The sequence below is a fragment of the Kitasatospora sp. NPDC059827 genome (assembly GCF_042731675.1).
GTDB lineage: Bacteria > Actinomycetota > Actinomycetes > Streptomycetales > Streptomycetaceae > Kitasatospora.
In genome coordinates this window covers 138,539-194,695 of sequence record NZ_JBHWIV010000001.1, presented here as the reverse complement: position 1 = coordinate 194,695, position 56,157 = coordinate 138,539, and the positions used below count along the sequence as shown (strand labels likewise).

51 protein-coding genes (1 of these 51 running past the window's edge) are annotated in these 56,157 nt (G+C 73.4%); 30 read left to right on the top strand and 21 right to left on the bottom strand.

Going from position 1 to position 56,157, the window contains the following annotated elements; translation table 11 throughout:
- The 4 genes from ACFV8H_RS00820 to ACFV8H_RS00805 all read left to right on the top strand — a co-directional run.
- Positions 1 to 468, top strand: the 3' portion of a protein-coding gene (locus ACFV8H_RS00820) for an ABC transporter permease (RefSeq protein ID WP_380395903.1). Its footprint begins 210 nt before the window's first position; the window shows 468 of its 678 coding nt (coding positions 211-678); its start codon lies off the left edge, out of view; the stop codon is at positions 466 to 468.
- 50 nt (positions 469 to 518) lie between these two features.
- Entirely contained in the window at positions 519 to 1,496 is a 978-nt protein-coding gene (locus ACFV8H_RS00815; RefSeq protein ID WP_380395902.1) for an ABC transporter substrate-binding protein, read from the top strand.
- 176 nt (positions 1,497 to 1,672) lie between these two features.
- Positions 1,673 to 2,251 (top strand): hypothetical protein, encoded by a 579-nt coding sequence (locus tag ACFV8H_RS00810; protein ID WP_380395901.1) that lies wholly within the window; start codon positions 1,673 to 1,675, stop codon positions 2,249 to 2,251.
- Positions 2,252 to 2,774: 523 nt separating this feature from the next.
- A complete protein-coding gene (locus ACFV8H_RS00805; RefSeq protein WP_380395900.1) occupies positions 2,775 to 4,829 on the top strand; it encodes a glycosyl hydrolase family 18 protein in 2,055 nt (684 codons plus the stop codon).
- A 132-nt stretch (positions 4,830 to 4,961) separates the two neighbouring features.
- Here ACFV8H_RS00805 and ACFV8H_RS00800 read toward each other — a convergent pair whose 3' ends face one another.
- From ACFV8H_RS00800 to ACFV8H_RS00775, 6 genes are all read right to left on the bottom strand, one after another.
- Positions 4,962 to 6,251 (bottom strand): multidrug effflux MFS transporter, encoded by a 1,290-nt coding sequence (locus ACFV8H_RS00800; RefSeq protein ID WP_380395899.1) that lies wholly within the window; start codon positions 6,249 to 6,251, stop codon positions 4,962 to 4,964.
- A gap of 220 nt (positions 6,252 to 6,471) precedes the next feature.
- The gene (locus tag ACFV8H_RS00795; protein ID WP_375890675.1) at positions 6,472 to 6,954 is read right to left on the bottom strand and encodes a hypothetical protein; all 483 of its coding nucleotides are present in this window, start codon (positions 6,952 to 6,954) and stop codon (positions 6,472 to 6,474) included.
- A gap of 520 nt (positions 6,955 to 7,474) precedes the next feature.
- The gene (locus tag ACFV8H_RS00790; protein WP_380395898.1) at positions 7,475 to 8,353 is read right to left on the bottom strand and encodes an alkaline phosphatase family protein; all 879 of its coding nucleotides are present in this window, start codon (positions 8,351 to 8,353) and stop codon (positions 7,475 to 7,477) included.
- 227 nt (positions 8,354 to 8,580) lie between these two features.
- Positions 8,581 to 9,402, bottom strand: coding sequence for an ATP-grasp domain-containing protein (locus tag ACFV8H_RS00785; protein WP_380395897.1), 822 nt, complete (start codon positions 9,400 to 9,402; stop codon positions 8,581 to 8,583).
- Between the two features lie 5 nt (positions 9,403 to 9,407).
- Positions 9,408 to 9,788, bottom strand: a complete 381-nt coding sequence (locus ACFV8H_RS00780) for an ADP-ribosylation/crystallin J1 (RefSeq protein ID WP_380395896.1) — start codon at positions 9,786 to 9,788, stop codon at positions 9,408 to 9,410.
- Positions 9,789 to 9,861: 73 nt separating this feature from the next.
- Positions 9,862 to 11,049: an acyl-CoA dehydrogenase family protein gene (locus tag ACFV8H_RS00775; protein ID WP_380395895.1), complete on the bottom strand. Its 1,188-nt coding sequence runs from the start codon at positions 11,047 to 11,049 to the stop codon at positions 9,862 to 9,864.
- Between the two features lie 89 nt (positions 11,050 to 11,138).
- On the opposite strand from ACFV8H_RS00775, the gene ACFV8H_RS00770 reads away from it, so the two are divergent.
- Both ACFV8H_RS00770 and ACFV8H_RS00765 read left to right on the top strand, forming a co-directional pair.
- A complete protein-coding gene (locus tag ACFV8H_RS00770) occupies positions 11,139 to 11,678 on the top strand; it encodes a GNAT family N-acetyltransferase (protein ID WP_380395894.1) in 540 nt (179 codons plus the stop codon).
- 78 nt (positions 11,679 to 11,756) lie between these two features.
- On the top strand, positions 11,757 to 12,071 hold the full coding sequence (locus ACFV8H_RS00765; protein WP_380395893.1) for a hypothetical protein: 315 nt from the start codon (positions 11,757 to 11,759) through the stop codon (positions 12,069 to 12,071).
- Between the two features lie 72 nt (positions 12,072 to 12,143).
- On the opposite strand, the gene ACFV8H_RS00760 is transcribed toward ACFV8H_RS00765, so the two are convergent.
- On the bottom strand, positions 12,144 to 12,452 hold the full coding sequence (locus ACFV8H_RS00760) for an AzlD domain-containing protein (protein ID WP_380395981.1): 309 nt from the start codon (positions 12,450 to 12,452) through the stop codon (positions 12,144 to 12,146).
- On the bottom strand, positions 12,452 to 13,198 hold the full coding sequence (locus ACFV8H_RS00755; RefSeq protein WP_380395892.1) for an AzlC family ABC transporter permease: 747 nt from the start codon (positions 13,196 to 13,198) through the stop codon (positions 12,452 to 12,454). Before ACFV8H_RS00755 ends, ACFV8H_RS00760 begins: the two co-directional genes overlap by 1 nt.
- 191 nt (positions 13,199 to 13,389) lie before the next feature.
- On the opposite strand from ACFV8H_RS00755, the gene ACFV8H_RS00750 reads away from it, so the two are divergent.
- Positions 13,390 to 13,980 (top strand): helix-turn-helix domain-containing protein, encoded by a 591-nt coding sequence (locus ACFV8H_RS00750; RefSeq protein ID WP_380395891.1) that lies wholly within the window; start codon positions 13,390 to 13,392, stop codon positions 13,978 to 13,980.
- Positions 13,981 to 14,059: 79 nt separating this feature from the next.
- Here ACFV8H_RS00750 and ACFV8H_RS00745 read toward each other — a convergent pair whose 3' ends face one another.
- Positions 14,060 to 15,928 carry a cholesterol oxidase substrate-binding domain-containing protein gene (locus tag ACFV8H_RS00745; protein ID WP_380395890.1) on the bottom strand — a complete coding sequence of 623 codons (1,869 nt, stop codon included), beginning with the start codon at positions 15,926 to 15,928 and terminating at the stop codon, positions 14,060 to 14,062.
- A gap of 332 nt (positions 15,929 to 16,260) precedes the next feature.
- Here ACFV8H_RS00745 and ACFV8H_RS00740 point away from each other — a divergent pair, with 332 nt between their 5' ends.
- Positions 16,261 to 16,788 (top strand): hypothetical protein, encoded by a 528-nt coding sequence (locus ACFV8H_RS00740; RefSeq protein WP_380395889.1) that lies wholly within the window; start codon positions 16,261 to 16,263, stop codon positions 16,786 to 16,788.
- Between the two features lie 53 nt (positions 16,789 to 16,841).
- Positions 16,842 to 18,248, top strand: a complete 1,407-nt coding sequence (locus ACFV8H_RS00735; protein ID WP_380395888.1) for a class II fumarate hydratase — start codon at positions 16,842 to 16,844, stop codon at positions 18,246 to 18,248.
- Between the two features lie 89 nt (positions 18,249 to 18,337).
- Here the strand turns inward: ACFV8H_RS00735 and ACFV8H_RS00730 are convergent, their stop codons facing one another.
- Positions 18,338 to 18,808, bottom strand: coding sequence for an SPW repeat protein (locus ACFV8H_RS00730; protein WP_380395887.1), 471 nt, complete (start codon positions 18,806 to 18,808; stop codon positions 18,338 to 18,340).
- Between the two features lie 188 nt (positions 18,809 to 18,996).
- On the opposite strand from ACFV8H_RS00730, the gene ACFV8H_RS00725 reads away from it, so the two are divergent.
- Positions 18,997 to 19,563 carry a PadR family transcriptional regulator gene (locus ACFV8H_RS00725; protein ID WP_380395886.1) on the top strand — a complete coding sequence of 189 codons (567 nt, stop codon included), beginning with the start codon at positions 18,997 to 18,999 and terminating at the stop codon, positions 19,561 to 19,563.
- A 143-nt stretch (positions 19,564 to 19,706) separates the two neighbouring features.
- Positions 19,707 to 21,407: an acyl-CoA dehydrogenase family protein gene (locus ACFV8H_RS00720; RefSeq protein ID WP_380395885.1), complete on the top strand. Its 1,701-nt coding sequence runs from the start codon at positions 19,707 to 19,709 to the stop codon at positions 21,405 to 21,407.
- A 110-nt stretch (positions 21,408 to 21,517) separates the two neighbouring features.
- Here the strand turns inward: ACFV8H_RS00720 and ACFV8H_RS00715 are convergent, their stop codons facing one another.
- Complete coding sequence (locus ACFV8H_RS00715) at positions 21,518 to 22,213, bottom strand: response regulator (protein ID WP_380395884.1); 696 nt, start codon at positions 22,211 to 22,213, stop codon at positions 21,518 to 21,520.
- Positions 22,214 to 22,442: 229 nt separating this feature from the next.
- Between ACFV8H_RS00715 and ACFV8H_RS00710 the strand changes: the two genes are divergently transcribed.
- Entirely contained in the window at positions 22,443 to 24,542 is a 2,100-nt protein-coding gene (locus ACFV8H_RS00710) for an ATP-binding protein (protein WP_380395883.1), read from the top strand.
- Positions 24,543 to 24,690: 148 nt separating this feature from the next.
- Positions 24,691 to 24,915 (top strand): hypothetical protein, encoded by a 225-nt coding sequence (locus tag ACFV8H_RS00705; RefSeq protein ID WP_380395882.1) that lies wholly within the window; start codon positions 24,691 to 24,693, stop codon positions 24,913 to 24,915.
- 26 nt (positions 24,916 to 24,941) lie between these two features.
- Here the strand turns inward: ACFV8H_RS00705 and ACFV8H_RS00700 are convergent, their stop codons facing one another.
- Genes ACFV8H_RS00700 through ACFV8H_RS00690 form a run of 3 tightly spaced genes read right to left on the bottom strand, consistent with a single transcriptional unit; the run spans position 24,942 to position 26,545 of the window.
- Positions 24,942 to 25,625 carry a hypothetical protein gene (locus ACFV8H_RS00700; protein WP_380395881.1) on the bottom strand — a complete coding sequence of 228 codons (684 nt, stop codon included), beginning with the start codon at positions 25,623 to 25,625 and terminating at the stop codon, positions 24,942 to 24,944.
- Positions 25,626 to 25,651: 26 nt separating this feature from the next.
- Positions 25,652 to 26,062, bottom strand: coding sequence for a hypothetical protein (locus tag ACFV8H_RS00695; RefSeq protein ID WP_380395880.1), 411 nt, complete (start codon positions 26,060 to 26,062; stop codon positions 25,652 to 25,654).
- A 6-nt stretch (positions 26,063 to 26,068) separates the two neighbouring features.
- A complete protein-coding gene (locus ACFV8H_RS00690; RefSeq protein ID WP_380395879.1) occupies positions 26,069 to 26,545 on the bottom strand; it encodes a hypothetical protein in 477 nt (158 codons plus the stop codon).
- Between the two features lie 392 nt (positions 26,546 to 26,937).
- On the opposite strand from ACFV8H_RS00690, the gene ACFV8H_RS00685 reads away from it, so the two are divergent.
- From ACFV8H_RS00685 to fahA, 5 genes are all read left to right on the top strand, one after another.
- A complete protein-coding gene (locus ACFV8H_RS00685; protein ID WP_380395878.1) occupies positions 26,938 to 28,344 on the top strand; it encodes a phosphoribosyltransferase family protein in 1,407 nt (468 codons plus the stop codon).
- 269 nt (positions 28,345 to 28,613) lie between these two features.
- The gene (hppD, locus tag ACFV8H_RS00680; RefSeq protein WP_380395877.1) at positions 28,614 to 29,828 is read left to right on the top strand and encodes a 4-hydroxyphenylpyruvate dioxygenase; all 1,215 of its coding nucleotides are present in this window, start codon (positions 28,614 to 28,616) and stop codon (positions 29,826 to 29,828) included.
- 66 nt (positions 29,829 to 29,894) lie between these two features.
- Positions 29,895 to 31,097, top strand: coding sequence for a homogentisate 1,2-dioxygenase (locus tag ACFV8H_RS00675; protein WP_380395876.1), 1,203 nt, complete (start codon positions 29,895 to 29,897; stop codon positions 31,095 to 31,097).
- Complete coding sequence (locus tag ACFV8H_RS00670) at positions 31,094 to 31,963, top strand: hypothetical protein (RefSeq protein ID WP_380395875.1); 870 nt, start codon at positions 31,094 to 31,096, stop codon at positions 31,961 to 31,963. The genes ACFV8H_RS00675 and ACFV8H_RS00670 overlap by 4 nt, the downstream gene beginning before the upstream one ends.
- Positions 31,960 to 33,180, top strand: a complete 1,221-nt coding sequence (gene fahA, locus ACFV8H_RS00665) for a fumarylacetoacetase (RefSeq protein ID WP_380395874.1) — start codon at positions 31,960 to 31,962, stop codon at positions 33,178 to 33,180. Before ACFV8H_RS00670 ends, fahA begins: the two co-directional genes overlap by 4 nt.
- 153 nt (positions 33,181 to 33,333) lie before the next feature.
- Here fahA and ACFV8H_RS00660 read toward each other — a convergent pair whose 3' ends face one another.
- Positions 33,334 to 34,107: an SDR family oxidoreductase gene (locus ACFV8H_RS00660; protein ID WP_380395873.1), complete on the bottom strand. Its 774-nt coding sequence runs from the start codon at positions 34,105 to 34,107 to the stop codon at positions 33,334 to 33,336.
- A gap of 95 nt (positions 34,108 to 34,202) precedes the next feature.
- On the opposite strand from ACFV8H_RS00660, the gene ACFV8H_RS00655 reads away from it, so the two are divergent.
- From ACFV8H_RS00655 to ACFV8H_RS00635, 5 genes are all read left to right on the top strand, one after another.
- Positions 34,203 to 34,847 carry a TetR/AcrR family transcriptional regulator gene (locus tag ACFV8H_RS00655; RefSeq protein ID WP_380395872.1) on the top strand — a complete coding sequence of 215 codons (645 nt, stop codon included), beginning with the start codon at positions 34,203 to 34,205 and terminating at the stop codon, positions 34,845 to 34,847.
- 234 nt (positions 34,848 to 35,081) lie between these two features.
- Positions 35,082 to 36,161: an enoyl-CoA hydratase/isomerase family protein gene (locus tag ACFV8H_RS00650; RefSeq protein ID WP_380395871.1), complete on the top strand. Its 1,080-nt coding sequence runs from the start codon at positions 35,082 to 35,084 to the stop codon at positions 36,159 to 36,161.
- Between the two features lie 104 nt (positions 36,162 to 36,265).
- Positions 36,266 to 36,943, top strand: coding sequence for a GntR family transcriptional regulator (locus tag ACFV8H_RS00645; RefSeq protein ID WP_380395870.1), 678 nt, complete (start codon positions 36,266 to 36,268; stop codon positions 36,941 to 36,943).
- A 204-nt stretch (positions 36,944 to 37,147) separates the two neighbouring features.
- The gene (gene aceE / locus ACFV8H_RS00640) at positions 37,148 to 39,862 is read left to right on the top strand and encodes a pyruvate dehydrogenase (acetyl-transferring), homodimeric type (RefSeq protein ID WP_380395869.1); all 2,715 of its coding nucleotides are present in this window, start codon (positions 37,148 to 37,150) and stop codon (positions 39,860 to 39,862) included.
- A gap of 142 nt (positions 39,863 to 40,004) precedes the next feature.
- A complete protein-coding gene (locus tag ACFV8H_RS00635) occupies positions 40,005 to 40,796 on the top strand; it encodes an enoyl-CoA hydratase (protein WP_380395868.1) in 792 nt (263 codons plus the stop codon).
- Between the two features lie 142 nt (positions 40,797 to 40,938).
- On the opposite strand, the gene ACFV8H_RS00630 is transcribed toward ACFV8H_RS00635, so the two are convergent.
- On the bottom strand, positions 40,939 to 42,843 hold the full coding sequence (locus ACFV8H_RS00630; RefSeq protein WP_380395867.1) for an NAD-binding protein: 1,905 nt from the start codon (positions 42,841 to 42,843) through the stop codon (positions 40,939 to 40,941).
- A gap of 153 nt (positions 42,844 to 42,996) precedes the next feature.
- Between ACFV8H_RS00630 and ACFV8H_RS00625 the strand changes: the two genes are divergently transcribed.
- Entirely contained in the window at positions 42,997 to 43,596 is a 600-nt protein-coding gene (locus ACFV8H_RS00625) for an HdeD family acid-resistance protein (RefSeq protein ID WP_380395866.1), read from the top strand.
- A gap of 29 nt (positions 43,597 to 43,625) precedes the next feature.
- On the opposite strand, the gene ACFV8H_RS00620 is transcribed toward ACFV8H_RS00625, so the two are convergent.
- Positions 43,626 to 44,264, bottom strand: a complete 639-nt coding sequence (locus ACFV8H_RS00620) for a DUF6461 domain-containing protein (protein ID WP_380395865.1) — start codon at positions 44,262 to 44,264, stop codon at positions 43,626 to 43,628.
- 85 nt (positions 44,265 to 44,349) lie between these two features.
- Entirely contained in the window at positions 44,350 to 45,816 is a 1,467-nt protein-coding gene (locus tag ACFV8H_RS00615) for a CoA transferase (protein WP_380395864.1), read from the bottom strand.
- A 218-nt stretch (positions 45,817 to 46,034) separates the two neighbouring features.
- On the opposite strand from ACFV8H_RS00615, the gene ACFV8H_RS00610 reads away from it, so the two are divergent.
- A complete protein-coding gene (locus ACFV8H_RS00610) occupies positions 46,035 to 46,730 on the top strand; it encodes an N-acyl homoserine lactonase family protein (RefSeq protein ID WP_375890739.1) in 696 nt (231 codons plus the stop codon).
- Between the two features lie 113 nt (positions 46,731 to 46,843).
- Here the strand turns inward: ACFV8H_RS00610 and ACFV8H_RS00605 are convergent, their stop codons facing one another.
- On the bottom strand, positions 46,844 to 48,103 hold the full coding sequence (locus tag ACFV8H_RS00605) for a cytochrome P450 (protein ID WP_375890741.1): 1,260 nt from the start codon (positions 48,101 to 48,103) through the stop codon (positions 46,844 to 46,846).
- 257 nt (positions 48,104 to 48,360) lie between these two features.
- Here ACFV8H_RS00605 and ACFV8H_RS00600 point away from each other — a divergent pair, with 257 nt between their 5' ends.
- On the top strand, positions 48,361 to 49,287 hold the full coding sequence (locus ACFV8H_RS00600; RefSeq protein ID WP_380395863.1) for a hypothetical protein: 927 nt from the start codon (positions 48,361 to 48,363) through the stop codon (positions 49,285 to 49,287).
- 337 nt (positions 49,288 to 49,624) lie between these two features.
- Here ACFV8H_RS00600 and ACFV8H_RS00595 read toward each other — a convergent pair whose 3' ends face one another.
- Positions 49,625 to 49,891 (bottom strand): zf-HC2 domain-containing protein, encoded by a 267-nt coding sequence (locus tag ACFV8H_RS00595; protein ID WP_380395862.1) that lies wholly within the window; start codon positions 49,889 to 49,891, stop codon positions 49,625 to 49,627.
- A 76-nt stretch (positions 49,892 to 49,967) separates the two neighbouring features.
- Between ACFV8H_RS00595 and ACFV8H_RS00590 the strand changes: the two genes are divergently transcribed.
- Positions 49,968 to 50,570: a sigma-70 family RNA polymerase sigma factor gene (locus ACFV8H_RS00590; RefSeq protein ID WP_380395861.1), complete on the top strand. Its 603-nt coding sequence runs from the start codon at positions 49,968 to 49,970 to the stop codon at positions 50,568 to 50,570.
- Positions 50,571 to 50,860: 290 nt separating this feature from the next.
- Entirely contained in the window at positions 50,861 to 52,201 is a 1,341-nt protein-coding gene (locus ACFV8H_RS00585; protein ID WP_380395860.1) for an MFS transporter, read from the top strand.
- A 90-nt stretch (positions 52,202 to 52,291) separates the two neighbouring features.
- Here the strand turns inward: ACFV8H_RS00585 and ACFV8H_RS00580 are convergent, their stop codons facing one another.
- Positions 52,292 to 53,506, bottom strand: coding sequence for an IS110 family transposase (locus ACFV8H_RS00580; RefSeq protein WP_380395859.1), 1,215 nt, complete (start codon positions 53,504 to 53,506; stop codon positions 52,292 to 52,294).
- A 220-nt stretch (positions 53,507 to 53,726) separates the two neighbouring features.
- Here ACFV8H_RS00580 and ACFV8H_RS00575 point away from each other — a divergent pair, with 220 nt between their 5' ends.
- Together ACFV8H_RS00575 and ACFV8H_RS00570 are read left to right on the top strand one after the other, a co-directional pair.
- Positions 53,727 to 55,094, top strand: a complete 1,368-nt coding sequence (locus ACFV8H_RS00575) for a cytochrome P450 (RefSeq protein ID WP_380395858.1) — start codon at positions 53,727 to 53,729, stop codon at positions 55,092 to 55,094.
- Between the two features lie 64 nt (positions 55,095 to 55,158).
- On the top strand, positions 55,159 to 56,157 hold a 999-nt coding region (locus ACFV8H_RS00570), incomplete at its 3' end, for an L-tyrosine/L-tryptophan isonitrile synthase family protein (protein ID WP_380395857.1).

The following is a 56,157-nucleotide window of genomic DNA, read 5'->3' as shown; positions in this document are numbered from 1 at the left end:
GCCCTGCCCACCCTGGGCCTGGTCACGCTCGCGGTGCTGCTCGCCGGGGTCGGCGACACCGCCGTCCTGTTCCCGCTGGTCGCCCTGGCGGCACCGCCGCTGCTGGTGGCGGCCGTCGAGGGGGTGCGCGGCACCGACCCGGACGTCCGGGACGCCGCGCGCGGGATCGGCCTCACCCACCCGCAGGTGCTGTTCCAGGTCTGCCTGCCCTCCGCCGCGCCGACCCTGCTGGCGGGCTTCCGGACCGCGACCGTCCAGGTGATCGCGACCGCCACGGTGGCCGCCTACGTCGGGCTGGGCGGCCTCGGCCGCTACGTCATCGACGGGCTGGCCACCCGGCAGTACGCGGTGACCGTGGGCGGCGCGCTGCTGGTGGTGCTGCTCGCGGTCGGCGCCCAACTGTTCTTCGCCCTGCTCGCCCGGTTCGCGCTCCCGCCCGGGGTGCGCGCCCAGCGCCGGACCCGCTGAGGCCTCTCCCTCTTCTCCCTCCCATCCGCTCCGGAAGGACAACTGTCACCATGTCGACATTCAAGGGAAGCCGCCGCGCCGTGCTCCTCGGCACCCTCGCCGCACTCGCCCTGGGCGCCACCGCCTGCGGCTCCTCGGGCAGCAGCGACCCGCTCGGCGGCGGGTCGAGCGCCTCCGCCGGCGCCACGGCCTCCGGCAGCGGTGCCGCCTCGGGCGGGTCCGGCGGTGCGGGCGGTTCCGGCGGGACCGTGGTGGTCGGCTCGGCGAACTTCCCGGAGAACGTGCTGCTCGGCTCGATCTACTCCCAGGCCCTCAAGGCCAAGGGCGTCAAGGTCCAGGAGAAGTTCAACATCGGCAGCCGCGAGGTGCTCTACGGACAGCTGCAGAGCGGCAACCTGACCGTCCTGCCCGAGTACAACGGCGCGCTGCTCGCCTACCTGGATGCCAAGAACACCGCCGTCACCACCCCGGACGTGAACGCGGCGCTGACCAAGGCGCTGCCCGCCTCGCTGGCGATCCTCGACTCCTCCCCCGCGGAGGACAAGGACTCGCTCAGCGTCACCCAGGAGACCGCCGACAAGTACAGCCTCAAGAGCATCGCGGACCTCGCGGCCAAGGCCGGCGAGTTCACCATCGGCGGCCCGCCGGAGTTCAAGACCCGCCGCGAGCAGCAGTTCAAGGACGTCTACGGGCTGACCTTCAAGGAGTGGAAGCCCACCGCCGACACCACCGCGAACGCGCTCAAGGACGGCAACATCCAGGTCGGCAACGTGTTCACCACCGACCCGAAGATCGTCCAGTACAAGCTGGTGCCGCTGAGCGACCCGAAGAACGTCTTCGGCGCGCAGAACGTCACCCCGCTGATCAACAAGGCCGGCGTGGACGCCAACGCGACGGCGGCGCTCAACGCGGTGTCGGCCAAGCTCGACACGGCCGGGCTGACGGCGCTTATGAAGCGGGTCTCGGTCGACAAGGAGGACCCGTCGGCGGTGGCCAAGGACTGGCTGAAGAGCAACGGGCTCGGCTGACGGTCCGACCCGGTCCTGACCCGGCTCGACCCAGCCCGGCCCGGCCCGGGAATCGACGGCAGCGGACGGCGGCGCGGAGGGGTTCCCTCCGGGGCCGCCGTTCGCCGTTCCCGGGCCCTTCGGGGCAGCCCCACGGGACCTTCCCTTCTACGCCGCGAACATGACAGTGTGGCGCCATGCGCACTCGTCTCCTCGCCGCCTCCCTCACGGCACTCGCCGCGGTGAGCCTCGCTGCCTGCTCCAGCTCCAGCTCCGGTTCGAGCTCGGGATCGGGCTCCGGCTCGAGCTCGGCCAAGGCCACCGTCGCGGCCGGCTCCCCCACCGGCGCCGCCACCGCTGACGCCACCGCTGACGCCACGGCCTCGACAGGCACCCCGGCACCCACCACGGCCGCACCGTCCGCGCCCGCCGACCCGGGCTCCACGCCCGGCGCGGACGGCTCGGCCCCGGCCAAGCCCGCGCCGCCGGCCGACGCCGGCCTGCCCGCCAAGCCGGACGCCGACCTGACCGGCAAGGTGGTCGCCGCACTGAACGCGATCGACCCGGCGATCGTCGGCGGCAAGCCCGACCAGGTGGTGGACCAGGCCCGCAAGCAGTGCCAGGCGCTGTACCAGTTCCCCAAGGACAAGGCGAAGCTGGCCCAACTGGCCGACCAGCACTTCACCTCGCCCGAGCACCCGCAGGGCTTCGGACCGGACACCGCCGCGAAGATCGACGACGCACTGCGCTCCACCCTCTGCCCGGCGGCGCGCTGACGCCGTCCACGCCGCCCCCGCACCTCCCCCCGAACCGCCCGGTGTCCTGAGCTCCGGGCAGCCATGGCCGCGCCCCGCCCGCCGGGTGCGCGGCCATCGGCGTCCCCGCCCTTCGGCGGCCGGGGCCGTCCGCTGACGAACTGTTAGGTCTCTTGACAGACCAGTGGTCTAGTCCAAACATAAGCATGTCGATCCGACCGGGATGCACTGTGGGGGTGTGACCACCGGCGGCTGAGGCACTGCCCTGCCCTGCTCCGCTCCACCCCCGCTCCGTACGGCGTGCGCACCTTCGCACCACCTTCCGCACCGCCTCCCGCCTCCACCCGAGGCGGCGGGCTCCGCACGCCCTTGTGTCCGCATCGAACGCCCCCTGCACCCGCCCCCTGCACCCGCCCCCCGCACCCGCCCCCCTGCACCCGCCTCCGGCTCCGCACGTCCGCGCGGTCAACCCCACACGACCACCGGACGAGCCGTTGCCCGCACATCCCCAACGTCCTGCCCCACCACGTCTGTTGGAGAATCCATGCGTCTTCGCAGAACCCTCCGGGCCGCGCTGACGGCCTGCGTCACACTGGCCGCCTCGGCCGGTCTGGTCGCCGCCGGGACGGGCTCCGCCCAGGCCGCCACCCCGCTCCCCACCCGGGTCTTCGCGCCCTACTTCGAGTCCTGGACCGGCCAGAGCCCCGCCACCCTGGCCGCCCAGTCCGGCGCCAAGTACCTGACGATGGCCTTCCTCCAGGCCGCCACCAAGGGCTCCTGCACCCCGTACTGGAACGGCGACACCTCGAAGCCGGTGTCCTCCTCCACCTTCGGCGCCGACATCGCCACCATCCGCGCCAACGGCGGGGACGTGATCCCCTCCTTCGGCGGCTACACCGCCGACAACACCGGCACCGAACTGGCCGACAGCTGCACCGACGTCAACCAGATCGCGGCCGCCTACGAGAACCTGATCACCACCTACGACATCAGTCGGATCGACCTCGACATCGAGGACAACTCGCTGACCAACACGGCCGGCATCGACCGCCGCAACAAGGCGATCAAGGCCGTGCAGGACTGGGCCGCCGCCAACGGGCGCAGCATCCAGTTCTCCTACACGCTGCCGACCACCACCGGCGGGCTGGCCGACAACGGCCTCGCGGTGCTGCGCAACGCCGTCAGCAACAAGGCACGGATCGACGTCGTCAACATGATGACCTTCGACTACTACGACAACGCCACCCACGACATGGCGGCGGACACCCAGACCTCGGCGCAGGGCCTGTACAACCAGCTGGCCCAGCTCTACCCGGCCAAGTCCCCCTCCCAGCTGTGGGGTTCGATCGGGATCACCGAGATGCCCGGCATCGACGACTTCGGCGCCGCCGAGACCTTCACGGTCGCCAACGCCACCACCGTGTACAACTGGGCGGTGTCCAAGGGCATCAACACGCTGTCCTTCTGGGCGCTCCAGCGCGACAACGGCGGCTGCCCGGGCAAGGGCGGGGACGACTCCTGCTCCGGGATCAACCAGGGCACCTGGGACTTCACCCACATCTTCGCGCCCTTCACCAGCGGCTCGACGGTGACCAACGACTTCTCGGTCACGGTGAACCCCAACTCCGCCACCGTGAAGGCGGGTTCGTCCACCTCGGCGGCGATCGCGACGGCAGTCACGGCGGGCTCGGCGCAGAGCGTCAACCTCTCGGTCAGCGGCGCCCCGACCGGCGTCACCGCCACCGTCACCCCCGGCAGCGTCACCGCCGGCAACAGCGCCACCCTGAACGTCACCACCACCTCGTCGGTGGCGCCCGGGAGTTACCCGCTGACGGTCACCGGCAGTGCCGCCTCCGGCAGCCACACCGGCGTCTTCACGCTGAACGTCACGGGCAACCAGCCGGGCAACGACTTCTCGGTCGCGGTGAACCCGAACTCCGGCACCGTCGCGGCTGGTTCGTCCGCCTCGGCGGCGATCGCGACGGCGGTCACGGCGGGCTCGGCGCAGAGCGTCAACCTCTCGGTCAGCGGCGCCCCGACCGGCGTCACCGCCACCGTCACCCCCGGCAGCGTCACCGCCGGCAACAGCGCCACCCTGAACATCGCCACCACCTCGGCCGCGGCGGCGGGCACCTACCCGCTGACCGTGACGGCCACCGCGCCCTCCGGCAGCCACACGGCGACCTACTCGCTGACCGTCACCGGCACGACCCCGTCGACCGGCCTGGTCAACGGTGACCTGGAGACCGGCAAGGCGGCCCCCTGGACCTGCCAGAGCGGTGGCGGCATCGTGACCACGCCGGTCCACTCCGGCTCGTACGCACTGCAGGCCGCGGCCTCCGCGAGCCAGACCGGCGACTGCACCCAGACCGTGACGCTCAAGCCCAACACCAGCTACACGCTGAGTGGTTGGGTGCAGGGCAACTACGCCTACCTGGGTGTCAGCGGTGGCGCCAACGCCAGCACCTGGACCATCTCCTCGGGCTGGACCAAGCTCTCCGTCCCCTTCACCACCGACGCCTCCGGCAGCGTCACGGTGTACCTGCACGGCTGGTACGGGCAGGGCAGCGTGTACGGGGACGACTTCTCGATCTCCTGAGCGACGGACGGCAGACGGCAGCTGACAGCTGACAAGTAACAGATAACAGATAACAGATAACAGCTGACAGATTTCAACATCTGTCAGCTGTTATCCGTTTGTTGTCATCTGTCCGGGCCCACTCGGGCCCGCTCAGGCCCCCTCCGCCCCCTCCCGCAGCCGCCCCGGCCGGCACAGCGTCGCGTACGTCGCCAGCGCCAGCACACCGCAGCCCAGCACCACCAGCGCCAGCAGGGTCGCCGACGGCCGTCCGCCGAGGCTGCTCAACGGCGCGACCACCGCGCCGCACAGGAAGTTGCCCGTCCCCAGCAGCGCCGAGGCCGTCCCGGCCGCCTGCGGCTCCACCAGGCTCAGCGCCTGCGCCGCCGTGTTCGGCAGCACCACCCCGAGGCTGCCCATCAGCACGAACAGCGGCGGGCAGAACCCGGCCAACCCGAAGTCCCACACCGCGGTCAGCAGCACCAGCGCCGCCCCGGCCGCGACCGCCGTCCCGAGCCCGGCCAGCATCAGCGACCGCGCGGCGAAGCGCGGCGCCAGCACCCGCCCGTTCAGCTGGGTCATCACCACGATGGAGAGCGAGTTCAGCCCGAACAGCAGGCTGTAGGTCTGCGGCGACACCTGGTAGACGTGCTGGAGGACCGTCGAGGACCCGCTGATGTACCCGAACAGCGCGCCGAACGCCAGCGAGCTGGTCAACGCCAGCCCCAGGAAGGGCAGGTGGCGCAGCAGCCGCGCCATCGTGCGCAGCGTCGCGCCGACCCCGCCGCCGTCCCGGGCCTGCGGCGGCAGGCTCTCGCGCAGCGCGCCGAACGCGGCCAGGGTGAGCAGCAGTCCGAGCGCCGTGAGCGCCCCGAAGGTGCCGCGCCAGGAGGTGAAGCGCATCAGCTGCGCCCCGATGATCGGGGCGAGGATCGGTGCCAGTCCGGAGATCAGCGCGATCGAGGCGAGGAAGCGCAGCATCGCCACGCCCTGGAAGCGGTCCCGGGCGACGGCCCGTCCGATGACCAGTCCGGCCGACCCGGCCGCGCCCTGGACGAAGCGGGCCGCGATCAGCACCGCCAGGTTCGGCGCGAACACGCACACCACGCTGGAGAGGGTGTAGACGACCAGCCCGGCGAGCAGTGGCGGCCGGCGCCCGAAGCGGTCGCTGAGCGGCCCGAAGAGCAGCTGCCCGGCCGCCACCCCGAACATCGAGAAGGTGAGGGTGAGCTGGACGGCCGCCGGTTCGGCGACCAGGTCGTCGGCGATCGCGGGCAGGCCGGGCAGGTAGAGGTCGGTGGTGAGCGGGCCGAGCGCGGTGAGGCCGCCGAGGACGACGACGGTGGCCCGGCCGGCGGCTGCCGACCTGCCGGACGTCGGGGCCGGGGCTTGGGCTGGATCGGTCGACGTGTCGTCGGTGGGACCGACGGTCGGGCCGGGCATGGCTCTCCTAACGGACGCGGTGACGTGGGGTTCGTTCGCGATCCGTCCTATCGCAGCCCCTCGGACGCGTTGACGGCAGGGGTGCACCGGGACGGATCCGCCCACCGGCCGATCCACAGCACGCGCACGACGAAGGCCCGCCCGCACCTTCCGGTGCCCGGCGGGCCGTTCGTTCCCTGGTCAGGACGGCTGATCCGGGATCAGCGCCCGGTCAGCACCCTCAGTGCTTGGCGACGTGCTCGGCGCGAAGGGCCGCCTGCAGTGTCGCGCCGTCCTGCCACGCGTAGAGCTGGTTGCCGGTGAGCGTCACATTGTAGTGCCCGCAGGTGCCGATGGCCTTGGCCGCGATGCCCTCCGGGAACCAGCCCGCCTTGAGCGAGACCGGCACCGGGTGCGGCCCCTTGCCCGGCACCCCGGTGTTGCAGCCGGAGGGCAGTCGGCCCTCGGGGAGGGTGGCGCGCAGCAGCCGGTCGTCGCCGGTGGTGGACCTCAGGTACTTGACCGAGGAGGCGTTGTCGGGCAGCCAGGTCGGCATCGAGCGGCGCTCGGCCTTGGCCTGCGAGCCGCTGTCGAACGCGGCCTGCTCCTGGTGGCGCCCGTCGTACCACTCGGACACCCGCGGGCCGATTGCCACCGCTGCCACGGCGACGGCCATGCCGGTGCCCGCGACTCCCAGCGCGACCTTGCTCACGATGCCCTTCATGCCTGGCTGCCCTCTCCGTGTACGGTGCCGGCGCGTCCGGTGGGTCCGGTCCGTCCGATGCCTGTGCTGCGTGCGGTGCCTGTACGACGCCCGGTGCCTGTACGACGTCCGGTGCGGCCGGGACCGTCGCCGGCCCGTCCGTGACCCGTCCGGGCTGAACGCTCCGCCGTCCGGGTGTATCCATGGTGGCGCGGGCCGACCTTCCGGATCGTCACCACCAGGTCGCGAGCTTGCATCCAACCCACGGGGTACCGTCTCCACCTTCAGGCGTATGTCCGTGGGGCCGACCCCGGAGGTAGGTGCCGCTCCGGCGCTCGGGCTGCCACGCCGGGCCCGGGTACGTCCCGGGCCCCGATCGAGCCTGACCCAGGCGGGGCGCCGCCGCAGCCCGGTGTGCTGCACCCGGGGCACCGGCCCGCGGCCGGCCGGGCGCACGGCGGGCCGGAGCCGGGCCTGGGGACGGGACAGGGGCCGGGGACGGGACAGGGGCCGGGGACGGGACAGGGGCCGGGGCGCCGGGTCAGACGGTCGCGGGGACCGGCCGGGCGACGGGGAAGGGGCGGCCGTCGAGGGTCCAGTGCGGGTCGATCGGGCGCAGCAGCGAGGCGTACACCTGGGCGGCGACGTCGGGGTGGCGGATCTCGCCGGTGGGCGGGCCGGCCGGGATGTCGTGCCCGGCGCAGGCGACCCAGGCGGTCCGCTCCTCGACGGTGCGGCCGCCGTGGCCGCCGGCGTCGACGTGCCCGTGGTCGGTGACCACGATGACGGTCCACTGCTCCTGCGGATAGCCCTCCCGGCCGCGGACGGCGTCGAGCAGGCGGCCGAGGCGCTCGTCGGCGGTGCGCATCGAGGCGCGGTACTCCTCGCCGCAGCCAAGGAAGTGGGCGGTCTCGTCCACGGCGCCCAGGTAGACGAAGGAGGCCTCGGGGTCGGCGGTGCCCAGGACGTGGACGGCCTCCCGGGTGACCTCCTCGTCGACGGCCTCCCAGGCCTCGGGGGTGTCCTCGGCGGGGGCCACGTAGGAGAGCCGGCCGGGGGCGCGGAACAGCGGGCCGCCGGACTCGTTGATCATCAGCGGGTCCCAGCCGGCCGCGACGAAGGTGCGACGGCGGTCGCCGCGGTTGAGGCGGGTGGCGAAGTCGGGGAAGACGTCCAGCCGGTTGCCGCCGAGGTGGTTGCCCCAGACGCCGTGCTTGGCGGGCTCGACGCCGGTCACGATGGTGGCCCAGCACGGTCCGGACATGGTCGGGGTGGAGTCCGCGACGGTGACCGGCACCAGGAACCCGGCCTCGGCGACCTCCTGGAGGCGCGGCATCGGCACCTGGGCGAGGTAGTCGTGGCGGACTCCGTCGATCCCGACCACGAGGACGCGGGGGCGGGGCCACTGAACTGCGGACATGGTGGGGCTTCCTCTCGGTCGTGCACACCCGGCCGCGCCCGCCGAGGGCGCCGCCGACCGCGCCATGCTTCACGGCCGGCCGTACCGGTCGGCGACGGGGCACCGAACGGCGGGTGTCCGCGAGGTGTCGGGAGCATCGCGAGGTATCGCGAGGTCGACCCTCCGCGGGCGCCCGGTCGTTCGTCAACCCGCCGTCCGACTGTCAGCCGGCCTCAGCCGGCCGACCCTCAGCCGGCCGGCTGTCCGTGGCACCGACCCGCCGTCCGGACGAAGCGGCGGTCGGACTCCGCGAGGTCGGCGGCCGGCCCCGCCGCGCGCAGGACGACGTCCAGAACGCCGTCCGGGTCGGCGGCGTAGCAGTTCGCGAACCAGGGCAGGTTGGCCTCGACCACGGCCCAGTGCTCGACCGGGTCGTACGGATCGGCGATCGGGCCGACGTCCAGCGCGACGGCGCCGGGCAGCGCCAGCGGCCCGGTGTCCCCGACGGCGTCGAGCAGGCGGCGGGCGAAGGCGGTGGCCTCGGCGGTGACCGGAGCCGGGTCGAGCCGGCCGAAGCGGGCGTAGCGGCTGCCGGTGCGCACCTGCCCGTCGAGCAGGAACAGCCGGTACTCGGCGACGAAGGTCACCGGCTCGCTGACCAGGACGGGGGTGTCCGGGCCGATCCGCTCGCCGGTGCGGGGCAGCCGGGAGCCGTCCGGGTGGACGGCGGGTGGGAAGGACTTGTCGGCGGGCGGCTTGACGAAGGCGGGGTGGCGCAGCGTCCAGGCCTCGGCGAGGGTGGTGAGTTCGATCCGGCGGCGGGTGAACTCCTCGGGGAGGCGGGCGAGCCAGTCGTCCTCGGGTTCGAGCAGGGCGAGCCCGAGCGGCGCCGCGATCCGGGCGGCCGCGAGCGGCCCGCCGTACCAGTGGACGGGCCGTCCGGCGAGCCGCCCGACCGTGTCCGGCCCGGCCAGTACGGCGGTGTCCAGGCCCCGGCGGGCGGCGGCCGCGGTGAGCAGCCCGGTGGTGCCGGTCGGCTGGGCGGAGGTCAGCAGAACGGGCGCGCGCACGGCCGTCAGCCCTCCGGCCGGAACTCGTGGACGACCTCGATCCGGCCGACGATGTGCCGGTTGAACTCCTCCAACTCCTCGGCGGGCACCCAGAGTTCGAGGATCGTCCGACCGCCGGCCCGCTGCACCGGGTAGCGGGCGAGGAAGTCCGTCTCCACCTCGAAGCGGGTGACGTAGCCGACGCCGGAGGCGGGCACGTTCCAGTCGCGGGCGATCCGGATCGCGTAGTCCTCGTTCAGCACGGGGTAGAAGATCGGCTGCTCGGGCAGCCGAGGCGGCCAGGCGCGCCGGTCGGCGGCCTCGACCAGGGCCAGCTCCTCCGGGCCGGTGGGGCGCCAGAGGGTGGTGGTCGGGGGCTGCTGCCGGGCGGCGGGCTGACTGGTCATGGCGGGACGGTAGCCGGGCCGCGAGGGGCCCGGCCACCGGTTATTCGCCGTTCGGGGCGAGGGCGACGGTCGGTCAGCGGTAGGCGGACTCGCCGGTGATGGCCTCGCCGAGGACCAGGGTGTGGATCTCGCTGGTGCCCTCGTAGGTGAGCACCGACTCCAGGTTGTTGGCGTGCCGCAGCACCGGGTACTCGGTGGTGATGCCGTTGGCGCCGAGGACGGTCCGGGCGCTGCGGGCGATCTCCAGCGCGGTGCGCACGTTGTTGAGCTTGCCGAAGCTGACGTGCGGCGGGCGGGCCGCGCCCTCCTCCTTGAGCCGGCCGATCCGCAGGGCCACCAGGTACGCCTTCTCGACCTCCAGCATCATCTCGACCAGCTTCTGCTGGGTCAGCTGGAAGCCGGCGATCGGGCGGTCGAACTGGATCCGGCTCTTCGCGTAGTCCAGGGCGGCGGTGTAGCAGTCGCGGGCGGCGCCGACGGTGCCCCAGAGGATGCCGTAGCGGGCCTCGTTGAGGGAGGAGAGCGGGCCGCGCAGGCCGGTGACGCCGGGCAGCACGGCGTCGGCGGGCAGCACCACCTCGTCGAAGGCCAGCTCGCTGGTGACGGAGGCGCGCAGCGAGAGCTTGCCGTGCACGTCGGTCGCGGTCAGGCCGCGGGTGCCGCGCTCGACCAGGAAGCCGCGCACGCCCTCCTCGGTCTGCGCCCAGACCACGGCGACGTCGGAGATGCTGCCGTTGGTGATCCACATCTTGCTGCCGGACAGCACCCAGTCGCCGCCCTCGCCGCCCTTGCGGACCGCCCGGGTGCGCATGTTCGCCGGGTCCGAGCCGAAGTCGGGCTCGGTGAGGCCGAAGCAGCCGATCAGCTCACCGGCCGCCATCCCGGGCAGCCAGCGCTGCTTCTGCTCCTCCGAGCCGAAGGCGTGGATCGAGCGCATCGCCAGCGAGCCCTGGACCGAGACGAAGCTGCGCAGCCCCGAGTCGGCCGCCTCCAGCTCCATGCAGGCGACCCCGTACGCCACCGCGTCGGCACCCGCGCAGCCGTAGCCGTCGAGGTGCATGCCGAGCACGCCCAGCGCGCCGAGTTCGGGGGCGAGTTCGCGGGCCGGGAAGACACCGCGCTCGAACCAGTCGCCGATGTGCGGGCGGATCCGCTCCTCGGTGAACCGGCGGACGGTGTCACGGACCAGCCGCTCCTCGTCGGTGAGGAGGTCGCCGACCGCGAGCAGGTCGGCCGGGTCGATCCGGGTCGGCTTCGGCATGGAAGCTCCTTGTAGTCTCGGCGGGACATCGGCGAGTATTCCGCAACCCGCCCGGTCAGGGACCGACGGGAGCGAGTGAGGAAGGCGACATGTCCGGCACGGCGTACGTGGTCGACGAGGTGACGGCGGAGGAACTGGACGGCTCGGTGGCCGAGTTCGCCGGGCTGCTGACGGCGACCGTCGGCGACGGTGCCTCGGTCGGCTTCCTCGCCCCGCTGGAGCCGGACGAGTCCGCGGCGTGGTGGCGGGCACTGGTCCCGGAGCTCGCGGCCGGACGGCTGGTGCTGTGGACCGCCCGGGCGGCGGCCGACGGGCGACTCGCCGGGACGGTGCAGCTGCGGCCGGCCACGACGGCGAACGGGCGGCACCGGGGCGAGGTGGCCAAGCTGATGGTGCACCCGGCGGACCGCGGGCAGCGGCTGGCCGGGCGGCTGCTGGCGGCGCTGGAGGGGCGGGCGGCCCGGTCGGGGATCCGGCTGCTGGTGCTGGACACCGAGACGGGCAGCCCGGCCGAGCGGATGTACGAGACGGCGGGCTGGACCCGGGTCGGCTCGGTGCCCGACTACGCGGCCGACACGACCGGCGTGCTGCACCCGACGACCATCTTCTTCAAGTCGCTGGTGCGCTGACGGGGGCGGCCGGGCCGAACGGGAACGGCCGATCCGAACGCGAACGGCCGGTACGGAACACGGAAGGGGAGGCGGGGCATGGCGCGTTGGGCGCTGGTCGTCGAGGAGACGGTCGGGATCGGCAAGGACCGGACCTGGGGCAACAAGGTGCTCGGCGAGGTCGAGGGCACCCGGGAGGAGGCCGTCGCGGAGCTGCGGCGGATCGTCCCGACCTACACCCCGGAGCATCCGATGAGCAGTCGGCAGCAGACGCTGCTGCGGGACGGGGACACCTACCTGCTGATCTCACGGGGGAGCATGCGGGACTACCACTGCGTGTTCAAGGTGTGGGAGCTGCTGTGGGACAGCAAGCGGCCCGAGGTGCAGGCGGAGCGGTTGACGACTGACGACTGACGGATAACAGGTGACAGATGACAGCTTTCGAAATCTGTCATCTGTTCGCTGAACACTGTCCGCCGTCCTCCGTCACGACACTCCGCACAGCCTCAGCAGCGCCGCCGTCGCCGCCCCGGCCACGACCACCACCGGGAAGGGTGCCCGGCGCCACGCGAGCACACCCGCGACCAGCACCCCCGCCGGACGGGCCCACCCGGCGAAGCCGTGCCCCTGGGTCAGCGCGCCGGTCGCGACCAGTGCGACCAGCAGTACCGCCGCCGCGACCGCCAGCAGGTGCCGGATCCGCGCGGAGAGCGCGAGCCGGTGCCCGAGCAGCGGGCCGGCCACCCGATAGGCGTACGTCCCGGCGGCCAGTAGCAGGATCGCGTACAGCGGCATCATCGGACCTCCTCCTTCACGGCCGCCGGGGCGGCCGCCTGCTCCCCCGGCTCTCCCGGCTCTCCTGGTTCCGGCCCCGCCCCGGGCCGCCGGGCGAACAGCAGCCCGACCAGGGCCAGCAGCACCGGCAGCCCGCCCGGCACGAAGGGCGTGGCCGCGACGGCCACCACCGCGCCCACCACCGCGGCCGTACGGGTCGCGCGGTCGGTGAGCGAGGGCAGCACCAGCGCGAGCAGCACGGCCGGGAAGGCCGCGTCCAGCCCGAGCGCGTCGGTGTCCCCGATCAGTCCGCCGGCGAGGCCGCCGAGCAGCACCGCCACGTTCCACACCACGAACAGCGAGACCCCGCAGACCCAGAACGCCGCCCGTCGGCGGCGCGGTTCGTGCTGCTGCAGCGCGAAGGCCGCACTCTCGTCGGTGAGCATCTGCGCCCCGAACAGCCTTTGCCACCAGGGGCCCTGGAGCACGTCGGCGACCGCGAACCCGAACGGGAGCAGCCGGGCGTTGAGCACCAGCCCGGTGGCGACGGCCGCGAGCACGCCACCACCGGACAGCACCACGCCGACGGCCGCGAACTGCGAGCCGCCCGCGAAGACCAGGACGGAGAGGGCGGTCGGCACCCAGAGCGGCAGGCCGCCGGAGACGCTGATCGCGCCGAAGGAGGCGCCGACGAGTGCGTCGGCGAGGCAGACCAGGGCGATGTCGCGGAGGGTCGCATGCTCGAGTGTTCGGAGTAGCGAACGCATGTTCATCAGAATGAACCTGGGAGCCCGTGTTCGTCAAGACGAACGGACGGACCGATGTGACGAACGCCCTTGGGTCCCGCAGCCCCATGGCCCCATGGCCCCGGCCCGCCCGGGGGCCGGCGTGGCAGCATGAACGACACCACCAGCGGGAAGCCGACCGAAGGAGCCTGGAGAAAGCGTGAGTGGCGAGCATGAGTGACCGGACCACCCGACCCGGGGGCGCCAACGGCTCCGGTGCGGAGCTGATCGGCCAGATCGCCGCGTCCATCCGGCGCGAACGCGAACGCAGCGGACTGTCGATGGCCGAGCTGGCCCGCCGCGCCGGCATCGCCAAGTCGACGCTCTCGCAGCTGGAGTCGGGCGCGGGCAACCCCAGCGTGGAGACGCTCTGGGCGCTGGGGGTCGCGCTGAACGTGCCGTTCAGCAGGCTGGTCGACCCGCCGCGCCCCACCGTCAAGGTGCTCCGGGCCGGCGAGGGCCCGGTGACCCACTCCGAGCAGGCCAACTACGCCGCCACGGTGCTCTCCTCCTGCCCGCCGAACGCCCGGCGCGACATCTACCGGATCGAGGCCCAGCCGGGCGACACCAGGGCGTCCGAGCCCCATATGCCCGGCACCGTCGAGCACGTGCTCATCGGCTCGGGCCGGGCCCTGGTCGGCCCGACCGAGACGCCGGTCGAGCTCGGCCCGGGCGACTACATCAGCTATCCCGGGGATGCCCCCCACGTCTTCCGCGCACTGGCCCCGGACACCCTCGCGGTGATCGTGATGGAACACATCTGACGGGTGACGGATAACAGATGACAGCTGACAGATTTCGAAATCTGTCAGCTGTCATCTGTTATCCGTTCGCTGTTCGCTGTTACTTCAACAGCCCGTCCAGGAAGGGGTTCCCGAACACCCGGTGCGGGTCGTACCGGTCGAGCGTGGCGACCGCCTCGTCCCAGCCGGGCCCGCCCCCGGCGCGCAGGCTGTCGGGAATGGCCCGGCCGATCATGTCCTGGTCGGCCCAGGCGGCGTCCGCCGTGTACGCCCACCCCTTGGACCACTCGACCCTCGCCCCGGCCCGGGTGCCGTCGAAGGTGCGCAGCAGCCACTGCTCCAAGTCCCGGGCGAAGCGCTCCAGTCCGGGCGTACCGGGGAAAGCGAGGACGTCGAGCCAGACCGCGGTGTCCCACTCCGGGCGGTCCGCCCGGGGGCGCAGCGCGGACAGCAGCGGCGGCCGGGCGCCGGGGACGCCGGAGTAGGACGGGTCGTCCAGGCCGGTGACCCGGATCTCCACCGCGCCGTTCACCGGGAACTCGCCCCTGGCCTGGTACTCGCCGAGCAACTGCCGGTAGTAGGCGGCGAATTCGCTGACCACCCACTGCAGGTCGGCGCGCTTGGTCAGGATCGCGTAGCCGTTGGCGGTGACCCGCAGCGTGGTGGGCCGGACGTACTGCAGCAGGGCGCGCGAGGGGCCCCAGAGGTCGGAGCGCAGGCCGCCGGCGAGCAGGTGGGTGATCAGGTCGCCGGTGAGCAGGTCACGCAGCAGCCCGCCGGAGAGCAGGACGTCGGTGAGGTCGCCGGTGAGCGCCACCTTGGCGACCAGGTACTGGAGTTGACCGAACAGCGGGGCCGATCCCCAGGCACCGGAGATGATTTGGCCGGCCAGTCGGGCGACCGGTTCCGGAATGCTGTCCGAGAAGGGGTAGTTGTAGGGCTGGTCGACGGCCCGGGAGGCGAGCGGCTTGCTCGGGGCGACGGTCCAGGTCTTGAGCCACGGGTAGTCGGTGTAGGCGAACCAGATCGCCTCGACCCGGCCGTCGCGCTCGACGAAGTCGGCGAGGGTGCGCGGGCCTCCGCCGCCGCCCAGCAGTCCGCCGAGCAGCCCGCCGCCCCCGGTGGGGGTGCCGGGGCGGGCAAACAGGTCGCTCGCCGGGATGTCCAGCCGGCTGACGCAGCGCAGCGGGCGGTCGGCTCCGACGCGCAGCACGACCTCGGTGAGGAAGGCGCGGCCGAGGTGCACCAGGAACGCGGCGCTGTCGGCCTCGGCGCGGTCGAAGGTGCGCAGCGCGTAGCGGCCGGTCGCCGGGTCGAGGACGACGGCGGTGAGCTTGACCACCTGGTTGCTGACCGAGCCGTAGCCGTGCCCGTCCGGGCGCAGTTCGCCGCCGGCGCCGGTGGCGGTGCCGTGGCCGCCGATGGCGAGCACTCCGCCGACGGTGAGGTCGCCCGGCGCCGGGCAGGCCGTCAGGCCGAGGCCGCGGTCGGACAGGTGGGTGAGCAGCGCGTCCATGCTCGCGCCGGTCTGCGCCCGCACGGTGGTCGGTGAGTCGGCGGTGATGGCCGTGAGGTACCGGTTGGTGTCCACGAGCAGGACGCGGGCGTCGGCCGGGGTGCCGTTGGCGACGGTGAGCGGGGCCCAGGTGTGCCGGTAGCCGGTGGCGCGCAGCCGCCAGCCGTTGGCGTGCGCCCAGTCGGCGAGGGCCGGGACCTCCTCGGGGGTGCGCGGTGCGCAGGTCCACAGCTGGTCGGTGCGGATCTCGCCGGACCAGTTCTGGAACACCCGCTGGTACAGCTCGGTGCCGGCGGGAAGGCCGGGCGGGACGGGCGTGGCCGCCTCGGCGCTGTCGGGGCCGATGGTGCCGCGCAGCAGCCAGGCGGCGCTGCCGAGCGCCGCGGAGGCGCCGAGCAGTTGCCGTCTGGTCAGGCCGCGGTGGGTGTCGTTGCCGTCGTGTTCTGTGGTCATCCGGTCCGCCCCCTGCGTCGGTTTCCCCGGGCCGGATAGCGGCGCTCCGGGGCGGTCGGAATCCGCCCGACCCGGTCAGGAGCGTACGAAGTGCCGTACGACCGTTTGAAGCGTTCCGGCCGGGATCTCACTCGTTCGAGTGATCATGGCGCGAACGGCCGAGGGCCGTCCACCCGGTGCGGCCGGCGGGGCGGGGGCGGCGTGGTTTCGGCGGTCGCCGAACTGTTGCCCGGCCGTCGGAGGGACGCATAGGTTGATCTTGACCATCGACTCCCCCGCCCGCCGGAGGCTCCGCCGTGTCCTCGTCCGCGCCTCCGTCCGCGCCTCGGTCCGTGCCGCTCGCCGACGTCCGCACCGCGCCCGCCACCCCCGCCACCCCCGCCGTCCCTGCCTCCGTCACGGTCACCGTCGCCCAGCCCGTCTGCGCCGCCCCCGGCCGTCCGGACACCCTGGCCGTCAACGCCGAACGGCACGCCGCGGCCGTCCGGGAGGCGGGGACCCGACTGGTGGTGTTCCCCGAGCTGTCCCTGACCGGCTACGACCTGACCGCCCCCGCCGCCGACCCGGCCCACGCCGAGGAGACCGCCGCCCTCGGCATCGACGCCTACGTGGCCTCCACGCTGTACGGTCCCGGACCCGCGCAGGCCGAGCGGCTCGCCGGGCACCTGCGGGAGCGGACCGGCGCGCACGCGGTCTGGGGCGTACTGTCCACCAGTGCCGGGGCCAGCGGCGAGTTCGCGGAGACCTCGGGCCGCTCCGGCGTGTGGGCCCCGGACGGCACGGTCGTCGGACAGCTCGGCGCCGAGCCGGGTGGGCTGCTGCGGGTGGAAATACCCGGGGCCCGCGAGCGGCTGTGGTGATCGGAAGTCCCGTGACCGGGCCGGACCGGCCCGTACAGGAGGTGCAGCGCGCGATGGGTGACGAGCGGGAGAAGCCGCAGGAGTACCGGATCGAGCACGACTCGATGGGCGAGGTGCGGGTGCCGGCGGCCGCGAAGTGGCAGGCGCAGACGCAGCGGGCGGTGGAGAACTTCCCGGTGTCCGGCCAACGGCTGGAGCGCGCGCACATCGCCGCGCTGGCCCGGGTCAAGGCGGCCGCGGCGCGGGTGAACGCCCGCCTCGGGGTCCTGGACGAGGAGACGGCCGGGGCGATCGCGGCGGCCGCCGAGGAGGTCGCGGAGGGCCGCTGGGACGACGAGTTCCCGGTGGACGTGTTCCAGACCGGTTCGGGCACCTCGTCCAACATGAACGCCAATGAGGTGATCGCCACCCTGGCCGGCGAACGGCTGGGGCGGCCGGTCCACCCGAACGACCAGGTGAACGCCAGCCAGTCGTCCAACGACGTGTTCCCGTCCTCGATCCACATCGCCGCCACCGCCGCCGTCACCCACGACCTGATCCCGGCGCTGGAGCACCTCGCGGAGGCGCTGGAGCGCAAGTCGGTCGAGTTCGCGCAGGTGGTCAAGTCCGGCCGTACGCACCTGATGGACGCCACGCCCGTCACCCTCGGCCAGGAGTTCGGCGGCTACGCGGCCCAGGTGCGGCACGGGCGGGAGCGACTGCTGGCGACCCTCCCCCGGGTCGCCGAACTGCCGCTCGGCGGAACGGCGGTGGGCACCGGCATCAACACCCCGCCCGGATTCCCGGCGGCCGTCATCGAGGAGGTCGCCCGGACCACCGGGCTGCCGCTGACCGAGGCCCGCGACCACTTCGAGGCGCAGGGCGCGCGGGACGCGCTGGTCGAGCTGAGCGGCCAACTGCGCACGGTGGCAGTCGGGTTCACGAAGATCGCGAACGACCTGCGGTGGATGGGCTCCGGTCCGCGCACCGGCCTGGGCGAGATCAACCTGCCGGATCTGCAGCCCGGTTCGTCCATCATGCCGGGCAAGGTGAACCCGGTGCTGCCCGAGGTGGTGCTGATGGTCGCCGCCCAGGTGGTGGGCAACGACGCGACGGTGACGCTGGCCGGCGCGAGCGGCAACTTCGAGCTGAACGTGATGCTCCCGGTGATCGCCCGCAACGTGCTGGAGTCGGTGCGGCTGCTGGCCAACAGCGCCCGGCTGCTGGCGGACCGGACGGTGGACGGCATCACCGCGAACGTCGAACGGGCCCGCGAGTACGCGGAGTCCTCGCCCTCGGTGGTGACGCCGCTGAACCGCTACATCGGGTACGAGGAGGCGGCGAAGGTCGCCAAGCAGGCGCTGGCCGAGCGGAAGACCATCCGCCAGGTGGTGCTGGAGCGCGGGTACGTCGAGCGGGGCGCGCTCACCGAGGAGGAGTTGGACCGGGCGCTGGACGTGCTGCGGATGACGCACCCGTAGCCCGGCCCGGCCCGGCCTCGTCGGCCGGTGCGCCGGGGCGCGGCGGGCACGAGTGCCCTCCGTGCCCCGGACGCGGGCTGCGGGGAAGGTCAGCCCTTGGCGCGGCCGGCCCGGCCGAGCCGCATCGCTGCTCCGTTCGACGTGATCGTGGCCATCGAGATCGCCGCGAGTCCAAGCAGGAACATCACGGCGCCGACGATGACGCAGGTGACGATGTTCTTGCCGTGCGCGACGGACCCGGAGACGGCCCAGGGAGAGATGATCGTCCAGATACCGAGCGCGGCGGCGGCCCAGGCCCTCGCGTGGGTGCGCTCGTAGGCCGAGCCGTAGCCGGCCATCAGTGCCGTGTAGGCCAGCCCGACGATCAGGCAGGTCACGGTCAGGGTGCTGAACGCGGTGAAGCCGACGATCCACGGCGATGCCGCGAGGAACAGGCCGGCCAGAACGGCCAGGGCTTCGACGCCCTGGGCGCGGGGGGTCGAGGTGACCCGCTCGTAGTGTTCCCGGAGTTCGACGATGTCCGGGTGGTGCTCCATGCCTGTCGGCACATGGGTTGCCACCGATACCACCTCCTGTGGTTTCGGACCATGGGAAGGGGCAAGCCCCGTACCTATTCTGGCGCTTCTCCAAGGTTTTGCACCTGATAGTCCGGAATGACCGATAACCATCCGATCACGCCGGTGACCTGCGTCTCAACACTCCGAGGGCCCATTGCCTATGCAACTCGTTGCATAGCAGGATGCTGGGCATGGCACTGGAGCACGCGATCCTCGTCTCGCTGCTGGAGCAGCCCGGCTCCGGGTACGAACTGGCCCGGCGCTTCGACCGCTCCATCGGACGCTTCTGGACCGCCACCCACCAGCAGATCTACCGGGTGCTGCGGCGGATGGAGGCGGACGGCTGGGTCGCCGCCGAGGAGGTCGCGCAGGACGGCCGCCCGGACAAGAAGGTCTACTCGGCAGCCGGGCCCGGACGGGCCGCGCTGGCCGACTGGCTGCGCGAACCGGTCGAACCGGAGACCGTACGGCACGAGCTCGCGGTCAAGATCCGGGCCGCCGCCTTCGACGACCCGGCCGCGTTGATCTCCGAGGTCGAGCGGCACCGCGACAGCCACGCCGCCCTCCTCGCCCGCTACCTGCACGGCGAGCAGCGGGACTTCCCCGACCTCACCGCGCTGGACACCCGGCAGGAGCTCCAGCACGTCGTGCTGCGCGGCGGCATCGAGTTCGAGCGGATGACCCTCGCCTGGCTGGACGACGTGCTCGCCACCCTGCGCCGGCTCGCGGAGGACGGACGGGGAACAGATCACAGATGACAAATAACAGATGACAGAGTTTGAAATCTGAAATCTGTTCGCTGACATCTGTCTTCTGAACTCTGTTCGCCGCCATCCGTCCACCCGCCCGCCGCACCCCGCCCCGCCGAGTCCTCACACCCTCGACCCCCTGGGAGCCCCCGATGCTCTTCAACCCGCGCACCTACGACCCCGCACAGTTCGACGAGCCGACCCGCCGGCTGCTGCGCGCGACCGTCGACTGGTTCGAGTCCCGCGGCAAGAAGGCGCTCATCGACACCTACATCGACCGCGCCTGGTACGGCGACTTCCTCGAATTCGCCGCCCGGGAGGGCCTGTTCGCGGAGTTCCTGACCCCGTCCGCGGCCGACGCCGACAAGCGCTGGGACACCGCGCGGATCGCCGAGCTGAACGAGATCCTCGGCTTCTACGGCCTCGGCTACTGGTACACCTGGCAGGTCACCATCCTGGGCCTCGGCCCGGTCTGGCAGAGCGAGAACGAGGCCGTCCGGGCCCGCGCCGCCAAGCTCCTCGCCGAGGGCCACGTGATGGCCTTCGGCCTGTCCGAGCGCTCCCACGGCGCCGACATCTACTCCACCGACATGATCCTCACCCCGGACGGCGAGGGCGGCTTCACCGCGACCGGCCCCAAGTACTACATCGGCAACGGCAACGTGGCCGGCCTGGTCTCGGTGTTCGGCCGCCGCTCGGACGTCGAGGGCCCCGAGGGCTACGTCTTCTTCGCCGCCGACAGCCGCCACGATGCGTACCACCTGGTCAAGAACGTCGTGAACGCCCAGATGTACGTCAGCGAGTTCCGCCTGGAGGACTACCCGGTCCGGGCCGAGGACGTGCTGCACACCGGGCAGGCCGCCTTCGACGCCGCGCTGAACACCGTCAACGTCGGCAAGTTCAACCTCTGCACCGCCTCGGTCGGCATCTGCGAGCACGCGATGTACGAGGCCGTCACGCACGCCCACAACCGGGTGCTGTACGGCCGCAAGGTCACCGACTTCCCGCACGTGCGGCGGGAGTTGACCGACGCGTACGCCCGCCTGGTGGCGATGAAGCTGTTCAGCGCGCGGGCCGTCGACTACTTCCGCACGGCCTCCGCCGAGGACCGCCGCTACCTGCTCTTCAACCCGATGACCAAGATGAAGGTCACCACCGAGGGCGAGAAGGTCATCGACCTGATGTGGGACGTCATCGCGGCCAAGGGCTTCGAGGCGGACACCTACTTCGACAAGGCCGCCAAGGACATCCGCGGCCTGCCGAAGCTGGAGGGCACGGTCCACGTCAACCTGGCGCTGATCCTCAAGTTCATGGGCAACTACCTGTTCGCGCCCGCCGAGTACCCGCCGGTGCCGACCCGGCTGGACGCCGCCGACGACGCCTTCCTGTTCCGCCAGGGCCCGGCCCGCGGCCTCGGCGCGATCCGCTTCCACGACTGGCGCGCCGCCTACGACCGGCACGCCCAGCTGCCGAACGTCGCCCGTTTCCGCGAGCAGGCCGACGGCTTCTGCGAGCTGCTGATCAAGCACGCGCCGAGCAAGGAGCAGCAGGCCGACCTGGACTTCCTGCTGGAGATCGGCCAGCTGTTCGCGCTGATCGTCTACGGCCAGCTGGTGCTGGAGCAGGCCGAGCTGACCGGCCTCGACGCCGATGTCCTGGACCAGGTGTTCGACGCGCTGGTCCGCGACTTCTCCGCGCACGCGACCGAGCTGCACGGCAAGGCCTCCGCCACCGAGGAGCAGGCCGCCTGGGCGCTGGCCAACGTGCGCCGCCCGGTGGCGGACGCCGAGCGCGCCGCGAAGGTGTGGGCGCGGGTCGAGGCGCTCTCGGGCGCGTACGAGATGCAGCCGTGACGCAGTGGTGACGCAGTCGTAGGTCCGGTGGGACCAGGACGACTCCGGGGGTGCCGGTCAGCGGACCGGCGCCCCCGGACGTCTCCGGCGCTCCCCCGTCGGGGGCGGGTTCAGCCGTCGCCGAGGCCCATGTCGCGGGCCCGGGCGACCGCCTCCGCGCGGGTCGCGACGTGCAGTTTCTCGAAGATGTGGGTGACGTGGTTGCGGACGGTCTTCTCCGCGACCACGAGCTCCCGGGCGATCCGCCGGTTGTCGTGGCCGCGCGCGACCAGGTCCAGCACCTCGGCCTCGCGGGCGGTGAGGTCGGGGAAGAGCTGCCCGGCCTCGCGCATCTTCGCCCCGGCCAGCAGCGCCGTGATCCGCCCGGCGACCTCGCCGCCGAACACCGCGCCGCCCGCGGCGACCGTCCGGACGGCGTGCAGCACCTCCTCGCGCCCCGCGCCCTTGACCAGGTAGCCGCGGGCGCCCGCCTGGAGCGCGGCGAGCAGGTTGCCGTCGTCGTCCGACATGGTCAGCATCAGCACCGGCGGGGACTGCTCCTGACCGGAGAGCCGGCGGACGGCCTCCAGCCCGGAGCCGTCGGGCAGGGAGAGGTCCATGATCACCACGTTCGGGCTGTTCCGGGCGACCGCGTCCGGGACATCGGCGACCCGCTCGGCCTCGGCCACCACGGTGACGCCCTCGGCGCTCTCCAGCGCCGCCTTGAGCCCCTCCCGGAAGAGGGGGTGGTCGTCGACGATCAGTACTCGAACGGGTGCCGCCCCGCCCGCCGGACCGGAGGGTGCGACCAGCTGGTGTTCATCCACCCGGCCGACACTAGCAGCGGCGATCACGTGACTCTCCGTGACATGCCCGGGGGTCGTCCGCACGGCGGGGGTGGCGCCCACCGCGGTCCCGCCCGGAATGCGTGACCGCTGCCTCAGGCGACCGGGACACCGGGCCGACCAGACTGGGACCGGACACCCTGGGGACGAGGCGCCGGCGGACCACGACGCGGCCGGCGGAACACCCGCTGTCGAGAACCGAGGTGGTGCCATGATCACGGTCTCCTCTCCCCCGCGCCGCACCCGGGCCGAGCGGCAACTGACCGCCGCCGCGGTCGTCACCGCGCTCTGCTTCGTCTCCGCGACGGTGTGGATCTGCTACGTGCTCGTCCACCTCGGCGAACCGGGCGTCTCCCACCCCCGCGACGAACTCGCCATCCTGGTCTACGCCCTGCCGACCGCCGGGGCCGGCATGCTGCTCCACGCGCACCGCCCGGGCAGCCCGCTCGGCTGGGTGATGCTCGTCTACGCGCTCACCAACATCCTCCCCCGGGTGGCGGCCGCACCGCTCTGGGTCGAGGTCCGCGACCCGGGCATCGCCGGCGCCGTGCTGGCCTTCGACACGGTGCTCAGCGCGGTCAGGACGACGCTCATCTACGCGCTGCCGCTCTGGCTGCCGAGCGGACGGCTGACGACGCGGCGATGGTGGTGGTTCATCGGGGCCGTCGGCGTGTGGGTGAGCGCCGAGGTGGCCCAGGGCCTCGCCGACCCGACGACCTACGGGCGGACCAATCCGCTGGCCGACAGCCCGCCGGCGCACCTCGCCGTGAGCGTGGTCGACGGACTGGGCGGCCACGACCTGCTGATCAGCGAGTGCGTGCTCGGGTTCGTCACGCTGGTCCTGCTGTCCCGGCTGCTGCGGCCGGCGGCCGTCCCGGGGCGCGACGCGGCCGAGACCCGTCGGCACCGGCTGCGGGTGGCGGGCATGCTCGGGGCGTACGTGCTCTGGGTCGCGCTGCAGGACTTCTACATGCGCAACCGCGCCGACCACTACTGGCTCAGCTACTGGCTGTTCACCGCGGCGGGGGCGGTCTGGGCCGTCGCGATCGGCTTCCTGGTGATCCGGGACCACGGCTGGCGGCTCGACCGGGCGGCCCGCAGCGTCCTGATCGGGCTGTTGCTGGGCACCGGCGTCACCGGACTGTTCGTGGTGGCCGCCGCCGCACTGTCCAACTCGCTGCTACCGGGGCGCGGTGGGGCCGCCCTGCTGCTGATCGCCCTGGTGTACGCGCTCGGCGCCACCCTGCCGAAGGCGGCGCGACGGGCCGTCGCCGTGGTGGACCGGCTGTACTACGGCGAACGCGCGCAGCCGTACCAGGTGCTGCGCACGCTCGCGGGGCGGGTGCGGCAGGTCGTCGACCCGGAGCAGCTGCCGGCGGCGCTGTGCGCGACGGTCGCCGAGGAACTCAAACTGCCCGGCGTCACCCTGGCCGTCACCACCCGGGCCGGACGGCGCACGCTGGCCACCGCCGGGCGGCTGAACGGCCGCAGCCAGGGCTTCGCGCTCGTCCACAACGGGCTGCCGATCGGCGAGTTGACCGTCGGGCTGCGGACGGGCGAGGAGCGGCTGGCGGCGACCGACGTCGACATCCTGCGCTCGCTCGCCGACCAGGCCTCGCCCGCCGTCGCCTCCCTGCAGCTCCAGGAGGACCTGCTGGCCAGCCGGGAGCAGATCATCGCCGCCCGGGAGGAGGAACGACGGTGGCTGCGGCGGGACATCCACGACGGGCTCGGACCGGCCCTGGCCGGCCTGCGACTGCGGGTGGACAACGCCGCCTCGACGGCGGACGGCGGGCTCGCGGACCCGCTGCACACGGTCTCCGAGGGCCTGGGGATGGCGATCCAGGAAGTCCGCCGGATCACCGACCGGCTCGGGCCGGCGCCGCTGGGCGAACTCGGACTGGCCCGGGCGGTCCGGCAGCTGGCGGACAACTTCAGCGGGGCCGGGCTGACCGTGACGGTCGAGGTCTCGCCGGAGCCGCTGCCGGAGCTGGCGGCGGCGGTGGAGGTCGCGGCCTACCGCATCACCGCGGAGGCGCTCAACAACGTGCTGCGGCACGCCCGGGCCCGGACCGTGCGGGTGGCGCTCCGGGTGGACGACGAGGCGCTGACCCTGACCGTGCAGGACGACGGGGTCGGGTACCGGGAGACGGAGTCCGTCGACGAACCGCCGGGCGGTGGGGTCGGCCTGCGGTCGATGGCCGACCGGGCGGCGGAGATCGGCGGCCGCTGCACCGTCGGACCGCTGCCCCAGCAGCACGGCACGCAGGTGCTGGCGGTGCTGCCGCGCTCGGCGGCGGCCAACCGGTAACGGGCTCGGAAGTGGCGGGCCCGGGGGTGGCGGGCGAGCGGGCGAGCGCCGACGGATAACAGCTGACAGATAACAACGAACAGCTGACAGATGTTGAAATCTGTCAGCTGTTCGCTGTTATCTGTCAGTCGGAAGAGGGGCGGCGGGGGTGAGCTACTGGCCGGGCCCGCATCCGAACGGGCAATCCTTCGGCGTGACCGTGCCGGACTTCGACTCGGAACGCCCGGTCGACTCCGAGACGGAGCCGGAACAGGCCTTGCGCAGTGCCAGGGCTGCCGCGATCACGCCCGCCAGCACTCCGGCCGTACAGATCACCCTGGTCGCAGTCGTCGAGGCAGTCGCGGTGTTCGTGGACATGAGGTGGTACTCCTGATTCTTCCGAGCGGCCGATCCGATCGATCAATCGCTCTGCCCACCACTGTGCGGACGGGCCTGACCCGTTTGCATGGGTTCGAGGTCCTGTTCAGGTCCCAGAACCGCGCCGACCCGGCCGCGCACGGCGGCCACCGGCCCGCCCGCACCGGCCCGCAGGACGTACCGCTCACCGGCCCGGAGGTAGACCAAGTCACCTGGGAACAGGGGCACTTCGCGGTCGTCCAGAACGAGGCGGGCGTCGGCGCCGGAGAGCAGCACCAGGAACGTGTCCACCGCGGCCACGGCGTACGGCCCGTGCTGCCCGCCGGGGGCGAGGAGCACGGTGTCGACGGCGATCCGCCGGGCGGACCGGACGGGCCCGAGGGCTCGCGAACCGCCGCGCTGGGCGGGGATGTCGGCTACGGACAGGACCGGCCGGACGGTGAGCACGGCGGTCGGTGCGCCGCGCACGGCGGTGAGCCGGTGACTGCTGCCGGGCGGGTGGTGCAGCGCCTCGCCCGGGGACAGGATCCGGCCGCCCGCGGACAGCCGTCCGGCCAGCACCACGGTGACCGACTCGACCGACTCGCACGGGAGTTGCTCGACCAGGACGCCGGGCGGCAGGGTCTCGACGGTCAGCGCGGCACGGACGGCCGGACGGCGCTCGGGGTCGATCAGCCGCTGGAAGACGGGCGCGGTGCGCGGGACGGCAGCAGGGACGAGGATCACAAGTGGCTCCCGGAGAACGGTGAAGGTCAGGGCCGGTCGCAGCGTTCGGCGCGGCGGCGGGCGAGGGAGGCCCGGGTGCCGGCGCGGTGGCGGGGCACGGCCAGGGTGAGGCAGAGCAGTTCCGCGCCGAGCGGGCCGGCCTCGATCCGCAGGGTGCGGCCCTTGCGGGCCAGCAGCAGGTCGCCGTCCGAGGCCAAGTGGTCCGGCTGGTCGGCGAGTTGCCCGATGACGGCGGCGCCCCGCAGGACGTGCAGCACCGTCTCGGCGTCGGGCCGCCCGGGCAGGACGTGATGGGCGCCCGGGCTCAGCCGCAGGTGGTCGAAGGCCTCGCAGGCGCTGGCGAGCATGGCGCGACGGGCCAATGAGCGGATCCGGACCCGCTCCCCGTTCGGGCCGAGCAGGACCATGGCGGAGCCGGTGTCGGTGGTGACGATCACCTCTGGTCACCTTCTTCGGGTTCTTCGGGTTCTTCGAGGTCTTCGAGGTCTTCGGGTTCTTCGGTGGAGGTTTCGGCTTCTCCGGCGGACGGTTCGGCGGCAGGCTCGGCGGACGGTTCGACGGCCGGTTCCGCGGACGGGGGGGGCGGCCAGGACGGCGTGGAAGTACTCCAGTCCGGCCGTTCCGGCGGTCAGGACGGTCCGCGCGCCGAGCGGGAGCACGACGGCGGTGCCCTCGACCAGCGGCAGGCCGGTGTCGGCGCGCTCGGGGTGGTCGGGGTGCACGGCGTGCTCCGGCAGGGCGGCGAGGCCGGAGCCCGCGGTGACGTACAGCGCGTGCTCGACGCCCTCGGCGATCACCTCGGCGCTCCGTCCCGGTTCGAGCCACTGCAGGCCGACGGCGCGCAGCGGTCCCGCGAGCAGGCCTCCGGGGTCGACGGCGCAGCCGCGGCGGCGCAGGTCGGTGATGACGGTGCCCGGCATCTCGGACGCTCCTTCGGTGTGCTGGGCGGGCTCTGCGGACCGCCTCTGCGCACCACGTTCCGCCGCCCGCCGTCCCGGTCGCACGGGGGTGTCGTCCCGTCCCGTTCCCGGCCGCGCGGCCGTACCGTCCCGGGCCCGTACGCGCGAAGTCCCGGGCGGTGCCCGTCGCGGTCCCGGACCGGTGGCCGCGACGGTCCTATCCCGGTCCCGCCCCTGTCCCACGGGGCCCGCACAGGCCCCCGTACAGACCCCGCGCAGACCCCTTGCGGCCCCCGTACGACCCCAGCAGGCGGCCCGCCGGACAAGCCCCACCCAGCCCCGCAGCGACGCCCGGAGGGACGCCCGGGACCGGTGTACCGGACCGGCGTACGGTGGAACCCGGAGGCCGTGGAATGCACGTCACCGGAACCCCCTTCACCGACCGCAGAGAGGCGGGCCGCCGCCTGGCCGGCCGGCTCGGCCACCTCGCCGGCCCCGGCACCGTGGTGGTCGCCCTGCCCCGGGGCGGCGTACCGGTGGCGGCCGAGGTGGCGGCGGCGCTCGGTGCGCCGCTGGACATCTGCGTGATCCGCAAGCTGGGTGTGCCGTACCAGCCCGAGCTGGGCATGGGGGCGATCGGTGAGGACGGCGTCCGGGTGCTGAACGAGCAGGTCATCCGGCTCGCCGGGGTGGGTGACGGGCAGCTGGCGCAGGTGGAGCGGCGCGAGCGCGCCGAGTTGGAGCGCCGGGCGCTGCGCTACCGGGGCGACCGCCCGGCGGCGGACCTGCGCGGGCGCTCGGTGGTCGTGGTGGACGACGGCGTCGCCACTGGCTCGACCGCCCGGGCCGCCTGCCGGATCGTCCGGGCGCGCGGGGCGGCGCGGGTGGTGCTGGCCGTCCCGGTGGCGCCGCGGGACTGGACGGAGCGGCTGTCCGAGGTCGCCGACGAGCTGGTCTGCGTCGACACGCCGTCGCCGTTCTTCGCGATCGGCGAGTTCTACGCCGACTTCACGCAGACCGGCGACGAGGAGGTGCTGCGGCTGCTGGCCGAGGCCCGGCGCGAACCACCCGACAGGGAGCCACCCGACGGCGAACCGCCCGACAGGGAGCCACCCGACGGCGAGCCCCCCAACGGCGAACCGCCCGGCGGGGACGGCATCGACCGCGAGCTGCCGCTGGCCGTCGCCGGGGTCCGGCTGACCGGCCGGCTGACCGTGCCGGCCGGGGCGCGCGCGGCGGTGGTCTTCGCGCACGGCAGCGGCAGCGGCCGGCGCAGTCCGCGCAACCGGCACGTCGCCCGGCACCTGAACCGCCGCGGGCTGGGCACCCTGCTGTTCGACCTGCTCGCCGAGGCCGAGGAGCCGGACCGGCGCAAGGTGTTCGACGTCGCCCTGCTCGGTTCTCGACTGACCGCCGTGACCGAGGAGCTGGGGCGCACCGAAGGGGCCCGCGGGCTGCCGCTGGGGCTGTTCGGCGCCAGCACCGGCGCGGCCGCCGCGCTGTACACGGCCGCCGAACTGGGCCCCGCGGTACGTGCCGTAGTCTCCCGGGGCGGGCGGCCGGACCTCGCCGGGCCGGACGTGCTGGCCCGGGTGGACGCGCCGACGCTGCTCGTGGTCGGCGCGCTGGACACCACCGTGCTGGACCTCAACCGGCGGGCCCTGGCCCGGCTGGGCGGCGCGGGCGAGCTGGTGGTGGTGCCGCGCGCGAGCCATCTGTTCGAGGAGCCCGGCACCCTCGACCAGGCCGCTGAGCTGGCCGGGGACTGGTTCCTGCGCCACCTCCCGCCCGCCGACGGGCCCGGCCCCGAGGACCGGTAGGTGCGGCTGCGCAGAATTCGGGCGATGACCGCCCGGAGGCAGCGCATTTTGCGCAGCCGAAGCCGGGATTTCCTGGCCAGCTTGTACACATTGAGCAGTGAAAAACCGACCTGTTGCCCAACCCCCACGACAGGAGCAAGCTCTCCGCAACCGCACCGCCCACCCGTCGCCGTGCGGCCGCGATCCACGCGATCCGACCCGGCGGGCCGCAAGGCCCCCGAACACCCCCGGAAGCCTCAACGCCGAGGCCCTGACTGGAGGAACGAGCGATGACCCCGCAGTCCCACGCCCTTGAGCTGACCCCCGAGGAGCGCGAGGCCGGCCTCGACGCCGACCAGCTGCGCCGCCTCGTCGGCCTCGTCGAGCACGACCAGGCCTCCGACCCGTTCCCGGTCACCGCCCAGGACGCGGTCGTCTTCGTGGTCGGCAACGCCACCCAGACGGCCCAGTTCTACCAGGTCGTGTTCGGCATGGAGCTGGTCGCCTACTCCGGCCCGGAGACCGGCCGCCGCGACCGCAAGGCCTATGTGCTGCGCTCCGGCTCCTGCCGCTTCGTGATCAAGGGCGGTGTCCAGCCGGACAGCGCGCTGCTGGACCACCACCGCCGGCACGGCGACGGCGTGGTCGACCTCGCCCTCGAGGTCCCGGACGTCGACAAGTGCATCGAGCACGCCCGGGCCAGCGGCGCCACCGTCCTGGAGGAGCCGAACGACGTCTCGGACGAGAACGGCACCGTGCGCCGCGCGGCCATCGCCACCTACGGCGAGACCCGCCACACCCTGATCGACCGCTCCCGCTACCAGGGCCCGTACCTGCCGGGCTACGTCGTGGCGAAGAGCGGCGTCACCCGCCCGGAGGGCACCCCCAAGCGCCTGTTCCAGGCCCTCGACCACGCCGTCGGCAACGTCGAGCTGGGCCGGATGGACGAGTGGGTCCAGTTCTACAACCGGGTCATGGGCTTCGTGAACATGGCCGAGTTCGTCGGCGACGACATCGCCACCGAGTACTCCGCCCTGATGTCCAAGGTCGTCGCCAGCGGCAACCACCGGGTGAAGTTCCCGCTCAACGAGCCGGCCATCGCCAAGAAGAAGTCCCAGATCGACGAGTACCTGGAGTTCTACACCGGCCCCGGCTGCCAGCACATGGCGCTCGCCACCAACGACATCCTCACCACCGTCGACGTGCTGCGCGCCCGCGGCGTCGAGTTCCTCAACACCCCGGACGCCTACTACGACGACCCGGAGCTGCGGGAGCGCATCGGCAAGGTGCGGGTGCCGATCGAGGAGTTGAAGAAGCGCGGCATCCTGGTCGACCGCGACGAGGACGGCTACCTGCTGCAGATCTTCACCAAGCCGATCGGCGACCGCCCGACCGTCTTCTACGAGTTCATCGAGCGGCACGGTTCGCTGGGCTTCGGCAAGGGCAACTTCAAGGCGCTGTTCGAGTCCATCGAGCGCGAGCAGGACCGTCGCGGCAACCTGTGAGCGTCGGCCTACCCTGATTGACGGCGGCCCTGACGGACGTTCGAGGCGTCGAGGAGGAGCACGGAGATGACGTACTACCGGCAGCTGGGCAGCATCCCGCCCAAGCGGCACACCCAGCACCGCACACCCGAAGGCGGGCTGTACTACGAGGAGTTGATGGGCGAGGAGGGATTCTCCTCCGACTCCTCGCTGCTCTACCACCGGGGCATCCCCTCGGCGGTGGTCAACGCGGTGCCGTGGGAGCTGCCCGACCAGTCCACGGTGCCCAACCATCCCCTGCTCCCCCGCCACCTCAAGCTGCACGAGCTGTTCGCGGACCAGGAGTGGAAGTCCGCGGACGTCGTCGGCAGCCGCCGGCTCGTCCTCGGCAACGGCGACGTGCGGATCTCGTACGTCGCCGCCGGGGCCCCGAGCGAGCTGTACCGCAACGGGCTCGGCGACGAGTGCGTGTACGTGGAGTCCGGCGCGGGCACGGTCGAGACGGTCTTCGGCTCGATCGAGGTCGGCCAGGGCGACTACGTGATCATCCCGCGCGCCACCACCCACCGCTGGGTGCCGACCGGGGACGAACCGCTGCGCGCCTACTGCATCGAGGCCAACAGCCACATCACCCCGGTCAAGCGCTACCTCTCCAAGTACGGGCAGCTGCTGGAGCACGCGCCGTACTGCGAGCGGGACTTCCGCGGGCCGGTCGGGCCGCTGGTGGTCGACGCCGACGGCGACGTCGACGTGCTGGTCAAGCACCGCGGCCCGAACGGGGTCTCGGGCACCCGCTACACCGTGCCGCACCACCCCTTCGACGTGGTCGGCTGGGACGGCTGCCTGTACCCGTACGCCTTCAACATCCGGGACTTCGAGCCGATCACCGGGCGGATCCACCAGCCGCCGCCGGCCCACCAGGTGTTCGAGGGCAACAACTTCGTGATCTGCAACTTCGTTCCCCGCAAGGTGGACTACCACCCGCTGTCGATCCCGGTGCCCTACTACCACGCCAACGTGGACAGCGACGAGGTGATGTTCTACTGCGGCGGCGACTACGCGGCCCGCAAGGGCTCCGGCATCGCCCAGGGCTCGATCTCACTGCACCCCGGCGGGCACACCCACGGGCCGCAGCCGGGCGCCTACGAGCGCAGCATCGGCGCGGAGTTCTTCGACGAACTGGCCGTCATGGTGGACACCTTCCGCCCGCTGGAGCTCGGCGAGGGCGGGCGGGCGAGCGAGGACGCCAACTACGCCTGGACCTGGGCGGGTCGGGGGCCCGCGCGATGAGCGCCGACGGCTCGCCGGCACAGGCTTCGCCGGTCCCGGAGCTGTTCCGCGGCCTCTTCGACGACGCGGCGGTGTTCCCCCCGGGGAACCTGCCGGTCGTCGAGGCGGTGCCCGCGCACCGCGTCCACCGCACGGCCTGGTACGCCGACGCGGTCGGCCCGTTCCTGTGCGGGGCGGGCCGGTTGGGCGAACTGGCCGCGGCGGTGGCGGGCACCGGGCCGCTCAGGGTCGGGCTCGTGCTGCCGGGGGGCAGCGCCGAGCTCGGGCCGGCGCTCACCGCCGCCGCACCGTTCGAGCTCGCGGGCGTCGAACTCGCCACCCGGGACGTGCGGGAGGCCGTGGCCGAACTGGACCGGCTGCTGCCGCCGGACGTGCCGGCCGCCGTCGAGCTGCCGCGCGAACTCCTGCGCGGGGACGGCCTGGAGGAGACCCTGGACGCCCTGGTCGACAGCGCCTACCGGGCGAAGTTCCGCACCGGCGGGGTCGTCGCGGAGGCCTTCCCGGACGAGGACGAACTGGCCGCCTTCCTCACCGGCTGCGCGCAGCGCGGCCTGCCGTACAAGTGCACGGCCGGACTGCACAACGCCGTCCGGCACACCGACCCGGTGACCGGCTTCGAGCACCACGGCTTCCTCAACGTGCTGCTCGCCGCCCAGGAGACCGACCGCGCGGCAGCCGCCGCGGTCCTGGCCGAACGCGACGGCGGGGTACTGGCCAAGGCCGTCCACGCCCTCACCGGGCACCAGGTTACGGTGATCCGCAACTCGTTCACCGCGTTCGGCACCTGCAGCGTCGCCGAACCCCTGGACGACCTGGCCGCGCTCGGCCTGCTGTCGCCCAGTCCACTCCTCCAGGAGGACCGTTGAGCACCCCCCGCAGCTGGCTGGCCAGCGCCCAGGACTCGCCGTTCGGCGTGCACAACCTGCCGTACGGCGTCTTCACCGCGGCCGACCGGCCCGGGCGGCGCCGGATCGGCGTGCGCGTCGGGGACTTCGTGCTGGACGCCGGGGCCGCCGCCCGCGCGGCCGGGGCGCCGTCCGTCCTGCTGGACGCGGACTCGCTCAACCCGCTGATGGCGGGCGGTCGTTCGGTGTGGACGCAGGTGCGCGCCGACCTCACCACCTGGCTCACCGACGAGACGTTCCGGGAGGCGCTGTCGCCGGCGCTGCTGCCGGCCGACGAGGTCGAACTGCACCTGCCGTTCGAGGTCGCGGACTACGTCGACTTCTACGCCTCCGAGCACCACGCCACCAACTTGGGCCGGATCTTCCGCCCGGGCTCGGAGCCGCTCACGCCCAACTGGAAGCACCTGCCCATCGGTTACCACGGGCGGGCGGGCACGGTCGTGGTCTCCGGCACGCCGGTGGTGCGTCCGCACGGGCAGCGCAAGGCGCCCGCCGACGCCGCCCCGAGCTTCGGGCCGACCCGGCGGCTGGACATCGAGGCCGAGGTCGGCTTCGTCGTCGGCACGCCGACCGAGCTGGGCCGACCGGTCGCGCTGGACGACTTCCGCGAGCACGTCTTCGGTGTCTGCCTGCTCAACGACTGGTCGGCGCGCGACATCCAGGCCTGGGAGTACGTGCCGCTCGGCCCCTTCCTGGGCAAGTCCTTCGCGACCTCGATCTCGCCGTGGATCGTGCCGCTGGACGCCCTCCAGCACGCCCGGGTCACGCCGCCGGAGCGCGACGTCGAGCCGCTGGCGTACCTGGACGACCGCGGCGGCGAGGCGTGGGGCCTGGACCTGGCCATGGAGGTCCGACTGAACGGGCACCTGGTGTCGCGGCCGCCGTTCGCCTCCATGTACTGGACGGCGCAGCAGCAGCTGACCCACATGACCGTCAACGGCGCCTCGCTGCGCACCGGCGACCTGTTCGCCTCGGGCACGGTCAGCGGGCCGGAGCCGGACACCCGCGGCGCGCTGATCGAGCTGACCTGGAACGGCGAGGAGCCGCTCAAGCTGCCGGACGGCACCACCCGGACCTTCCTGGAGGACGGCGACGAGGTCGTCATCACGGCGACGGCCCCGGGACCGGACGGCGTGCCGGTCGGCTTCGGCGAGGTCTCGGGGCGGGTGCGGGGCTGACGGCTCGGCAGCTGACAGCCGACAAGTAACAGCTGACAAGTAACAGATAACAGACGACGGATAACAGCTGACAGATTTCATCATCTGAAATCTGTCAGCTGTTCATTGTTCGCCCACCCCGCCCTGTGCCCGCTCCGCCTGTGCCCGCCCCGCCTACAGCCCGGCGCCGCCCGTGGCGTCGATGACCCGCCCGGTGACCCAGCGCGCATCGTCCGAGGCCAGGAAGGCGACGATGTCCGCGATGTCCTCCGGCTGCCCGACCCGGCCGAGCGCGGCGAGCGAGGCCGCGTGCGCCTCCGCCTGCGGGTTGCCGCGCAGCCAGCCCGCGTTGACGTCGGTGTCCACCACGCCGGGCGCGACCGAGTTCGCCGTGATCCCGCGCGGGCCCAGCTGCTTGGCCAGGTTGAGCGTGAAGGTGTCGAGCGCGCCCTTGGTCGCGCCGTAGGCGATGATCTCCGGCATCGCGAGCCGGGCGGCCCCGCTGGAGACGTTGATGATCCGGCCGCCGTCCCGCATCCGCTCCAGCCCGTGCCGCACCACGAAGAACGGCGCCCGGACGTTCACCGCGAACACCTCGTCGAAACCCTCCTCGGTCAGTGTCGCGAGGTCCGAACTACGCCCGATCCCGGCGTTGTTGACGATGATGTCGACCCCGCCGCCGGACGCGTGCGCCCCGACCTCCGCATCGAAGGCGGCCCAGAGCGCGGCCGCGTCCCCGTGCCGCCCCAGTTCGGCGCGCAGCGCGAAGGCCCGCCCGCCGTCGGCCCGGATCCCGTCGACCACCTCCCGTGCCGCCGCGTCGTCCCGGGCGTAGCCGACGGCGACGACGGCACCGTCCCGTCCGAGCCGGCGGGCGATCGCCCGGCCGATCCCCCTGCTGCCGCCGGTGACCAGCGCCACCTTGCCCTCGAGTCCGTACCCACCCATGACCGAGCCCTCCTGCCGCGTCCACATTTCTTGATCGATCGCTCAAGAAAGAACCTAGCACACACTTCTTGAGCGACTGCTCTAAAATTCGATCCATGACCGAGGCAGCGACACCCGACAGCGCACCGGCGGCCGGCCCGGCCCCCCGCCCCCGACGCGGACGGCCACCCGCCTTCGACCGGGACGAGGCCCTGTCCGCCGCGACCCGGCTGTTCTGGGAACGCGGATACGAGGCCACCTCCGTCACCGACCTGACCACCGCCATGGGCATCCGCCCCGGCAGCCTCTACGCCGCCTTCGGCGACAAGCGCTCGCTCTTCGAGGAGGTCGTCCGCCGGTACGGGCAGTCCCCGGTCGGCGCGTTCGTCGGCGTCGCGCTGGCCGAGGAGACCGGCGCCCGGGCCGCCTTCGCCCGGATCCTGCGCGAGGCCGCCGCGATCTACCCGGACCCGTCCCACCCCGCCGGCTGCCTGGTGATCAGCGCCGCCACCAACGTCACCCCGCAGGACGCCGGGGTCCAGGCCCTCCTGCGCGACCTGCGCAACCGGAACCGGCAGGTCTTCGAGGATCGGCTGCTCGCCGCCCGGCAGGACGGCGAACTGCCACCCGGGACCGACCCGAAGGCGCTGGCCGGGTATCTCGCCACGGTCATCCAGGGGATGTCCCAGCAGGCCCGCGACGGCGCCACTGCCGAGGAGCTCGGCGGAGTCGCCGAACTCGCCCTGCGCGCCTGGCCGTAGCCACCACCTGCCGTGGCCGCCCGCCACGACCCCCCACCACGACCGTCACCCCTGCCACCCCACCGGAGCCCCACCGAGGGCCCACCGGGGCCCCGCAGGCCCGGACGGCCTCGTGATCACAACGCCCCCACCGCCCCGGTACGGTGGACCGCGGCAGGCGAGATCACCGAGGGGACGGGAGCGGTTCCGATGAGCGCAGCGGCGGCAGAGACGGCAGCGGTCCAGGAGGTCCACGTGGCCCAGGAGGTTCCGGAGGTCCAGGCCGTCCTGGACGGCGACGGCGGCCTCGGGCGGATCGTGCTCAACCGCCCGCGGGCCCTCAACTCCCTGACCCACGGCATGATCACCGCCATCCGGGCGACGCTGGACGACTGGGCCGCCGACGACCGGGTGCGCGCCGTCGTCCTGACCGGCGCCGGTGAGCGCGGCCTGTGCGCGGGGGCGGACCTGCGCGCGATGCACGCCGACGTCACGGCCGGCGGGGCCGGCACCCGCGCCTTCTTCCGCGACGAGTACCGGGTGAACGCGCTGATCGCCCGCTACCCGAAGCCCTTCGTCGCGGTCATGGACGGCATCACCATGGGCGGCGGCATCGGCCTGTCCGCCCACGCCGCGGTGCGGATCGTCACCGAACGCTCCGTGATCGCGATGCCCGAGACCCGGATCGGGCTCACCCCGGACGTCGGCGGCAGCCTCCTGCTCGCCCGCACCCCGGGCGAGTTCGGCACCCACCTCGGGCTCACCTCGGCCTCGATCGGCCCCGCCGACGCGCTGCTGTGCGGTTTCGCGGACCACTTCGTCCCGTCCTCCCGCCTGCCCGAGCTGCTCGACGCCCTCGCCGGTGGCACCGATCCGGCCGCGACCGTCGCCGTCCACGCCGAGCCCGCGCCGACCGCCGGAACCACCGGAACCACCGGCCCCGCCGGTTTGGCCGCGCAGCAGGAGTGGATCGACGCCTGCTACGCGGCCGACACCGTCGAGGAGATCGTCCGGCGCCTGCTCGACTCCGGCGTGCCGGAGGCGAAGGAGGCCGCCGAACTGCTGCTCGGGAACTCCCCCACCGCCGTCAAGGTCACCCTGGCCGCACTGCGCCGCGCCCGTACGCTGCCCTCGCTGGAGGCCGCGCTCGACCAGGAGTACCGCATCTCCTGCGCCGCGCTGGACCGGCCGGACCTCGCCGAGGGCATCCGTGCCCAGGTGATCGACAAGGACCGCGATCCGCAGTGGTCGCCGCGCACGCTCGCCGAGGTGACGGAGGCCGAGGTCGCGAGCTTCCTCGCCCCGCGCGAGGGCGACGAGTTGGGCCTCGCCTGAGCCGCCCACCCCTCACCGGAACGGCTACCCCCGCCGGAACACCTGCCCCGAAACGCCTGCCCTCGCCGGAACACCGACCCCCCCCGGAACGCCTGGAGAACGCCATGACCCATCCGTTGCCGACGCGGGCGGCCACGCCGACGCCGGACGGGGGCACCGACCCGCTGTCCCGGGTCCCGCTCGGCGAGCAGGTGCGCGGGCTGCTGCTGGAGGGCCTGCTCGGCGGTCGCTGGCAGCCCGGTGACCGGATCGTCGAACGGCGTCTGGCGGCCGAGTTGAACGTCAGCCAGGCGCCGGTGCGCGAGGCGCTGCGCTCGCTGCAGACCCTCGGACTGCTCGACGCGGAGCCCAATCGGGGCGTCCGGGTGCGCGAGATCGGCCCGGCGGAACTGCGCGAGGTCTACCTGGTACGGGCGGCGCTGGAACGCCCGGCCGCCGAGGCCGCGGTGGTCCGGCTGGCCGGTGACACCACCGCACTGGAGGGGCACGCCGAACGGATGGCGAGCGCCGCGGCGGCCGGTGACACCCTCGGGCAGGCCCGGCACGGGGTGGCCTTCCACCGCGAGATCGTCGCCGCCTCGGGCAACGGGACACTGCTGCGGACCTGGGAGGGCCTGGGTGTGGAGGTCTGGACGGTGCTGTCGCTGCACCGGGTCCGGCCCGAGCTGCACGAGAACGCCGCCGACCACCTCCCGCTGATCGAGGCCTTCCGGCGGCAGGACCCGGAGGTCGGGCGGCTGCTCGCGGAGCACGTCCTGGAGTACGCCGACCGCTCCCACTGAGCACCGGCCCCGGCCCCGCTCGGCGTCTTTTCACCCCCATATTGTTCGCACAAGGATGATCGATCATCGAGCACACTACTCGCCGGTAGCGGTTGACGCGCCGCCCCGCCAGTCCCTACCGTCCACAGTGAGTTCCATTAGGAGAAACACTATTCCGCATCACGGAATAAGTGCCCTGAGGCAACCGGTAAAGGGGAACCACCCGTGTCCCAGCTCGACCAGCTTCACGACCAGGACCCCGAGGAGCTCGCGGAGTGGCGCGACTCGCTCGACGCCGCCCGCGACTTCGGCGGGCCCCACCGCGCCGCCCACCTGCTGCGCCGCCTCGTCGAACACGCCCAGCTGCGCCGCCTCGACATCCCCCCGCTCCTGGACACCCCGTACGTCAACACCATCCCCACCGCCGCCGAACCCGAGTTCCCCGGCGACGAGGAGATGGAGCGGCGGATCACCGCCTGGAACCGCTGGAACGCCGCCGCCATGGTGACCAGGGGCAACCACCGCGGCGGCCTCGGCGGGCACATGGCCACCTACGCCTCGGCCGCCTGGCTGTACGAGGTCGGCTTCCAGCACTTCTTCCGGGGCAAGGAGGCCGACGGCTCCGGCGACCAGCTGTACGTCCAGGGCCACGCCGCCCCGGGCGTGTACGCCCGCGCCTTCCTGGAGGGCCGGCTCACCGAGGCCCAGCTGGACCGCTTCCGCCAGGAGACCGGCGGCGACGGACTGCCCTCCTACCCGCACCCGCGCCGACTGCCCTGGTTCTGGGAGTTCCCCACCGTCTCGATGGGGCTCGGCCCGCTCTCCGCGATCCACCAGGCCCGTTTCAACCGGTACTTGACCGCGCGCGGGATCAAGGACACCTCCGGCTCGCACGTGTGGGCCTTCCTCGGTGACGGCGAGATGGACGAGCCGGAGTCCACCGCCGCCCTCGCCCTGGCGGCACGCGAGGGCCTGGACAACCTCACCTTCGTGGTCAACTGCAACCTCCAGCGCCTGGACGGCCCGGTCCGCGGCAACGGGAAGATCGTGCAGGAGCTGGAGCGCCAGTTCCGCGCGGCCGGGTGGAACGTGGTCAAGTCGCTGTGGGGCGAGGCCTGGGACGAGCTGCTGGCCCGCGACACCGGCGGCGCCCTGGTCCGCCGGCTGGGCGAGGTGCCGGACGGGCAGTTCCAGACCTACGCCGCCTCCGACGCCCGCTACATCCGCGCGCACCTCTTCCACGACGACCCCCAACTGCGCTCCCTCGCCGACTCCTTGGACGACCGACGGCTCGCCGAGATCGTCGCCACCTCCCGCGGCGGCCACGAGCCCCGCAAGGTGTACGCCGCCTACCGGGCCGCCCTGGAGCACCGGGGCGCCCCCACCGTGGTGCTGGTGCAGACGGTCAAGGGCTGGACCCTCGGCCCCGGCTTCGAGGCCCGCAACGCCAACCACCAGATGAAGAAGCTCTCCGGGGCGCAGTTCCGCGCCATGCGCGACCTGCTCGAACTCCCCATCCCCGACAGCGCCCTGGACGCCGAGCTGGTCCCGTACGCGCACCCGGGCCCGGACTCGCCCGAGGTCCGGTACCTGCGTGAACGACGCGCCGCGCTCGGCGGCCCCGCCCCGGCCCGCCGGGTGCGCTTCACCCCGCTGCCCGAGCTGCCCGCCAAGCCCTTCGAGACACTGTTCAAGGGCTCCGGCACGCAGGAGATCGCCACCACCATGGCCTTCGTCCGGCTGGTCAAGGACCTCGTCCGGGACAGGGCCACCGGCCACCGCTGGGTGCCGATCGTCCCGGACGAGGCGCGCACCTTCGGCATGGAGTCGCTCTTCCCGACCGCCGGGATCTACTCCCCGCTCGGCCAGACCTACGACCCGGTCGACCGCGACCAACTCCTCCACTACAAGGAGTCGGTGAGCGGCCAGATCCTCAACGAGGGCATCACCGAAGCCGGTTCGATGGCCTCACTGACCGCCGCCGCGACCTCGTACGCCACCCACGGCGAGCCGGTCGTCCCGTTCTACATCTTCTACTCGATGTTCGGCTGGCAGCGCACCGCCGACCAGATGTGGGCGCTGGCCGACCAGTTGGGCCGCGGCTTCCTGATCGGCGCCACCGCCGGGCGCACCACCATGACCGGCGAAGGCCTGCAACACGCCGACGGCCACTCCCCGTTGATCGCCTCCACCAATCCGGCCGCGCTCTCCTACGACCCGGCCTTCGGCTACGAGGTCGCCGTGATCGTCCGCGAGGGACTGCGCCGGATGTACGGCCGCAGCGAGCAACACCCGGACGGCGAGGACGTGTTCTACTACCTGACCGTCTACAACGAGCCACTGCCCCAGCCCGCGCTCCCGGACGGCCCGGCGGCCAGGGACGGAGTGGTCGACGGCATCCTGCGCGGGCTCTACCGCTACCGCGCGGCCGACGCCGACGACCTGCCCACCGACGCGCCGAGACTCCAACTCCTCGCCTCCGGAACCGCCGTGCACTGGGCGCTCGCCGCACAGCGGCTGCTCGGCGAGGAGTGGGGCGTGGCGGCCGACGTCTGGTCCGCACCGTCCTGGACGGAACTGCGCCGGGAGGCGCTCGACTGCGACGCCGCCAACCTGGCCCGGGCCGCGGCCAGCACCGGTGCGGCGGACCGCGTCCCGTACGTCACCCGGGCGCTGGACGGGGCACCCGGCCCGGTGCTGGCGGTCAGCGACTGGATGCGCGCGGTGCCGGACCAGATCCGCCCCTGGGTCGAGCAGGACTGGACCTCCCTGGGCACCGACGGGTTCGGCCTCTCGGACAGCCGGGCGGCCACCCGGCGGCACTTCGGGGTGGACGCCGAGTCGGTCACGGTCGCCGCGCTGGCCGCACTGGCCCGCCGGGGCGAGGTCAAGGCCGAGACCGTACGGCAGGCCGCAGAACGGTACGGCGTCCGGTTCTGAACCCCCCGCCACGCTGGTGACCGGCGTCTCGCATGCCAAGACTGGCGCGCGACGGGGCGCGTCGTAGATCGTTGGGTGGTCAGGGCGCGCCCCTACGGCGGCGAGCAGTGGAATGGTCGAGCAGCGGATGGGAAGTACGGCGATGACCGAGAGCGGGACCGAGACCTACGAGACGATCCTGGTCGAGCGCAAGGGCCGGGTCGGGCTGATCACGCTCAACCGGCCGAAGGCGCTGAACGCGCTGAACACCCAGCTGATGAACGAGGTCGTGGCGGCGGCCACCGCGTTCGACCGGGACCCGGAGATCGGCTGTCTGGTGATCACCGGCTCGGAGAAGGCCTTCGCGGCCGGCGCCGACATCAAGGAGATGCAGGGCAACCGGTTCCCGGACGTCTACCTCGACGACTGGCTGGGCCCGTGGGACCGCTTCGGCGCGCTGCGCAAGCCCGTCGTCGCGGCGGTCGCCGGGTTCGCGCTGGGCGGCGGCTGCGAGCTGGCGATGATGTGCGACATCCTGCTGGCCGCGGACACCGCGAAGTTCGGCCAGCCGGAGATCAAGCTCGGCGTCCTCCCGGGCATCGGCGGCTCGCAGCGCCTCACCCGCGCCATCGGCAAGGCCAAGGCGATGGACCTGTGCCTCACCGGCCGGATGATGGGCGCCGAGGAGGCCGAGCGGGCCGGCCTGGTCGCCCGGATCGTCCCGGCCGACCAGCTGCTCACCGAGGCGCTGGCCACCGCCGAGACCGTCGCGGCGATGTCCACCCCGGCGGCGGTCATGCTCAAGGAGAGCGTCAACCGCTCCTTCGAGACCACGCTCGCCGAGGGCGTCCGCTTCGAACGCCGCCTGTTCCACTCGGTGTTCGCCACGGCGGACCAGAAGGAGGGCATGGCCGCCTTCGCCGAGAAGCGGGCACCGAAGTTCGAGAACCGCTGACGGCCGACAGGCGGTCGGCGACCGGCCACGGCTGACGGGTGGCGGGTGGCGGCGAACAGATAACAGACAACAGATGACAGCGAACAGATTTCATCATCTGAAATCTGTTCGCTGTCATCTGTTTGTTGTCAGTTGTTCGCCGTCAGCCCTCCTCCACCAGCACCGTGTTCAGCCGCGCCAGCCCGCTGCGGGTGGCGGCGACCACGATGCGGTCGCCCGGGGTCAGTCGCCGGGTGCGGTCGGCGAAGCCCCAGTGCAACTGGTTGCTGCGGGCGAAGCGGACCGCGATGACCCGGACGCCGCCCGGGTCCTCCAGGTCGTGCCGGTTCAGCCCGATCAGTCCGCTGCCGTCCTCCACCGTCAGCTCGGCGATCAGCAGCGCGTGCCGGAAGACCGAGAGCGTCCCGCGCACCTCACTGCCCATCAGCGCGGCGGCGAAGGCGGGCGCCGCCAGGTAGGAGACCGAACGGGAGGCCGCGTTGTCCAGCGTCTTGTAGAAGTGGCCGGCGAAGTTGTCGTCGAAGAGCCGGACCACCACCCGGACCTCGGGATTGCCATGGCGCGCCTCCAGCGCCGCCTCCAGGTTGGTGGCGTCGTCCCCGCTGACGGCGACCACCGCCCGGCTGTGCTTCAACCGGGCCCGGCGCAGCTGCTCCTCGAACGGCCCGTCCCCCAGGACGACCGGGATGCCGAGCGCCCGGGCGGCGGCGATGCCGCGGGCCTGCGGGTCGCGCTCCATGCAGACCACCGGCACCCCCATCTCGTGCAGCTGGGTCGCGACCCGGGTGCCGACGTTGCCCAGCCCGACGACGATCACGTGGTCCCGGGTGCCGGCGCTCGGGTTGCGCGGCAGTCCGCGTCGTCCGGAGCCGAGCACCTCGACGACGATGGCGGTGGCGACCGGCGCGAAGGTGATCCCGCAGAGGGTGATCACCACCTGGGCGACCCGCTGCCAGGCCCCGCCCGTACCCGTCCCGGCGGCGATGTCGGCCTGCTGGTCGGGCTGGGCGGCGCCGGCCAGGTCGAGCAGGGAGATGTAGACCGTCCAGCCGAAGTCCCGGCTGAGGTACCAGAGCACGCTGAACGCCAGCAGCACGGCGGCGAGCGCGGTGAGCAGCACCAGCCGCATCCGGGCGCTGGTGAAGAAGCGCATGGCGTCGAGCACCCGCCAGCGCAGCCGCCGCGCCCAGGTGATCGGCTCCCCGGGCTCCATCCGCAGCGCCTGGAGGGCGGCGATCCCACCCGGCGACTCCTCGGGCTCGGGCTGAGGCTGAGGCTCAGGGCCAGGCCCCGGCTCGGGCTCGGGCTCAGGGCCAGGCCCCGACTCAGGCCCCGGCCCCGGCCCCGGCTCAGGCCCCGGTGCCGCCTCGCGGCGGACCCCGCCGGGCCGGACCGGCCCGTCGCCGCCGAACGCGGTGGCGAGCCGGACGAACTCGGCCGAGTCGCCCTCCTGTTCCGGCAGCAGGCGGATCTTGCTGAGGTCCTGCCGGTCGATCTGGTCGGCGACCACGCAGATCCGGTCCGGGGTGATGGCGTCGTCGAACGCGATGTGCAGGTAACGGCCGCCGATCTCCACCGAGTTGGGCCGGCCGAGCGCCGCCGCGGCGAAGGCCGGGGCGGCGGTGGCGGAGCCGGAGAGAGCGGCGCCGTTCCTGAGCAGCCGTTCGATGTTCTCGCCGAGGCGCTGGTTGAACATCCGGAAGACGATCCGGATGTTCGGGTTGTGGCCCTGGGCGCTGAGTGCGGCGTGGATGTTCTCCTGGTCGCTCCCCTCGACCAGGGCCAGGCCGCGGGCGGTGTCGACGGAGACCGCGCGCAGTGCTTCCTCGGTGATGTTCGGGTATTCGACGACGGCGGCGACGCCGGTGATCTCTTCGATCCGCGGTGCGTGGTCCCGGGTGCGGTCGGTGACCAGGACGACGACCGGGACTTCGTAGTGCTCGACGAGTTCCAGGACCAGCCGGTGCGCCAGGGCATTGCCCCCGCACACGATGTAGTGCTGGCTGATCGGCTCGACCGGAGGGGTCCCCCACCCTTCAGAAGTCATACCGATGGATGGTATCGACGGCAGGTGACCGGAGGGTGTCAATCCGGAGACCGCGGGGGATCACTCGAACGGACGTACCCGGCGGGCGGTCCGGTGACGGTGCGCGGAGGCTGGGGTTCGTTCTCCGCCCCCGACCACGAGGAGTACGCCGCCGTGGCCCCTCCGATCATCACCCCCGACGGAACCCCGGTCCAGGGCCCGCTCGGTCTGCTCGCCAAGGCCGCCTGGCAGGTGCTGCTGGCCGCGGGAGTGGCCTCGCTCGCGCTGGGGATCGTCGTCTTCGCCTGGCCACGGGAGACGCTGCTGGTGGTGGGCGTGCTGTTCGGCCTCTACCTGCTGGTCATCGGCATCGTCCAGCTGGTCGCCGCCTTCGGCACCCACGCCACCACCGCCCTGCGGGTGCTGGCCTTCATCAGCGGCGCGATCTGCGTGCTGCTCGGGCTGCTCTGCTTCCGCAGCGCGGTGCAGTCGCTGCTGCTGCTCGCCCTCTGGATCGGGATCGGCTGGTTGTTCCGCGGCATCACCCAGCTCGCCGCCGCGATCTCCGACCCGCTGATGCCCGCCCGCGGCTGGCAGGCCTTCGCGGGCGCGGCCAACACCCTGGCCGGCGTGCTGCTGATGGTCTGGCCGGTCGGCTCGATCGCCGCGCTGACCGTGCTGGCCGGGTGCTGGCTGGTGATCCTGGGCCTGGTCGAGATCGCGACCGCCGTCCAGGTGCGCGGCCGGGCCAAGCGGATCCCCTCCGGGGTCTGACCCACCGCCACCGCGGGGAGGCCGCGCCCTTACGGTCGGCGCGCGTAGCCGAGGCGGAAGGTGGCGGCCTCCAGCCGTTCCGGGGTGAGCCGCACGTCGGTGAGCCGCTCGGCGAGCGCGAACGCGGCCTCGGTGTGCAGTGCGCCGCGCTCCCCGTCCAACCGGAAGCCGCAGGCCGTGAGCAGTTCGGGGATGCCGGGGGCGTCGGCGTCGTCGCCGTGCCGCTGGTCCGCGAAGAGCGGCTCGAACTGCAGGCGGCAGGCGGCGCTTTCCCACCAGTTGAAGTGGTCCACCGCGTTGGCGTTGCGGAAGTGCGAGACCAGCCGGGTGCCCTCGGTGAGCCGGGAGATGACCTCGGGCAGGCTGCCGAGGTACCCGTACGGTTCGATCGCGAGGGCCCAGCCGTCGAGCTCGGTGACGGCGACGAGCAGCCGGTCCTCGTCCAGGTCGAAGAGTTCCTCGGCTTCCGCGTCCTCGCCGTCGTCGAAGGTCTCCCAGGCAGCGACGACCGCGTTCAGCCCGGTCACCTCCCGGCCGGTCAGGGCGTCGAAGCGGGGCAGCAGTTCCTCACCCGTCATCGCCTGGACGTGGGTGAGGCAGTAGGCCTCGCCCAGGACGGGGTAGCGCTGGTCGAACCAGGTGAAGTCGGTGGCGTGCGGGGCGGTCATGCGGTGATGCTGTCAGACCTCACCGACACCGCCCACCCCGCCCCCGCCCCGGCCCGACCCCGCCCACGCTCCGGCCCGACCCCGCTCAGCGCCAGACCGGCGCGTCCGTCCCCCAGCGCCCGGGCGGGCGGGCCCAGTCCGTGGGGGCGCCGGCGTAGCCGATCGGCGGCAGGGCGTACCGCAGCCGCCCGTACGCCGAGTCGGTCTCGGTGAGCCAGCGCGCCGGGTCGTACGGCTCGGCACCCGGCAGCCCCGGTCCGGCCGGGATGCCGTGCATCAGCCAGGAGGCCGAGCCGACGAAGGAGAAGCGCAGGTGGCGGCCGCCGGGGCGGTGGGTGCGCTGCTCGGTGAGGGCGCGCAGGACGGCGGCGGCGAGGAGGTAGCCGGTGCCGTGGTCGAGTGCCTGGGCGGGCAGCACCCCGGGCCGGCCGTCGGGCCCTGCCTCGTGGGCGGCGATCCCCACACCGGCCTGGACCAGGCTGTCGAAGCCGCGGCGTCCGGCCCACGGGCCGGTCCAGCCCCAGGCGCTGATCCGGGCGAGGACCAGGTCGGGCCGACGGGCGAACAGCGCCTCGGGGGCGAGGCCGTGGGCGTCGAGGGAGCCGGGCCGGTAGGCGTTGACGACGACGTGGGCGGTGTCGAGCAGGCCCTCGAAGGTGGCACGGTCGGCCGGGTCGGCGAGGTCGAGGCGGGTGGAGCGCTTGCCGAAGCCGGTGTCGGTGTGGGCGTCCTCGGCCTCGGGCAGCCGGGGCGAGTCGATCCGCAGCACGTCGGCGCCGAGCAGGGCGAGGGTGCGGGTGGCGACCGGTCCGGAGATCACCCGGCTGAGGTCGAGGACGCGGATCCCGGCGGCGGGACGGTCCACCGGGGCCGCGGCGAGCGGGCGCACGGGCCCGGCGCCGATCTCCCGGCACTCCACCAGGGGGTGCGCGGCCGTACTCACCGGCGCGACCGCCACAGCGAGCGCCCCGGCCGCGTACGCGCGCTCCTGCACCTGCTCGCCCGGCAGCTTACCGAGCGTCGCGGCGAGCTGCTCGGGCCCGGCGCCGGGGGCCAGTCCGAGGACGGCGAGCAGCCGGTCCCGGTGGTGCGGGTAGTTGGCGTGGGTGCGGATCCAGCCGTCGGCGGTGCGCCAGAAGCCGGAGAGCGGGGCGAAGCCGACCGGCTTGCGACCGTCGATCTCCAGGTGGCGCTCACTGACGAAGGAGGTGGCGACCGCCCCCTCGTCCACCCGGACCGCGGGGACGGGCCCGCCGCCGCGGAGCGCGGCGAGTTCGGCGGCGGCCAGCGAGCAGGCGGCTACCGTGGCCCGGGCGAACCGGCTCACCGGCAGGCCCGACGGCAGGCCGCCCTGCGGGCCGTGGAAGGCCACCCGGTCGAGGAGTTCGGCCGACCCGCCGAGGGCGGCCCAGACCTCCGCGGTGGGACGGTCGGCGGCGGGGCCGCCCGCGGACCGGGGCTCGGGCCGGGCCCCGGGTGCAGACGCGGACTCGGGCGCAGACTCGGGCTCGGGCGCGGACTCGGACTCGGGCGGTGTCGGACGATCGGTCATGCCGCGCATTGTGCTCCGCATCCGGTCCGCCCGCCGTGACGCACACCACCGCACCCGCCGGCCGCCCACGCCGCCCACGCCGCCCCGCATTCCTGCCCGCCGGAGCAACCCTGACGGACGAGCAGCCGAAGTCCGGCCGGCGGCTTCCGGACGCCGGGTAGGGTGCGAACGGCGGCCGCCACGGCCGGCACACGGGGGCTGAGCGAAAAGGGGGACGCATGCACACGATCCGCCGTCTGGACCTGGGCCACATTGTCCGGCCGGCCGCCGAGGTGGGCGGCCCCGAGCCGCGGGTGGAGCCGGTGCTCGCGTACCTCGTCCGCGGCCCGGGGTCGCTGCTGCTGTTCGACACGGGGATCGGCGCGGGCTCGCCGGAGACCGAGGCGCACTACCGCCCGTCCCGCCGTCCGCTGCCGGAGGCGCTCGCGGCCGCCGGCGTCGCCGTCTCGGACATCGACCTGGTGGTCAACTGCCACCTGCACTTCGACCACTGCGGCGGCAATCCGCTGTTCGCCGGGACACCGGTCCTCGTCCAGGCCGAGGAACTGGCCACCGCCCGGCGCGGCGGCTACACCATCGACGCCCTGGTCGACTTCCCCGGCGCCGTCCACCAGGAGCTCGACGGCGAGACCGAACTCTGGCCCGGCGTCCGGGTGCTGCCCACGCCCGGCCACACCGCGGGGCACCAGTCGCTGCTGGTCGAGCGCATGGACGGTTCCAGGGTGCTGCTGGCCGGGCAGGCGTACGACTTCGCCTCCGAGTACGGACAGGCGGTGCTGGCCCGGCAGGCCGCGCGCGACGGGGTGGCGGCGCCGCTGCCCGGCTACCGGGCCTGGCTGGACCGGGTCGCGGAGCACCGGCCGTGCCACGCGATGTTCGCGCACGACCACGCGGTGTGGGAGCTGTCGGTCTAGCCGACGCCGAGCCGTGCGGGTTCAGAAGCCGAGCCCGGTGCGGGTTAAGGAGCCGAGCCGTGCGGGTTCGGGAGCCGAGCCCGGTGCGGGTTCAGGAGCCGAGCGGTGCGGGTTCAGAAGGTGAAGCCCAACGAGCGGACCCGGTGGTCGAAGCTGGACGGGACGAGCACCGGTTCGCCGACCGACCGCGCCCCGGGCAGCCGGGTGAACAGTTCGCGGAACAGCGCCGTCATCTCCTGCCGGGCCAGGTGCGCGCCCAGGCAGTAGTGCGGCCCGCCGCCGCCGTACCCGAGGTGGGGGTTGGGGGTGCGGGTGATGTCGAAGGCCTCCGGATCGGGGAAGACCGCCTCGTCCCGGTTCGCCGAGCCGTAGTACAGCGTGACCTTCTCCCCCGCCCGCAGCAGCGGGCCGCCGGGGCCGCCGAGCTCGTGGTCGACGGCGACGGTCCGGCGGAACTGGACGATCGGGGTGGCGTGGCGGACCATCTCGTCCACCGCCCCGGGGAGCCGGCCGTCCAGGTCGGCGAGCAGCAGTGCGCGCTGTTCGGGGTGGACGGTCAGCAGGTGCAGTCCGTGGGCGAGCGCGTTGCGGGTGGTCTCGACCCCGGCGACCAGCAGCAGCGAGAAGAAGGCACCCAGCTCGCGGCCGGTGAGCCGGCGGCCGTCCACGTCGGCGGCGACCAGCGCGGAGATCAGGTCCTCGGCGGGACGGCGTCGGCGCTCGCGGCCGACCGCGGCCACGATGCCCTGCATCCGGGCGAGCGCCGCCAGGCCTCGCCCGGGCACCCGGAGCCGTCGGCGCAGCGGCCGGGCCACGCCGACGTCCGCGGAGTTGCGGTCGACCAGGTCGAGGATGGTGCGCCGGGGCTGCTCGGGGATGCCCATCATGGTGCAGATCACCTGGAACGGGAGCTGGGCGGCGACCGGGCGGACGAAGTCCTCGGGCCGGTCGCGCTCGACCGCGTCGACCAGGGCGGTGCAGACGTGCCGGATGTCCTCCTCGACCCGGCCGAGCAGCCGCGGGGTGAAGGCCCGGGAGACGATCCGGCGCAGCTGGGCGTGCCGGGGGTCGTCGAGGTTGACCATCGAGTCGCCGAACAGCAGCCGGACCCAGCGGGCCGGTTCGGGGGTGGTCACCCCTGGGGCGGAGCGGAAGACGGCGGGGTTGCGGCTCGCCTCGACCACGTCGGCGTGCCGGACCAGGGCGTGGAAACCCCGGCCGGTGGCGCGGTCGCCGAAGTAGACGGGGGCGGGGCGGCGGCGCAGCTCGGCGAAGGCGGCGGCGCGGGCGGGCGCCGGCAGCTGCCAGAAGCGGGGGTCGGTGAGGTCGGGGGTGCCTGCCGCGGGGGCGGAGACCTCCGTCGGGGTGTCCATGGCCGTGCCTCCTGCTTCCGGTCGGGTTCGCGCCGACTCGTGCCGGTTCGGTCAGGTTCGCTCCGGCGCACACGTTCCGTACCGGAGTGTGCACATCTAGTGAGTGGAAGGTGCGCGTGTCAAGCCGGTTGGACCGTGGCGCGGGGCGGTGTTAAAGGCCGGCGATCGGTCGACCCGACGGGCCGGGCATGGTCTCACGGGCCGGAACCGGCCATCACCGGAGGGTGCGGCACGGGCGGGGCGTGGCGGGTGCGACGATGAGTGCCATCGTGATGACCGACCGGATCCGCCTGCTGCGCGCCGCGGTCTTCGCTGCGCTGTGCGTGGCGATGGCCGCCGCGGCGCACGTCGCCATGGCCGGGGCCGGGGTCTCGGCTCCGGTCCTGCTCGGCGCGTTCGGGGCGGTCCTCGGACTGACCTGGCTGCTGGCCGGGAAGCGGCGCGGGCTCGGGGTCATCAGCGCCTGGATGGTCTCGGCGCAGGCCGCCCTGCACCTGCTCTTCGAACACGCCGCGACGCTCGGCCGCGGGGGCGGGGGTCTGGGCCGGCTCGCCGCCACGGACTGGGCCGCCCTGCTGCTCTGCAACCCGGACCGGACGGCCGGCGGGCCCTCGCCCGCCGAGCTGGCCCGGATGGCGGGCATCGACCCGGACGTCCCCCCGGCCGCGGGCAGCCTGCGGCCGATGGCGGGCATGCACCACGGGGCGACGGCGGGGACCGGGATCGCTCCCGGGAGCGGGCGCGGAGGCACGATGGCCGACGGGGCGTCCATGGACATGGGCATGTCCGGGATGCCGGACATGCCGGGGATGTCCCACGCACTGCCGACGGGCCCGGCCCACGAGACGGGTCACGGGACGGGTCACGGGATGGCCCACGACATGGCGCACGGCATGTCGCCCGGGATGGCCCTCGCCCACGTCCTGGCCGCGCTGGCCTGCGCACTGCTGCTCTGGCGCGGTGACGCCGCGCTGGTCCGGGTCTTCGAGCTGCTCGCCGCCCTCGGGACGGTCGTCGCCGGGGCGCTGCTGCTTCCGCTGCTGACGCTGTTCGCCCGCCCCTTCGGGTACCGGCCGCCGGTCGTCCCCCGGCCCGTCGACCGACCGGACGGCCTCGCCCGGTCGGTGCTGCTCACGCATGCCGTCGTCCGGCGCGGTCCACCGGCGTTCGCCCTCGCCTGCTGACGCGCCCGACGCGCTCCCCCATCCGGCCGATGACCGGCCGGTGACCGGCTCCGCTGCCGGAACCTCCGGGACCCCGACGTCGGGCAGGTCGCCCTGCCGCTCCACCGCGCCCCTGCGCCGTCACGTCCCGTGTCGTCGCCTCCCGCGCCGTGGGTGCCGTCGGGGCCCGGGCCCGGATCCGCGACCGCCGACACCTCCACGGGAGGTGCGCAGCGCCGCGCGGCCGGCCCATGGACGCCTGCGGTGCCGCTGTGCGCGGCGCCGCTCCCTGCCTTCCCCTCGGGACCTTCCCATGCCTCACTTCGACGGCGCACCGGTTCGCACCGGCGCCACCGTCCTACCGTTCCGTGGCCTGCGGCGCCTCCGGCGCGGGGCCGACCGGGCCCTCCAGCCCCAGCCGGGCGGACAGTCCGGCCGCCCACTCGGGCGCCGGGCCGTCGTCGGCGGCCGCCCGCACCTGGGCGCGCAGTCGCTCGGCCCGGTCCAGCCAGTCGCGGCAGCCGGCGCAGCGCGCCAGGTGCTTGTCCAGCCGGGTGCCGGGCAGACCGCTCGGCTCGCCGTCGATCCGGGCGGACAGAGCGGTACGGAACTGCGCGCATCTCATATGACCATCGTCCCGCACGGCGGCCAGGGCGGTACGGGCCGGGGCAGCGCGGGCCAGGCCCACGCGGGCCGGGTCAATGCAGGCCGGGGCAGCGCGGGCCGGATCGGGGGCCGCCGTGGATGACGACCAGCTCACCGCGCTCGCGCTGACCGCCCGCTCGGGCCGCCCGGCGGACGTCGAGGCCTTCGTCCGGGCGACCCAGCGGGACGTCTGGCGCTTCGTCGCCCACCTGACCGACGTGCAGTCCGCCGACGACCTCGCCCAGGAGACCTTCCTACGGGCCCTGCGTGGCCTGCCCGCCTTCGCCGGTCGCTCCTCGGCCCGCACCTGGCTGCTGTCGATTGCCCGGCGCACGGTCATCGACCGGTACCGGATGGCCGCCGCCCGACCGCGCTGCGCGGCGCTGCCGGACTGGCAGGAGGCGGCGGAACGGCAGGGCGGCACCCCGGCGGCCGGGTTCGAGGACGGGATCGCCCTCGGGGACCTGCTCGAACGGGTACCCGCCCAGCGACGGGAGGCCTTCGTACTGACCCAGGTGGTCGGCCTGAGCTACGCGGAGGCGGCCGAGGTCGCCGGCTGCCCGATCGGCACCGTCCGCTCCCGGGTCGCCCGGGCACGGGAGGAACTGGTCGCGCGTCTGCGGGCCGCCGAGGCCGGGGAACTCGCAGCGGCCTGTTGAGGGGCGGGCACAGACGGCGAGTGACGGCCGGCGGCGAACAGATGACAGCGAACAGATAACGGATAACAGATGACAGATTTCGAACTCTGTCATCTGTTATCCGTCTGCTGTCATCTGTTCGCCGCCGACACTGCGACGGCCCCGCCGAAAAATCCCCCAAGTGTTCGGAACTGGAGCCCTCCCGCCTCCGACTGCTGTACCGGACGCCGCCGCCGAGGCGGTGCCGGTACGGCAGCGGGGAGCGGAGGACCTTCATGCGAGCACAACACCCCTCGGCCACGAATGACCTGATGGACCATCAGATCGAACCGGTGGACCGGTGGAGCCTGGTCGTGGCCGCAGGGCTGCTCTCGTTCGTCGCGATGCTCGACATGAACGTGGTCAACCTGGCGCTCACCGACCTGGCCTCCGGCCTGCACGTCTCCGCCGGGGTCGCGCAGTGGGCCGCGCTCGGCTACCAACTTCCCCTGGTGGCCCTGCTGTTGCCGGCCGGGCGGTGGCTGGACCAGGTGGGCACCCGGTCCGCGCTCCTGTTCGCCGTCAGCTGCTTCGCGGCCTGCAGCGTGCTGGCCGCCCTTGCCCCGTGGGCGAGTTGGCTGATAGCCGCACGGCTGCTGCAAGGTGCCTTCGGGGCCGTCCTGTTCGTGCTGATGCCGGTCCTGGCCGCCACCTCCGTGCGGCCCGAGCTGCGCGGGCGGGCGATGAGCGTGCCCGCGACGCTGGGGCCGCTCGGCGCCGTCACCGGGCCGGTGGTCGGCGGCCTGCTGCTGGACCACTTCGGCTGGCGGGCGGTCTTCCTGGTGAAGCTGCCGGTCTGCCTGGCCGCCGTACTGATCGTGCACCGCCACGCCCCGCGGCGCGGTGGGCTCCGCCCGCCCGACCGGGGCTCGCTCGGCGACGCCGCCCTGATCGGCGGGGCCGTGGCCGCCGTGCTGCTCGGGCTCACCCTGGCACCGACGGCCCCGGCGTGGCTGCTGCTCGCGCTGCCCGCCGTCCCCCTGGTGCTGCGGTGGCTGCGCCGCCCGGGCGGGCGGCCGGTCGCCGAGGTGCTGCGGGCCGCCCGAACGACCGGGGTGAACGCCTCGGTGCTCGCGCTCGCCGCCGGCTTCGCGGCCTGCCAGTACCTGCTGGTCCAGCAGCTGCGCGGCCCCCGGGGCGAGAGCGCCACCGCCACCGCGCTGACCATGCTGGCCTTCCCGCTCGGCATGGTGCTGGCCGGCCGGGTCGGCGGTCGGCTGGCCGACCGCTGGGGCGCCCGGCCGACGGCGCTCACCGGCGCCGTCGTCACCACCTGCGGCCTGGCCTCGCTCATTCCGGTGGGCGGCGACTGGTCGGCCCTCGACATCGCCGTCCGGCTGGCCGTCGCGGGCGCCGGCATGGGCCTCAACGGCGGCCCGACCCAGGCCCTGGTGATGACCGCCGCCCCGCCCGGGAAGCTCGCCACCGCCGGCTCCGCCGTCCAACTCTCCCGCAGCCTGGGCTTCGCCCTCGGCCCGGCCCTGGCCACCGCCGCCGCCCTGGCGGACGACCGCGCCACCACCGGCACCCACGCGGGCATCGCCCTGGCCACCGTGGCCGCGGCCACCGCCGTCCTGCTGCTCGCCCTGCACGGCCGCCGCCCGCGCGCGTAGGGCCCCCGACACATCCGCCCCATCGGAGGAAGCACACCCATGAATCCCAATGACCTTGTCAAGCCGGGCAGGTGACTCGCTGTGATCGGGTCATGCCGCCATGGCACCGGCTCGGGCCGCGCTGGTTTCGAAGGTTCGGCGGTCGCGTATGAGGGCCCAGAGCACGTTGAGACGGCGCCTGGCGAGGGCGAGTATCGCCTGCTCGTGCGACTTCCCCTCGGCGCGTTTCCGCTGGTAGAAGCGCCTGGACTCCGGGCAGTGGATGGAGGCGGTCTGGGCGGAGAGGTAGAACATCCGCAGCAGGCGCCGGCTGTAGCGGCGGGGCCTGCGCATGTCGCCGCTGATCTTGCCGGAGTCCCGTGGCACGGGTGCGAGGCCGGCGACTCCGGCGAGGCGGTCCGCGCTGCCGAAGGCGGCCATGTCGCCGCCGGTCGCGGCGATGAACTCCGCGCCGAGCGTGTCGCCGATGCCGGGCATGCTCGTGATCACTTCGGCGTCGGGGTGCTCGCGAAACCGCTCCTCGATCAGGGATTCGAGCTCGGCGATCTCCTGGTCGAGGGTCATCACCTCCCTCGCCAGGGTGTGGGCCGTCTTCGCGTAGCTCTTCTCCCCGGGGACAGCGGTGAACTGGGCCTCGGCGGCGGTGACGGCCGCGTCCGCGGCGGCCTTCGCGGTCGGCGTGGTGCGGACCCCGTGGTTCTTCAGCCACGTCACCAGCCGGGCCGGTCCGATCCTGCGCAGGGCGGCCGGGGTCTGGTAGCCCGTCAGAAGGACCAGCGCGGCCTTGTTGCCGCTGTAGTCGAAGGCCCGCTCCAGGGCGGGGAAGTACTCCAGCATCTGGGCGCGGAGCCGGTTGATCGCCCGGGTGCGGTCGGCGGAGAGGTCCAGGCGGCGGGCGGTGAGAATCCTCAGGTCGACCGCGATCCCGCTGGTATCCGGCAGGGGCAGGAGGCCGCGGCGCATGCGGGCGGTGTCGGCGATGACGAAGGCGTCCTTCCTGTCCGTCTTGCCGTCGCCGCGGTAGGCGGCGGAGGCATGGTGGACGGTCCGGCCGGGGATGTAGACGACCCTCTGGCCGTGCGCGAGCAGCAGCGCGATGAACAGGGCGGCTCCGCCGGCGTTCAGGTCGATCGCCCACGTCACCGGGTCACCGTCGGCGGCGTCCAGGACGTCGGCGATCAGCTGCAGCAGCTCGGTCTCGTTGTTCGGCACCCTGCGCGAGACGTGCTCGGCAGCGTCGGTGTCGATCGCGCAGCAGTGGTGCTCGCCCTTGCCCGCGTCCGTCCCAGCCCAGAGTTCGGGCACCAGGTCCTCCTCGGTCGTATGTGCAGTTTTCCCGGCAGACGACCTCGCTGACACGTCCATACAAGCGATCACGTTCCGCGTTTCCCAAATGAGCAGTCGAGTCGTCGCGGGACGCGGGGCGGCCATTCACGGGAAGACACAACTACGGCGGAACCGACACAAGCCATACCCCGCGTCCCCGGGCCTCCCGATCCTACGAATGAACAGGATGAACCCACGAATGACCGTATGGACCGACACCGCCCCCATGCCCACCACGTCCGGAACCGGGGCGCAGGCCCCGGGCGAGGCCGAACCCCCGCGCTGCCCGTACGGGCACGACCGGCTCCCCAGCCCCGTCCCGCTGTACGGCGAGGCCTACAAGAGCGACCCGTACCCGCTCTACGCCCGGATGCGCGAGGCCGGGCCGGTGCACCGGGTGGAGTTCCCGAGCGGCATCCACGCCTGGCTGGTCACCGGCCACCAGGCCGCCCACGCGACCCTCAACGACCCCCGGCTCGGCAAGAACCACAGCCTGGGCAACGAGAACTGGCGCCGGCTGGCCTCGATCATGCCGGAGCCGCAGCACTCCCAGCTCCAGGTCCACCTGCTGCACCAGGACCCGCCCAAGCACACCGTGATGCGCCGCCTGGTGCTGGACGCCTTCGCCCCGCGCCGGGTGGAGTCGCTGCGCCCGCGGCTGCGGGAGCTCGCCGACTCGCTGGTGGACGGCCTGCCCGCCACCGGCGGCGCCGACCTGGTGGCGGGCTTCGCGGCCCACTACCCCTTCCGGGTGCTGGCCGAAGTCATCGGACTGCCCGCCGAGTTGGCCGAGCGCTTCGACCGCGACTGGGGCAAGGTGGTCCAGCCGGTCGGCCCGCAGGACCCTGGTCGCCCGGCCTACGAGGCGCGGCTGCGCGGGCTGCAGACGTACATCGCCGAGGTGGTCGCCCGCAAGCGCGCGGACTGCCGGGAGCCGGGCTGGACCGAGGCCGAGGACCTGCTGGGCCGACTCGTCGCCGCCCACGACGCGGGCGAGTTGAGCCGCGAGGAGCTCGACTCGATCGTGTTCCAGCTGCTGGTAGCCGGCCAGGAGCCGGTCACCAACCAGATCACCACCATGCTGATCACCCTGCTGCGCCACCCCGAGCAGCTGGCCGCGCTGCGCGCCGGCCTCGACGAGCCCGGCCGACTGGCCCGGGCGGTGGAGGAACTGCTGCGCCACGACGCCGCGTTCGAGCTCACCACCTGGCGCTTCTTCGCCGAGGACAGCGACCTGTTCGGCACCACCGTGCCGGCCGGCGACTCGGTGATCGTCTCGCTCTGCGCCGCCAACCGGGACGACGCGCAGTTCCCGGAGGCCGACCGCCTCGACCTCGACCGCACGCCGAACGCCCACCTCGCCTTCGGCCACGGCATCCACTACTGCCCGGGCGCCGCCCTGGCCCGGGCCGAGCTCCAGATCGCCGTCCACGCCCTGGTCGGCCGACTGGACGGGCTGCGCCCGGCCGGTGCGCCCGGGGACGGCCTGGACGAACTCGCCTGGATCCCGGCCGTCCTGGCCCGCGGGGTGAACCGGCTGCCGGTCGCCTACGACCGGCGCCGCTGAGCACCCCGCCCCCTCGCCCCACCCACCGACCAGCCCTACCCGCCGCCCCCGGAGGAGATCCATCATGCCGCCCGTCGGCACCGCCACCCTCGTCACCAGCGCCCCCGGTCAGCCGTCGACGGCGCAGCTCGCCGCCCGCGTCCTCGGCCTGCTGCTCCCGCACCGCCGCGCCTCCGACCCGGAGTTCGACGCCCGGCCCGAGCACTTCCCCTTCCAGCTGGCGCAGTTGGCGGACTTCATCGCGGCCGGTGAGCCGATCGTCCTCACCCTCCCGGGCTTCCCCTGCAAGTCGCCGAACCCGGCCAAGGTGCTCGGCCACCTGCCCGACGAGGGCGAGCGCCTGTCGCTGACCTTCCTGGACGAGCTCTGCGAGCGGATAGCCCGGATCCACCCGCCCGGCGCCCGGATCCTGATCTGCTCGGACGGCCACATCTTCGGCGACCTGATCGACGTCCCGGACCACCACATCGACGAGTACTCCGACGAGTTGACCGCGATGATCGAGCGCGAGGGCCTGCGCCACCTGGACACCTTCGACCTGCGGGCGGTGCTCGGCGACCTGCCGTACGACGAGAAGCGCGCCCGGGTGCACGAGCGGTACGCGCCGAGCGTCGAGGAGTTGCGCGAGCAGGTGCTGACCGAGCAGGAGACCCTGCGGCTCTACCGGGGCATCACCCGCTTCCTCACCGAGGACGCCGTGAACTTCCCCGGCACCAGGTCGGCCCTCCAGCGGGAGTGCCGTCGACGCGCCTACGGGGTGATCCAACGCAGTCGCGCCTGGGGCGAGTTGATCGCCGAGCAGCATCCTCGGGCGGTGCGGCTGTCGATCCATCCGCAGCCGGCCGGGGCGCCCAAGTTCGGCATCCGGCTGCTGGCCGCCGCCGACGCCTGGATGACGCCCTGGCACTCCGCGGTGCTCCACCGGCCGGACGGCGGCTGGGAGTTGCGGCGCAACGAGGAGGCCGCGCGGCTCGGCCGGCCGGTGCTGCGCGGCGGGCGGCCGCGCCACAAAGAGGGCGTACCCGCCCGGGCCGGAGCCCCGGACCCCCGCGGCACGACGGAA

Coding starts and splice junctions, on each gene's coding strand:
- ACFV8H_RS00585 (WP_380395860.1), top strand. CDS start 50,861: ATGGACCATCAGATCGAACCGGTGGACCGGTGGAGCCTGGTCGTGGCC.
- ACFV8H_RS00620 (WP_380395865.1), bottom strand. CDS start 44,264: ATGACCGCCCCGCACGCCACCGACTTCACCTGGTTCGACCAGCGCTAC.
- ACFV8H_RS00765 (WP_380395893.1), top strand. CDS start 11,757: ATGGCGCGTTGGGCGCTGGTCGTCGAGGAGACGGTCGGGATCGGCAAG.
- ACFV8H_RS00600 (WP_380395863.1), top strand. CDS start 48,361: ATGAGTGCCATCGTGATGACCGACCGGATCCGCCTGCTGCGCGCCGCG.
- ACFV8H_RS00645 (WP_380395870.1), top strand. CDS start 36,266: ATGACCCATCCGTTGCCGACGCGGGCGGCCACGCCGACGCCGGACGGG.
- ACFV8H_RS00605 (WP_375890741.1), bottom strand. CDS start 48,103: ATGGACACCCCGACGGAGGTCTCCGCCCCCGCGGCAGGCACCCCCGAC.
- ACFV8H_RS00630 (WP_380395867.1), bottom strand. CDS start 42,843: ATGACTTCTGAAGGGTGGGGGACCCCTCCGGTCGAGCCGATCAGCCAG.
- ACFV8H_RS00805 (WP_380395900.1), top strand. CDS start 2,775: ATGCGTCTTCGCAGAACCCTCCGGGCCGCGCTGACGGCCTGCGTCACA.
- ACFV8H_RS00755 (WP_380395892.1), bottom strand. CDS start 13,198: ATGCGTTCGCTACTCCGAACACTCGAGCATGCGACCCTCCGCGACATC.
- ACFV8H_RS00655 (WP_380395872.1), top strand. CDS start 34,203: ATGACCGAGGCAGCGACACCCGACAGCGCACCGGCGGCCGGCCCGGCC.
- ACFV8H_RS00815 (WP_380395902.1), top strand. CDS start 519: ATGTCGACATTCAAGGGAAGCCGCCGCGCCGTGCTCCTCGGCACCCTC.
- ACFV8H_RS00670 (WP_380395875.1), top strand. CDS start 31,094: ATGAGCGCCGACGGCTCGCCGGCACAGGCTTCGCCGGTCCCGGAGCTG.
- ACFV8H_RS00610 (WP_375890739.1), top strand. CDS start 46,035: ATGCACACGATCCGCCGTCTGGACCTGGGCCACATTGTCCGGCCGGCC.
- ACFV8H_RS00810 (WP_380395901.1), top strand. CDS start 1,673: ATGCGCACTCGTCTCCTCGCCGCCTCCCTCACGGCACTCGCCGCGGTG.
- ACFV8H_RS00660 (WP_380395873.1), bottom strand. CDS start 34,107: ATGGGTGGGTACGGACTCGAGGGCAAGGTGGCGCTGGTCACCGGCGGC.
- ACFV8H_RS00595 (WP_380395862.1), bottom strand. CDS start 49,891: ATGAGATGCGCGCAGTTCCGTACCGCTCTGTCCGCCCGGATCGACGGC.
- ACFV8H_RS00780 (WP_380395896.1), bottom strand. CDS start 9,788: ATGACCAGTCAGCCCGCCGCCCGGCAGCAGCCCCCGACCACCACCCTC.
- ACFV8H_RS00675 (WP_380395876.1), top strand. CDS start 29,895: ATGACGTACTACCGGCAGCTGGGCAGCATCCCGCCCAAGCGGCACACC.
- ACFV8H_RS00770 (WP_380395894.1), top strand. CDS start 11,139: ATGTCCGGCACGGCGTACGTGGTCGACGAGGTGACGGCGGAGGAACTG.
- ACFV8H_RS00760 (WP_380395981.1), bottom strand. CDS start 12,452: ATGCCGCTGTACGCGATCCTGCTACTGGCCGCCGGGACGTACGCCTAT.
- ACFV8H_RS00750 (WP_380395891.1), top strand. CDS start 13,390: ATGAGTGACCGGACCACCCGACCCGGGGGCGCCAACGGCTCCGGTGCG.
- ACFV8H_RS00720 (WP_380395885.1), top strand. CDS start 19,707: ATGCTCTTCAACCCGCGCACCTACGACCCCGCACAGTTCGACGAGCCG.
- ACFV8H_RS00635 (WP_380395868.1), top strand. CDS start 40,005: ATGACCGAGAGCGGGACCGAGACCTACGAGACGATCCTGGTCGAGCGC.
- ACFV8H_RS00735 (WP_380395888.1), top strand. CDS start 16,842: ATGGGTGACGAGCGGGAGAAGCCGCAGGAGTACCGGATCGAGCACGAC.
- ACFV8H_RS00745 (WP_380395890.1), bottom strand. CDS start 15,928: ATGACCACAGAACACGACGGCAACGACACCCACCGCGGCCTGACCAGA.
- ACFV8H_RS00775 (WP_380395895.1), bottom strand. CDS start 11,049: ATGCCGAAGCCGACCCGGATCGACCCGGCCGACCTGCTCGCGGTCGGC.
- ACFV8H_RS00790 (WP_380395898.1), bottom strand. CDS start 8,353: ATGTCCGCAGTTCAGTGGCCCCGCCCCCGCGTCCTCGTGGTCGGGATC.
- ACFV8H_RS00575 (WP_380395858.1), top strand. CDS start 53,727: ATGACCGTATGGACCGACACCGCCCCCATGCCCACCACGTCCGGAACC.
- ACFV8H_RS00685 (WP_380395878.1), top strand. CDS start 26,938: ATGCACGTCACCGGAACCCCCTTCACCGACCGCAGAGAGGCGGGCCGC.
- hppD (WP_380395877.1), top strand. CDS start 28,614: ATGACCCCGCAGTCCCACGCCCTTGAGCTGACCCCCGAGGAGCGCGAG.
- ACFV8H_RS00725 (WP_380395886.1), top strand. CDS start 18,997: ATGGCACTGGAGCACGCGATCCTCGTCTCGCTGCTGGAGCAGCCCGGC.
- ACFV8H_RS00590 (WP_380395861.1), top strand. CDS start 49,968: ATGCAGGCCGGGGCAGCGCGGGCCGGATCGGGGGCCGCCGTGGATGAC.
- ACFV8H_RS00800 (WP_380395899.1), bottom strand. CDS start 6,251: ATGCCCGGCCCGACCGTCGGTCCCACCGACGACACGTCGACCGATCCA.
- ACFV8H_RS00710 (WP_380395883.1), top strand. CDS start 22,443: ATGATCACGGTCTCCTCTCCCCCGCGCCGCACCCGGGCCGAGCGGCAA.
- ACFV8H_RS00795 (WP_375890675.1), bottom strand. CDS start 6,954: ATGAAGGGCATCGTGAGCAAGGTCGCGCTGGGAGTCGCGGGCACCGGC.
- ACFV8H_RS00615 (WP_380395864.1), bottom strand. CDS start 45,816: ATGACCGATCGTCCGACACCGCCCGAGTCCGAGTCCGCGCCCGAGCCC.
- ACFV8H_RS00690 (WP_380395879.1), bottom strand. CDS start 26,545: ATGCCGGGCACCGTCATCACCGACCTGCGCCGCCGCGGCTGCGCCGTC.